This is a genomic window from Streptomyces sp. NPDC002785 (assembly GCF_040295565.1).
Lineage (GTDB): Bacteria > Actinomycetota > Actinomycetes > Streptomycetales > Streptomycetaceae > Streptomyces.
In genome coordinates, this window is sequence record NZ_JBEOVN010000029.1 from 1 (window position 1) to 51,185 (window position 51,185).

44 protein-coding genes and 2 CRISPR repeat arrays are annotated in these 51,185 nt (G+C 69.5%); of the genes, 15 read left to right on the top strand and 29 right to left on the bottom strand.

Features of this window, described 5'->3' with window-relative positions; genetic code table 11:
* Positions 1–109: 109 nt before the first annotated feature.
* Both ABTZ94_RS10510 and ABTZ94_RS10515 read right to left on the bottom strand, forming a co-directional pair.
* A complete protein-coding gene (locus tag ABTZ94_RS10510) occupies positions 110–442 on the bottom strand; it encodes a hypothetical protein (RefSeq protein ID WP_351199519.1) in 333 nt (110 codons plus the stop codon).
* 141 nt (positions 443–583) lie between these two features.
* Positions 584–1,738: an adenosine deaminase gene (locus ABTZ94_RS10515; protein ID WP_351199521.1), complete on the bottom strand. Its 1,155-nt coding sequence runs from the start codon at positions 1,736–1,738 to the stop codon at positions 584–586.
* 187 nt (positions 1,739–1,925) lie between these two features.
* On the opposite strand from ABTZ94_RS10515, the gene ABTZ94_RS10520 reads away from it, so the two are divergent.
* On the top strand, positions 1,926–2,603 hold the full coding sequence (locus ABTZ94_RS10520) for an alpha/beta hydrolase family protein (RefSeq protein ID WP_351199522.1): 678 nt from the start codon (positions 1,926–1,928) through the stop codon (positions 2,601–2,603).
* 156 nt (positions 2,604–2,759) lie between these two features.
* Here ABTZ94_RS10520 and ABTZ94_RS10525 read toward each other — a convergent pair whose 3' ends face one another.
* The 11 genes from ABTZ94_RS10525 to ABTZ94_RS10575 all read right to left on the bottom strand — a co-directional run bounded on the left by ABTZ94_RS10525 (position 2,760) and on the right by ABTZ94_RS10575 (position 17,368).
* Positions 2,760–4,019 (bottom strand): NsdA family TPR-like regulatory protein, encoded by a 1,260-nt coding sequence (locus tag ABTZ94_RS10525; protein WP_351199524.1) that lies wholly within the window; start codon positions 4,017–4,019, stop codon positions 2,760–2,762.
* Positions 4,020–4,185: 166 nt separating this feature from the next.
* A CRISPR array of direct repeats spans positions 4,186–5,079; the repeat unit is 29 nt; unit sequence GGGACCATCCCCGCGGGCGCGGGGAGCAG.
* 93 nt (positions 5,080–5,172) lie between these two features.
* A complete protein-coding gene (cas2e, locus tag ABTZ94_RS10530) occupies positions 5,173–5,529 on the bottom strand; it encodes a type I-E CRISPR-associated endoribonuclease Cas2e (RefSeq protein WP_351199526.1) in 357 nt (118 codons plus the stop codon).
* Positions 5,526–6,500, bottom strand: coding sequence for a type I-E CRISPR-associated endonuclease Cas1e (gene cas1e, locus ABTZ94_RS10535; RefSeq protein WP_351199528.1), 975 nt, complete (start codon positions 6,498–6,500; stop codon positions 5,526–5,528). Before cas1e ends, cas2e begins: the two co-directional genes overlap by 4 nt.
* Positions 6,501–6,503: 3 nt before the next feature.
* Positions 6,504–7,277 carry a type I-E CRISPR-associated protein Cas6/Cse3/CasE gene (cas6e, locus tag ABTZ94_RS10540; protein WP_351199530.1) on the bottom strand — a complete coding sequence of 258 codons (774 nt, stop codon included), beginning with the start codon at positions 7,275–7,277 and terminating at the stop codon, positions 6,504–6,506.
* Positions 7,277–7,999: a type I-E CRISPR-associated protein Cas5/CasD gene (gene cas5e / locus ABTZ94_RS10545; protein ID WP_351199532.1), complete on the bottom strand. Its 723-nt coding sequence runs from the start codon at positions 7,997–7,999 to the stop codon at positions 7,277–7,279. The genes cas6e and cas5e overlap by 1 nt, the downstream gene beginning before the upstream one ends.
* Positions 7,996–9,216, bottom strand: coding sequence for a type I-E CRISPR-associated protein Cas7/Cse4/CasC (gene cas7e, locus ABTZ94_RS10550; protein ID WP_351199534.1), 1,221 nt, complete (start codon positions 9,214–9,216; stop codon positions 7,996–7,998). Before cas7e ends, cas5e begins: the two co-directional genes overlap by 4 nt.
* Positions 9,213–9,947 carry a type I-E CRISPR-associated protein Cse2/CasB gene (gene casB / locus ABTZ94_RS10555; protein WP_351199536.1) on the bottom strand — a complete coding sequence of 245 codons (735 nt, stop codon included), beginning with the start codon at positions 9,945–9,947 and terminating at the stop codon, positions 9,213–9,215. Before casB ends, cas7e begins: the two co-directional genes overlap by 4 nt.
* Positions 9,944–11,644, bottom strand: a complete 1,701-nt coding sequence (casA, locus tag ABTZ94_RS10560; RefSeq protein ID WP_351199538.1) for a type I-E CRISPR-associated protein Cse1/CasA — start codon at positions 11,642–11,644, stop codon at positions 9,944–9,946. The genes casB and casA overlap by 4 nt, the downstream gene beginning before the upstream one ends.
* Positions 11,637–14,510: a CRISPR-associated helicase Cas3' gene (gene cas3 / locus ABTZ94_RS10565; RefSeq protein WP_502967219.1), complete on the bottom strand. Its 2,874-nt coding sequence runs from the start codon at positions 14,508–14,510 to the stop codon at positions 11,637–11,639. Before cas3 ends, casA begins: the two co-directional genes overlap by 8 nt.
* 303 nt (positions 14,511–14,813) lie before the next feature.
* A CRISPR array of direct repeats spans positions 14,814–16,151; the repeat unit is 29 nt; unit sequence CTGCTCCCCGCACCCGCGGGGATGGTCCC.
* Between the two features lie 174 nt (positions 16,152–16,325).
* Positions 16,326–16,535: a DUF397 domain-containing protein gene (locus tag ABTZ94_RS10570; RefSeq protein ID WP_351199540.1), complete on the bottom strand. Its 210-nt coding sequence runs from the start codon at positions 16,533–16,535 to the stop codon at positions 16,326–16,328.
* Positions 16,532–17,368: a helix-turn-helix domain-containing protein gene (locus tag ABTZ94_RS10575; protein WP_351199542.1), complete on the bottom strand. Its 837-nt coding sequence runs from the start codon at positions 17,366–17,368 to the stop codon at positions 16,532–16,534. The genes ABTZ94_RS10570 and ABTZ94_RS10575 overlap by 4 nt, the downstream gene beginning before the upstream one ends.
* Positions 17,369–17,474: 106 nt before the next feature.
* On the opposite strand from ABTZ94_RS10575, the gene ABTZ94_RS10580 reads away from it, so the two are divergent.
* From ABTZ94_RS10580 to ABTZ94_RS10595, 4 genes are all read left to right on the top strand, one after another.
* The gene (locus ABTZ94_RS10580) at positions 17,475–17,735 is read left to right on the top strand and encodes a hypothetical protein (protein WP_351199599.1); all 261 of its coding nucleotides are present in this window, start codon (positions 17,475–17,477) and stop codon (positions 17,733–17,735) included.
* A 915-nt stretch (positions 17,736–18,650) separates the two neighbouring features.
* On the top strand, positions 18,651–18,974 hold the full coding sequence (locus ABTZ94_RS10585; RefSeq protein WP_351199544.1) for a hypothetical protein: 324 nt from the start codon (positions 18,651–18,653) through the stop codon (positions 18,972–18,974).
* Between the two features lie 9 nt (positions 18,975–18,983).
* On the top strand, positions 18,984–19,355 hold the full coding sequence (locus ABTZ94_RS10590; RefSeq protein WP_351199546.1) for a DUF6193 family natural product biosynthesis protein: 372 nt from the start codon (positions 18,984–18,986) through the stop codon (positions 19,353–19,355).
* Between the two features lie 74 nt (positions 19,356–19,429).
* Positions 19,430–19,801: a DUF6193 family natural product biosynthesis protein gene (locus ABTZ94_RS10595; RefSeq protein ID WP_351199548.1), complete on the top strand. Its 372-nt coding sequence runs from the start codon at positions 19,430–19,432 to the stop codon at positions 19,799–19,801.
* A 151-nt stretch (positions 19,802–19,952) separates the two neighbouring features.
* On the opposite strand, the gene ABTZ94_RS10600 is transcribed toward ABTZ94_RS10595, so the two are convergent.
* Positions 19,953–20,906 carry a LysR family transcriptional regulator gene (locus ABTZ94_RS10600; protein WP_351199550.1) on the bottom strand — a complete coding sequence of 318 codons (954 nt, stop codon included), beginning with the start codon at positions 20,904–20,906 and terminating at the stop codon, positions 19,953–19,955.
* Positions 20,907–20,968: 62 nt separating this feature from the next.
* Here ABTZ94_RS10600 and ABTZ94_RS10605 point away from each other — a divergent pair, with 62 nt between their 5' ends.
* From ABTZ94_RS10605 to ABTZ94_RS10620, 4 genes are all read left to right on the top strand, one after another.
* Positions 20,969–22,300 (top strand): MFS transporter, encoded by a 1,332-nt coding sequence (locus ABTZ94_RS10605; RefSeq protein WP_351199552.1) that lies wholly within the window; start codon positions 20,969–20,971, stop codon positions 22,298–22,300.
* 85 nt (positions 22,301–22,385) lie between these two features.
* The gene (locus ABTZ94_RS10610; RefSeq protein WP_351199554.1) at positions 22,386–23,102 is read left to right on the top strand and encodes a L,D-transpeptidase family protein; all 717 of its coding nucleotides are present in this window, start codon (positions 22,386–22,388) and stop codon (positions 23,100–23,102) included.
* 106 nt (positions 23,103–23,208) lie between these two features.
* Positions 23,209–24,198 (top strand): sigma-70 family RNA polymerase sigma factor, encoded by a 990-nt coding sequence (locus ABTZ94_RS10615; protein ID WP_351199556.1) that lies wholly within the window; start codon positions 23,209–23,211, stop codon positions 24,196–24,198.
* Positions 24,195–24,491: a hypothetical protein gene (locus ABTZ94_RS10620; RefSeq protein WP_351199558.1), complete on the top strand. Its 297-nt coding sequence runs from the start codon at positions 24,195–24,197 to the stop codon at positions 24,489–24,491. The genes ABTZ94_RS10615 and ABTZ94_RS10620 overlap by 4 nt, the downstream gene beginning before the upstream one ends.
* A gap of 128 nt (positions 24,492–24,619) precedes the next feature.
* Here ABTZ94_RS10620 and ABTZ94_RS10625 read toward each other — a convergent pair whose 3' ends face one another.
* Positions 24,620–24,988 (bottom strand): STAS domain-containing protein, encoded by a 369-nt coding sequence (locus ABTZ94_RS10625; RefSeq protein WP_351199560.1) that lies wholly within the window; start codon positions 24,986–24,988, stop codon positions 24,620–24,622.
* A gap of 322 nt (positions 24,989–25,310) precedes the next feature.
* Between ABTZ94_RS10625 and ABTZ94_RS10630 the strand changes: the two genes are divergently transcribed.
* On the top strand, positions 25,311–28,592 hold the full coding sequence (locus ABTZ94_RS10630) for a S8 family peptidase (protein ID WP_351199601.1): 3,282 nt from the start codon (positions 25,311–25,313) through the stop codon (positions 28,590–28,592).
* 4 nt (positions 28,593–28,596) lie between these two features.
* Here ABTZ94_RS10630 and ABTZ94_RS10635 read toward each other — a convergent pair whose 3' ends face one another.
* On the bottom strand, positions 28,597–28,965 hold the full coding sequence (locus tag ABTZ94_RS10635) for a hypothetical protein (RefSeq protein ID WP_351199562.1): 369 nt from the start codon (positions 28,963–28,965) through the stop codon (positions 28,597–28,599).
* Between the two features lie 301 nt (positions 28,966–29,266).
* On the opposite strand from ABTZ94_RS10635, the gene ABTZ94_RS10640 reads away from it, so the two are divergent.
* The gene (locus ABTZ94_RS10640) at positions 29,267–32,599 is read left to right on the top strand and encodes a S8 family peptidase (RefSeq protein ID WP_502967220.1); all 3,333 of its coding nucleotides are present in this window, start codon (positions 29,267–29,269) and stop codon (positions 32,597–32,599) included.
* A 142-nt stretch (positions 32,600–32,741) separates the two neighbouring features.
* On the opposite strand, the gene ABTZ94_RS10645 is transcribed toward ABTZ94_RS10640, so the two are convergent.
* The 9 genes from ABTZ94_RS10645 to ABTZ94_RS10685 form a co-directional block, all read right to left on the bottom strand.
* Positions 32,742–33,332 (bottom strand): Uma2 family endonuclease, encoded by a 591-nt coding sequence (locus ABTZ94_RS10645; protein ID WP_351199564.1) that lies wholly within the window; start codon positions 33,330–33,332, stop codon positions 32,742–32,744.
* A 97-nt stretch (positions 33,333–33,429) separates the two neighbouring features.
* The gene (locus ABTZ94_RS10650) at positions 33,430–34,707 is read right to left on the bottom strand and encodes a thymidine phosphorylase (protein WP_351199566.1); all 1,278 of its coding nucleotides are present in this window, start codon (positions 34,705–34,707) and stop codon (positions 33,430–33,432) included.
* A 112-nt stretch (positions 34,708–34,819) separates the two neighbouring features.
* Positions 34,820–35,218 carry a cytidine deaminase gene (locus ABTZ94_RS10655; RefSeq protein ID WP_351199569.1) on the bottom strand — a complete coding sequence of 133 codons (399 nt, stop codon included), beginning with the start codon at positions 35,216–35,218 and terminating at the stop codon, positions 34,820–34,822.
* Positions 35,215–36,504: an ABC transporter permease gene (locus ABTZ94_RS10660; protein WP_351199571.1), complete on the bottom strand. Its 1,290-nt coding sequence runs from the start codon at positions 36,502–36,504 to the stop codon at positions 35,215–35,217. The genes ABTZ94_RS10655 and ABTZ94_RS10660 overlap by 4 nt, the downstream gene beginning before the upstream one ends.
* Positions 36,501–37,616, bottom strand: coding sequence for an ABC transporter permease (locus tag ABTZ94_RS10665; RefSeq protein WP_351199573.1), 1,116 nt, complete (start codon positions 37,614–37,616; stop codon positions 36,501–36,503). Before ABTZ94_RS10665 ends, ABTZ94_RS10660 begins: the two co-directional genes overlap by 4 nt.
* Positions 37,613–39,205 (bottom strand): ABC transporter ATP-binding protein, encoded by a 1,593-nt coding sequence (locus tag ABTZ94_RS10670; RefSeq protein ID WP_351199575.1) that lies wholly within the window; start codon positions 39,203–39,205, stop codon positions 37,613–37,615. The genes ABTZ94_RS10665 and ABTZ94_RS10670 overlap by 4 nt, the downstream gene beginning before the upstream one ends.
* 265 nt (positions 39,206–39,470) lie before the next feature.
* Positions 39,471–40,511, bottom strand: a complete 1,041-nt coding sequence (locus tag ABTZ94_RS10675) for a BMP family lipoprotein (protein ID WP_351199577.1) — start codon at positions 40,509–40,511, stop codon at positions 39,471–39,473.
* 138 nt (positions 40,512–40,649) lie between these two features.
* Positions 40,650–41,876 carry an amidohydrolase gene (locus ABTZ94_RS10680; RefSeq protein ID WP_351199605.1) on the bottom strand — a complete coding sequence of 409 codons (1,227 nt, stop codon included), beginning with the start codon at positions 41,874–41,876 and terminating at the stop codon, positions 40,650–40,652.
* Between the two features lie 219 nt (positions 41,877–42,095).
* Positions 42,096–42,758 (bottom strand): hypothetical protein, encoded by a 663-nt coding sequence (locus tag ABTZ94_RS10685; protein WP_351199579.1) that lies wholly within the window; start codon positions 42,756–42,758, stop codon positions 42,096–42,098.
* Between the two features lie 430 nt (positions 42,759–43,188).
* Between ABTZ94_RS10685 and ABTZ94_RS10690 the strand changes: the two genes are divergently transcribed.
* Complete coding sequence (locus ABTZ94_RS10690) at positions 43,189–43,431, top strand: type II toxin-antitoxin system Phd/YefM family antitoxin (protein ID WP_351199581.1); 243 nt, start codon at positions 43,189–43,191, stop codon at positions 43,429–43,431.
* Entirely contained in the window at positions 43,431–43,805 is a 375-nt protein-coding gene (locus ABTZ94_RS10695; protein ID WP_351199583.1) for a type II toxin-antitoxin system VapC family toxin, read from the top strand. Before ABTZ94_RS10690 ends, ABTZ94_RS10695 begins: the two co-directional genes overlap by 1 nt.
* Before the next feature lie 48 nt (positions 43,806–43,853).
* Here ABTZ94_RS10695 and ABTZ94_RS10700 read toward each other — a convergent pair whose 3' ends face one another.
* The 4 genes from ABTZ94_RS10700 to ABTZ94_RS10715 all read right to left on the bottom strand — a co-directional run bounded on the left by ABTZ94_RS10700 (position 43,854) and on the right by ABTZ94_RS10715 (position 48,557).
* Positions 43,854–44,909, bottom strand: a complete 1,056-nt coding sequence (locus tag ABTZ94_RS10700) for a hypothetical protein (protein ID WP_351199585.1) — start codon at positions 44,907–44,909, stop codon at positions 43,854–43,856.
* Between the two features lie 11 nt (positions 44,910–44,920).
* Positions 44,921–45,856: an N-acetylneuraminate synthase family protein gene (locus tag ABTZ94_RS10705; protein WP_351199587.1), complete on the bottom strand. Its 936-nt coding sequence runs from the start codon at positions 45,854–45,856 to the stop codon at positions 44,921–44,923.
* A gap of 74 nt (positions 45,857–45,930) precedes the next feature.
* Positions 45,931–47,163 (bottom strand): cytidylyltransferase domain-containing protein, encoded by a 1,233-nt coding sequence (locus tag ABTZ94_RS10710; protein ID WP_351199589.1) that lies wholly within the window; start codon positions 47,161–47,163, stop codon positions 45,931–45,933.
* A gap of 44 nt (positions 47,164–47,207) precedes the next feature.
* Complete coding sequence (locus tag ABTZ94_RS10715; RefSeq protein WP_351199591.1) at positions 47,208–48,557, bottom strand: DUF6716 putative glycosyltransferase; 1,350 nt, start codon at positions 48,555–48,557, stop codon at positions 47,208–47,210.
* Between the two features lie 209 nt (positions 48,558–48,766).
* Between ABTZ94_RS10715 and ABTZ94_RS10720 the strand changes: the two genes are divergently transcribed.
* Both ABTZ94_RS10720 and ABTZ94_RS10725 read left to right on the top strand, forming a co-directional pair.
* Positions 48,767–49,756 (top strand): glycosyltransferase family 2 protein, encoded by a 990-nt coding sequence (locus tag ABTZ94_RS10720; protein WP_351199593.1) that lies wholly within the window; start codon positions 48,767–48,769, stop codon positions 49,754–49,756.
* The gene (locus ABTZ94_RS10725) at positions 49,753–51,129 is read left to right on the top strand and encodes a polysialyltransferase family glycosyltransferase (RefSeq protein WP_351199595.1); all 1,377 of its coding nucleotides are present in this window, start codon (positions 49,753–49,755) and stop codon (positions 51,127–51,129) included. The genes ABTZ94_RS10720 and ABTZ94_RS10725 overlap by 4 nt, the downstream gene beginning before the upstream one ends.
* Positions 51,130–51,185: the final 56 nt, after the last annotated feature.

Genomic DNA, 51,185 nt, shown 5'->3' on the forward strand with positions numbered 1-51,185 from the left:
CTCGACGACGCCGGTCTGCCGCGGCCGAAGAACCAGCAGATCAACGACCTCTGCGGCGAGGTCGTTGTCCCGGTTCGGGTGTCCGCCCCACAGGCGTGTTGTGCGGGGATCAGCCGCCGAGCGGAAGGCTGTTGGTCGACAGGCCGTTGGTGTTCAGGCCGCCGGGGTTCAGGCCGCCCGCGGGCAGACCGCCGATCAGGCCCTTGACCGGGGCGGTGGCGTCGCCGGCAAGCTTCTGCCGGCCGGTGCCGAGGAGCTTGGTGGCCGTGTCCGGGGCCGGAACGGACCGGGCCGTGGTCCCCAGCGCCGAGTCGGCGACCGGCAGGGCAGTGGCCGCGGCGTCGGCCGGCAGCACAGAGGCGGATGCGGTCCCCGCGGCGGCAGCGGCGAAAGCGGCACCGAGAGCGGCGACGCCGAGAGTCCTGACAGCAGACTGCTTCATGTGGAATTCATCCTTGGGGAGGGGGATGTGAGCTGAGCGGCTCTGAAACGTAGTCAGCCCACTGCCCGTCCCGCAAACATGGCGACACACGGAAAACGGCCGAGATTTCGCTGTCCAGGCCGTTGTCCGCAGAGGTGCGGTTCAGCCCGCGGAAGCGGAAGGAACGCTGGTCGCAGCCGTCTGCTCGAAGAGCCATTCGGACTTCAGCTCGGCATATCCGGGCTTGATCACGTCATTGATCATCGCCAGACGTTCGTCAAAAGGAATGAATGCCGATTTCATCGCATTGACGGTGAACCACTGCATGTCGTCGAGCGTGTATCCGAAAGTCTCGGTCAGCTTCTCGAATTCGTGGCTCATGCTCGTACCGCTCATCAGCCGGTTGTCCGTGTTCACGGTGGCCCGGAAATGCAGCTTTCGCAGCAGCCCGATGGGGTGCTCGGCGTACGAGGCGGCGGCGCCGGTCTGGAGGTTGGAGGTCGGGCACAGCTCCAGCGGGATGCGCTTGTCCCGTACGTAGGAGGCGAGGCGGCCGAGCTTCACACCGCCGTCCTCGGCGACCTCGATGTCGTCGATGATGCGGACGCCGTGGCCGAGCCGGTCGGCGCCGCACCACTGGAGGGCCTGCCAGATCGACGGCAGGCCGAAGGCCTCGCCCGCATGGATGGTGAAGTGGTTGTTCTCGCGCTTGAGATACTCGAAGGCGTCGAGGTGCCGGGTGGGCGGGAAGCCCGCCTCCGCGCCCGCGATGTCGAAGCCGGCGACGCCCTGGTCGCGGTAGCGGTTGGCGAGCTCGGCGATCTCCAGGGAGCGGGCGGCGTGCCGCATCGCGGTGAGGAGGGCGCCCACACGGATGCGGTTACCGTCCAGGCGGGCCCGCCGTTCGCCCTCGCGGAAGCCCTCGTTGACCGCTTCGACGACCTCTTCGAGGGTCAGCCCGGCTTCCAGGTGCTGCTCGGGGGCGTACCGCACCTCGGCGTACACGACACCGTCCGCGGCCAGGTCCTCGGCGCATTCGGCGGCCACCCGGACCAGTGCGTCGCGGGTCTGCATGACGGCGCAGGTGTGGGCGAACGTCTCCAGGTAGCGCTCCAGCGATCCGGAGTCGGCCGCCTCGCGGAACCAGATGCCGAGCTTGTCGGGCTCGGTCTCGGGAAGTCCGTCGTAGCCGCTCGCGACGGCGAGGTCGACGATCGTTCCCGGGCGCAGGCCGCCGTCGAGATGGTCGTGGAGAAGGACCTTGGGGGCACGCCGGATCTGATCCTGGCCGGGCACATGAAGGGTCGGGCTCATCATTTGGGCACTGTAACGCCTACGCGCGTAGATTGTCGCTTTCCGATGCGTAACAGTGACCGCGAATACGGGTGGAGTACACGTGTCCTTCTGACACTGTTCTGTTATGGCACAGCGCGCACTCCCCCTGCCTGCTGCGAGGCTGGGACGGGCCGTCAGGACGGCCGGAGCACCAACTGCGGTCAGCGGCGTGGTTCTGCTGCTCCCGGACGGCGAGGCCGACTCGCACCGCCGCCCTTCCCCTCTCTCGTACGCCCTCCAGCTGCCGCTGGCCCGCACTCTGGCCCGCGCGGGCCGGGAGGACGGGCTCGCCGCACATGTCGTGCGCTACCGCTGCCGCGGCTGGAACGCGACCGACGCACAGCTCGCGGCGGACGCCCGATGGGCGGTGGACGAGGTCGTACGACGCTACGGTGACATCCCCGTCTGTCTCGCCGGCCACGGCATGGGCGGCCGGGCCGCACTCCGGGCGGGCGGCCACGCTGCGGTCAACTCCGTTCTGGCGATGGCCCCTTGGCTGCCCGAGAACGCGGCGGACGAACCGGAGCCGGTGAAGCATCTGCTCGGCCGGCAGGTTCTGCTCGTCCACGGCACGAACGATGCCCGCACCGACCCCGAACTCTCCTTCCGCCTGGCCGAACGCGCCAAGAAGACCAACCGCGACACCTGCCGTTTCGAGGTCCACTCGGACGGCCACGGACTGCGCCAGCACCGGGCCGAAGTGGTGGCCCTGGTAACGAACTTCGTCCGCGGATCGCTCTTCGGCCGGGCCTACGCGCGCCCGGTCGCCGACGCACTGGCGGCACCGCCACCACTGGGGTTGCGGATGCCGCTGGCTGCGGGGTTCGGGAGGTCGCTGCGGGGCTGAAGGGCGACCAGAAATTGACAGCGGGGCCATCCCCGCGGGTGCGGGGATGGCCCCGCCGGCTAGATACTCGCGCGCAATGGTGTCGTCACAGGCTCCACGATGCCAGGGCGCATGGCCACTCCCCCAGGGAAGTACGTCCGGGATCGGCACCCTTGCTCACTTGTCCATCGCGAGGGCCTGCCCCAGCTCGCCGTGCGGACCTCCGGAGAACTGACGGTGAAGAGCTGTAGCGCGATAGCGGACCAGCCCGGAGCGATAGCTCGGCGGCAACTGGGCGAAGGACTCGGCGGCCATGGCTGCGGCTGCTCCGGGGTCACCGTCCGCTGCCAGACACGCGGCGGTGTCCATCGTGAGCAGTGCCCGGGTCATCACGGAATGCGAGGACGTGAGAGCTCGGGCATCGTCCTGCGCCGCGTACGCGGCCGAGCTGTCGCCGAGCAGCGTGTACGCCTGGGACAGATGCACGAAGTGCTTTTGCAGCGGGTAGCCGATCCACGAGTCCGCCGTCTCCGGATCATCCAATCGCTCAGCGACCGTGCGCACGTCCCGGACGGCGGCCCTCGCGCCGGCCTTGTCGCCGAGCGCGGCGAGCGCGCGGGCGGTGACGGCCGCGGCGAGCGCAGCCGCAGCCGTGGGTGCCCGTCCCGCTTCGCGGCGTGCCCGCGCGGCGAGCGTTGCCGCGGCACCCGGGGCCCCGTAGTTGAGCGGGACCATGGCGTGCCGGGCGAGCACCCAGGCCGTGACGCGCCGATCACCGGACTCGCGGGCGGCCTTCTCCGCCGTGGTGAACCAGCGAATGGCGTCGGGCTGGTCGTCCCGGTCGTGCTGGATGATCGCGACGAGTCCGGCCATGCCAGCAGCCGTGCGGACCAGCTCCGCGCGGGCCCGCGCGGTATGCGGCTGGCCGAGGGCCTTGCGCAGGAGGATCAAGTCAGGCTGCATCTCAGCGAGAACTGTCTCCGGCGCCCGGCCGTGATAGCCACCCCGGTGCCGCTCGAACGCGGACTCCAGGTACGCCAGGTCGCCGTCGCCCGTGCCGGCCAGGGCGACGTCGATCTCCTCCCTGGCGTGCGCAATGCCGGGCAGCGCGGTGGCGCCCATCGCGGCTGCTGCCGTCTCCATGAAACGTCGTCGGTCCACGTCGCTCAGCTCCTCCTTGCCCTGCCGCCGGTACTGCCGTGCTGCAATGACGGCACGGCGAACGTCACCGACCGTCAGCCCGTAGGCACGCGCGATCGCCTCGTGCCACACGGGGGTGGGGAGCCGCTTCTCCGTCTCCCACCGTTTGAGGTTGTCCGGGTCGAAGAAGCGGCCGTCCTGGGCCTCCTCCATCAGGAGCGCCTGTTCCTGGCGTGTGCGTCCGGCACGTTCGCGGATCTCCCGTAACAGGGTGCCGATCCCCTGCGGACTCATCATGGGCCGCCTTTCCTGTGCTGCGAGATCTGTACCCAGTGCTGGCCCCCCGATCTGGCCCCCTGCCCAGAAATGCGCCCGTTCCTGGCCCCTCTGCCCCGGCCCATACGTCCGTTGAATGGAGCATCGCCGCACCCCAGATTCTCGTACAGGAGGCCACTCTTCTATGGGGACCATCCCCGCGGGCGCGGGGAGCAGTCGCCGAAGACCGCGTACTGATCGGGTCGGTGGGGGTCGGTGGGGACCATCCCCGCGGGCGCGGGGAGCAGAGGTCGCCGGGCGTCGGTATGGGAACGGTGAGGGGACCGTCCCCGCGGGCGCGGGGAGCAGAACCTGACTGCTTTCGGCAGGTGAAGGCCAACGGGACCATCCCCGCGGGCGCGGGGAGCAGCGAGCGCCACCGGCCCCACCTCGTCGAGTGGGAGGACCATCCCCGCGGGCGCGGGGAGCAGGATACAGGCGTTGTTGAAGCCTTGGTGGATCAGGGACCATCCCCGCGGGCGCGGGGAGCAGACCCAGTCGCCTTTCAAGGCACTGTCGCCGATGGGACCATCCCCGCGGGCGCGGGGAGCAGGTCCAGGGCCGGACGGTGCGCGGGTGTCGTCGGGGACCATCCCCGCGGGCGCGGGGAGCAGACATCCATCTACAGCATGACCAGGAGCCTGGTGGGACCATCCCCGCGGGCGCGGGGAGCAGCTTCGAGAACCGAGTGATGCCCCGGTAGACACGGGGACCATCCCCGCGGGCGCGGGGAGCAGGTTGGAGACGGGCTTGGGTGTCGATGCGGCCAGGGACCATCCCCGCGGGCGCGGGGAGCAGCCCTGTACCGGGTGGGCGACAAGCCAGCCGATGGGACCATCCCCGCGGGCGCGGGGAGCAGCCACCCTCGAGCGCGACCTGCGCGGTGACCCGGGGACCATCCCCGCGGGCGCGGGGAGCAGCACCTGACAGTGTCACGGCCCCCGTGACACCCAGGACCATCCCCGCGGGCGCGGGGAGCAGGCTGACAAGCATCGCGAGGCATGTGACGACGTGGGACCATCCCCGCGGGCGCGGGGAGCAGACTCCACGACCTGCGGTTTTAGCTCAGGTGCGAGCCATTCTGACTCACTTTTACAGATTCCGGCATATCGGACGAACGGAACACCTTAGGCTTTCATGCCTTCCCGAAGCGGCGTCGCTTGGATGCCTTGCTCCAGCCCGGCTTTGGGCCATCGTCGCCCTTCCTCGGTGCCGCAACAGCGTTCGGGCGACGGATCAACGTCAGGCCCTCGTGGTCGATCGGGTGCCAGCTATGGTCGTGGGTCCGGAAGGTGAAGCCCTGTTCGTTGTTCGTCGTATGAGCAAGCAAGGCCCGGCCCTGCCCCGCGTATTGCTGGACCTCGTCCCACAGCACGTCGCGGATTCTTGCCGACGGGTTCCCGATGAAGACGCCTGCGGAGATCTCGAGCAACCAGCGGGTGAGGAATCCTCTGAGGCCGACAGGGCAGTTGGTGAGAACGATCACAGTCACCAGAGCATCGCCTCGTCCTCACCGCTGTTCGTGCCCCCGTAGTTGCGGCCTGCTGGAACCTTGTGCCCGCCGTCGCTCTGGAGCGTGACGACATCCTGGTCACCAGGGTCCGTGACGGAGCGCGCGTCGTCCTGCAGCAGGAGGCGTTTGATGTCGTCCACGCAGCGGTTCAGCAGCGATGTTTCGTTGATGCGGTCGCGCAGGGCTCTGCGGGTGCGGGAGGCCACGTCCTCTTCGTCCTCCGCGGCGATGTCGAAGGCCAGAGGGATGCCGATTTCGGTCTTGTAAAGGTCTGCGATGTCGAGGACGAAGGACAGTTCGTGGCCGGAGTGGACGAAGCCGAGCGCTGGGCTGCAGCCGAGGGAGGCCACGACCGCGTGGGCGATGCCGTACATGCACTGGGCGGCGGCGGTGATGGCCTGGTTGACCGGGTCGCCGGCGGCAAAATCCCCCGGGGTGTACTTGCGGCCGCGCCATCGGATGCCGGTGCGGGCCGCCTGGGCGCGGTAGCAGTCCTTGACGCGGCGGCCTTCGCTGCCGAGGAGTCCCTGGCGGGTGAGTCCGGCCGGGTCCTCGTCGGGGAAGCGCAGCCGGTACATGGCGCGGGCGACGGCCAGTCGGCTGCGGACGTTCGCCCACTGGACCGCCTGGGCCTCAGCGAGCGCGGAGGAGCGGGTCAGGGCGCGCCCGCCTGCGTAGTAGCGCACGCCTTGCTCACCCACCCACGCGACGGCGGCGCCGGTCTCGCCGAGGACGCTCATCGCCTGGTGCGTGATGCGGGTGCCGGGGCCCAGGAGCAGGGTGCCGATGGTCGCCGACGGGATGTGGGTGGTGCCGTCGGCGTCCTCGGCGGTGATGGCGTTGGCGTCCCGGTGCACCGTGCAGCGCTCCAGGTAGATGAAGGAAAGCCGTTCGCCGGTGCGGGTGAGGTGGCGCGGGGTGAGGGCCGTGCGCTGGGAGACCGTTGTCACGTTTCACTCCGTGCCGGTGAGCGGTGCCAGGGTGATGAGGCCGCAGCCGTACGCCTTGGCCTTGCCGATTCCCTGGGTGAGGGTGCGGCGCAGCGCGGCGGGGTCGGCGACTTCGAGCCGGCCGTCGAAGGTGACCGTCACGAGGCTGACGGGATTCCTGCCGGTGCCGTCGTTGCTGCGGGACTTGTCGAAGGACAGGCCGCGCTTGTCACGGACGGTCAGTTCGTACTGGTCCCCAGAATGCTCATGCTTCTTGAACGTCGTTCCGCCGGGCAGCAGACGTTTGCTGTCCGGCTTCTCCAGGATGCGGAAGCCTCCTGGCTCCTGGCGGTCGAGGAGCCAGGCCATCTGGTGTACGGGATTCAGATGGGCGGTGCGCTTCTTCGGCTCGTCCGGCTTGCGGCGGATGTAGTGGACGGGGTTGGCAGTCAGCCGGAACGCCCACTTCTCCCCCGCGGCCAGACGGTCGAGGAACGGAGCGTAGGGCCTGGTCTGCCAGCCCGGGGTTTCCGGGTCGGTGGCCGCCGCGGGCCAGCCGGCCTGCTCCACGAGGTGGGTCAGGTCGGGCCGGGCGGGGCTGACGATGTACAGCAGCACCTCGGCCTGCGCGTTCTGGTCCAGGCGCCACAGCACCCGCGGCCCGTCGGGGGCGGGCGTGTCCGAGGGGAGCAGGCCGGGAAACGATGCCATGACTGCCGCGTGAAGCACCTGGGGGGAGGAGAGCAGTCGGCGTGCACCGGGGCGCGCGGTGTTCACACGGAATCGGGTCAGGAACATCAGGCGCTCTCCTCCAGGGCATCGAACGGGTCATGTCGGGGATGCTGGGGCACGGCCGCCGGGTTGGGGATGTTGTCCACTGTCCTGCTGACCATGGTGCGCAGGGCGTGCCGACGGTGTTCGGCGGCGAAACTGAGGGGCTGGTCGCGCTGGAAGTCCGCGTCGTGTTCGTCCTCACCGGCCTCGCGCAGGACGACGAGGGACACCATGGTCTCGCTGCGGCGCTGCCGACGGTACCAAGGGGCCGCCTGCCATTCCTCGTCCGTCAGTGCCTGGTCGAGTGAGACTCCGTCGTAGAGGCCGAGCTCCACCGGGTGGGCCGGTGGGCAGGAACGACGGCCCAGGAACGGCGGGTACACCGGTGCGCGCAGGGCAGCGTGCAGGGAGGCGAGGAGTTCCCCGTCGCCTTCGAGGGCCGCTACGAAGACCGCGTCGGCCAGGTAGAAGCGCTCGGACAGCGGCATGGAGGTTTCGTTGACGCTGTGGTGTGCGGTCTGGAAGTCCCGTACCCGGGTGCCCGGCTGGTCGATGCGTACGCCGAACCGAAGGGCGGCCAGGCTCGCCAGTGCCGCGTCGTCGCCGCGTTCGGTGCCGGACGCGGCGGCGAGCATGCCGATCACACCGCTCTTGGTCGGTGCGGACTCGGTGGTGCGGCGGGTGAAACGGGCGGAGGCCCCCCAGGACTGCAGGGGGCCCGCCAGCCTCAGGGTGAGCACGCTCATGCGGGCTTCTCCAGGAGCTCGGCAACGGCCTGGCCGACCGAGGCGACGAGCTCGGTGATGTTCGCCGATTCGGTTCCGAGGCCGGCGAGCTTCTGTGTGTTCGGGCCGACACGGAGCACCCAGGTGAGGGTGGAGTCGTCGTCTCCGTACGCCCGCTCGATGTCGGGGACGTACTCCGCCAGGCGCGCGGACGCCTCGGACACATGTCCGCCCTGGTCGCTGCGGACGGGCTCCTCGAACGCGGCGACGAAGCTGATGGGCCGGGTGGTGCGGAGCTTGACGATCACGGCGTCGGGCAGGGTGTGGTGACCGAAGGTGTTGATCTTCCCGGTCGGCAGCGACTCGGTGAAGCCCTGGACGAACGCCTCGACGGCTCGGCGTACCGGGGTGGTGCGCGACTCGTCCTCGCGCAGTCCCTCGCCGAGGTTGGCGGCCAGTTGATGAACGCCGAGGCCCGCGTAGCGGTAGAGGGTCGCCGAGTTGAAGTCGACGGTGCCGATCATTCCGGCGCCCGGCTCCGAGTCCTCGTTGCGGTCGTCGACGGCCGTGAAGTAGTCCGACTCGTTCTCGACGCGGTGGACGCTGATGGCATGGGCGACCTGGACAGCGGCGTCGACGTTGAAGTCGGTGGAGTCCGCGACCATGCGGCCGAACAGCGCGATGTCCACGGAGTGGCGGGTATCGGCGATCTGCTTGGCCCGGGCCTTGTTGTCCTTGTCCTTCAGGAACGCCTTAATGTCGGCGGCCCCCTCGACGGCGAGACGGGCGAGTCCGGCGAACTGACGGGTGCTGAAGAACACGAGGTACTTGGACTGGGGAGCAGTGTCCTCCGTACCCTCCTCGCCCGCTCCGTCCTCGGCCGCTGCCTTCTTCGCGGAGCCCTTCCGCTTGGGCACTTCGGTCTTCAGGCCTGTGGCGGCGATGACCTCGGCCGCCAGTTTCAGCGCGTCGGCGTGCTCCAGCGAGGGGTCGGCGTCGCAGATGCGGTCGGCGAGGACCTCGACGACCTTCTTGGTACGTACACCGAGTTCGCTCGGGTCGAGGAGGCTCTCGGCCTTGAAGTAGTCCCGGGTGGCCTTCTTCCATGCCTGGCTGGAGACGCGGGCTCGCGGCACTCCCCCGTACACCGCGCTCTTCGGAGCACCGGTGTCGTCCCGGTTCAGATTGCTGGGCGGGACGGTCTGCAGGGCGTGCACGTCGAGGTAGAAGCGGTTCACGAAGCGTCCTTGTCAGTGGTGGTCGTGTCAGGGGTGGCAGTGGTGCCGGTGGTCGTGGCCGGCTCTCCGGCGGGCGTCCGTTCCTCGGCGTTCCGGTCGTCTTCGTGCCAGGCGTGGAAGGAACGGCCCCATTCCCTGCGTACGGCGTCCGGGCCGCCGGGCTGCTGCCAGTGGTAGAGCTGTCCGGCGAGCAGGGCGTAGTCGAGCGGGAACTGCTCGCGGCGCAGCAGCAGGACGATGTCCCGCAGGCGCTGTGCAAGGGTGGTCAGATCCGGTGCCGTGCCGACCCGGACCAGGCGTTTGCGCAGAGGTTCGTCGATCTCGCCCGGCTTCATCATGCGGCGTACCGCGGCGCCCACTCCGCGCGGCTTTCCGGGGCTGCCGGTCTGATGCATTCCGGCCTCGCCGCGGGACTGCTGGTGCAGGGCCCACAGCGTGAGCGCGACGTGCAGGGCGTCCTCGGCCCGGGCCAGTTGCTTCTCGCTCAGCGCGTGGGGGCCCTCATGCGGTTCGTGCAGCGGTGTCGTGTCGACGAGATCCCAGAGGTCGGGGAGCTGCCCGGCTTCACGGCCCGCGCCTCTGCGGAGCCTGGCCAGGGCTGCCACGTCCTTCGGATTGTCGGCCAGATATCCGCGCTGGAACGCGGTGATGCGTTCGGCGGCGAGCTTCTCCACACGCTTGCGGACAGCGGGCCATGCGGTGTCGGGGGGCGAAGCGGTGGCGGTCGTCATGCGTGCACCTTCGTGGCGGTGTCGGTCGCCGGGTCGCTGCCCGCGCCCGGCAGTCGGTCGGGGAGATTCGGGTGGCCCAGGCACTTGTTCAGGCGGGATCGGAACCACTTGCCCGCGAGAGCGGAGTTGAGCCACTCGGTGCCGCTCTTGAGCGTGATGGTGCGGCCTTGCCAGGCGGCGTCGCCGGCCTCGGCCATGAGGCGGTCGCCGAGCCTGCTCACGGTCCGGTGCACCTGACGCTGCCATTCGGTGCGCTGCTCGTACGGGTCCTGCTGGCCGTCCAGGCCGGCCAGCCACGTGCGGTACGGAGTGTCGAGTGCGGCAAATCCGAGGTCGCGTGCCGTGGCACCGGGCCCCTCGCTTTCGCTGCCTGCGGCACGGGCGAGGTTCGTGGCGAGATCGCCGAGTGCCTTGACGGCGTCGTCCGCATCGGTGACGGCACCGACGGCCTGCTCGGCGAACTCGCGGTTCTGCTGGTGGAGCAGGACCACCGCCATGGAGATGTGGTCGTCGACGACTTCGTCGATGACGGACTGCTGCGTGCCGTACTGGGCACCGACAATCCGGGCCCGGACGAGATAACCCTGCTCCAGCTCGCCGGCCGTCACCAGATACGCGATCCATTCCAGGACCCCGGGCCGCAGACGGTTCGCGGGCCCCGCGCCCTGGGACGCCTCGGTCCGGTCGGCGATCAGGGAGGCGATGCCCCGCCACGCGGAGCGGGCCGGGTCGTGTTCGCGGGGCATGTAGACCAGGGGTTCGCCGTGCTTCTTCTCCTGCGCCGTACTGCGCCGCCAGGCGGTCATCGGCTCGTAACCCTGCTTGTTGCGCGCGTGGAGCGGGTCGCCATAGCCGAGAACCACCCCGTGTACGCCGTCGGCGTCGGCGTACAGGAGCAGGCGCCGCGACTGCCAGGTGTACAGGTCGCATACGCCGGTGGGCGCACGCTTCGGTCCTTCACCCGGCCCGCACGCCTCCCGCCGCCAGGCAGGGAGATCGTTGCCGCCGTCGAAATCGAGGCCTGGGGTGTCGGCAGGTGCCACGAGGTTGAGCAGGAGGGTCTCGCGCAGGGTGTGTCCCTCCGCGAAGACTCCCCCGAGGTTGCCCGCCCAGCCGACTCCGAGCGGATACACCTTGCCGCCCTTGACGCGGTCGTCGCCTGCGACGCCGGTCTTGATGCCGGAAGTGTCGTAGGCGTGTGTGTGGACGACCCAGCGGGCGGCCTCGGCAAAAGTGAGCCGGTCGACGGCAGGCATCCGCGAGCTGAAGAAGGGTTCCCCGTTGGGGACATCGGCCACGATGCGGTTGAGCGGGAAGACCTCGTTCTTCGTCGTGTGTAATCCGGCGACCTGGAAGAACGGTGTACGGGCGTCGAGCAGGTCGAACCGGCTACGGTGTTCGTCGAGATAGGCGGCCAGGGGTGCGAAGCAGTCCTCGTCCTCCCACAGATCTGCCCAGTGGTCGGAGTCCCGCGGTCCTTCGAACGCGTCGTGGGCCAGGGCGAGCAGCAGGCGTAAGAGGGCGAATTCCTGGGTGGGCAGATCCCCGACGAGCCGGCGCAGGGTACCTGCCTGCTCGAACACCTCCCGCAGTGACAACTCGTCCTGAGTGCCGTCCAGTCTCAGCACCGGAATCCAGGGTTGTGTGGTCAGGTCGAACGACAGCACGCCCGCCGCCTCTTCGCTTGTTTCAGGCACTGGTCACCTCAAGGCCGTCGCTCTCGCTGTACCGGAGTGAAAACCCTGCCAGACGGGTCTGACAATCCTCGTCGAGCGCAAGAATCAGCTGGCCGGAGAGCCAGTGGCTGTCCTTCACCTGCCAGGCGGGAACGTAGAGTTCCTCCAGCTCCTCGATCGCGCGGTCCATGACTTCGGCGTAGGAGAACTGGATTGGCAGCCTCAGCCCGCAGCTAGCCGCTGCCCGTGCCGTTCTCGTCGGCGGCACCTGGTCCCGGGGCAGTTCCAGCCCCGCGAGCCGGTTGCCGTGACGGTCCGGGGCCAGCCAGGGAACCGTCGTCAGCGTGCCGTCGGCGCGCTGCTGCACGACGACGACTTCCAGGCTCTCCTTGCTGTCGCGGACCTGGGCCCGCCCGGTCCGGGTGTCGTCCGCGTCGCCCACTCCCGCCGCCACCCATCCGAACAGCGGCCTGCCGTCTCTGCCGACCTCCTCCAGCCGGAACACAGCCGCCCGTTCGGCCTGGTCGGCACGGTGCCGCTCGTACTGCTTGAGGGCCTCGGCCATCGTCGGCGCCCAGCTCTCCGGGCCTGCGGGACCATCGGCGTAAGCCGTTTGCACGAGTGGGCTGATGTCCTCGGGCAGCCGTACGGGACGGCTGGGCCCTTCTTCGAAGTGGGGCAGGAGCGCGGCCGCGGACCGCAGGAGCGCGTGGGCCCCGTACACGGCGACCGACCCCCGCACCGGCGCCGGCACGTCGGCCGTCCAGTCGACACCAGTGACCAGACAGCGCGCCCGGCGCAGCCGCTCGGGACGTTCGTGCTGCCCCTCGCCCCGCTGGTGCCGGTGCAGACGGCCCATGCGCTGGAGCAGCAGGTCGACCGGGCAGAGGTCGCTGACGAGCAGGTCGAAGTCGACATCGAGGGACTGCTCGGCCACCTGGCTGGCGACGACGATGTGCGGCCCGGCCGGGCGGTTCTCCGCTTTGCCCGGCGGCCCGAAGCGTTTCAGGAGGCCTGCATCCTTCGCCGCCCGGTCGACGTCGATGAAGCACGAGTGGGCGACCGTCACGTTCTCGTCGCCGAACCTGGCCCTGAGCGCTTGCGCGGTCTCCAGTACCCGCCGCACCGTGTTGCGTACGACCAGCACGCAGCCGCCGCTGTCCAGTTCGTCGGTGAGCCGGCCGACAAGGACGTCGAGGCCGTCGTCGATCCGTTCCAGGACAACGTCCGTACCCCGGGCCGAGGCCTCGGGACTTCTCAGGACCGGCTCCCCGCCGGGCGTCACGGCGGTCAGCAGCGGATAGGCGCGGGCCTCGCCCACCGCCTCGAACTCCGTGGCACTGCGGACTGCTGCGGCCTTGCCGCCCGCGTACGCCTCAACAAGCTCGCGGCGCCTGGCCGCAGGCAGGGTCGCGGACAGCACCACCACCGGCACCCGGTACGCGCCGAGCCACGACAACACACGGTCGAGGTAGACGCTCATGTACGTGTCGTAGGCATGCGCCTCGTCGATGACGACGACCTTGCCGGCGACCGCGAGGTGACGCATCGCCAGGTGGCGGCTCTTGAGCCCGGCGAACAGCAGCTGGTCGACGGTTCCCGCGACGAAGGAGGACAGCATGGCCTTCTTGCGGCCACGCAGCCAGGCGTGCGCGATGAGCTCGGCGGGAGCGGACCGTGTCGTGTCCGAGGGGCGCCACCGTGGTTCCTCGGGCGCGTCCACGTCGACAGCAACGATCCGATGGCCGCTCTCGCGCATCAGCTCGGCAAAGTCCTCGTTCAACGCGGCCTTCGAGTGGGCGAGCAGGACCGAGTACCGGGCGTCCTCGGATCCGGGCAGCCGCTTGAGCCAGTCCAGAAGGCGGGGGAACATCGCGTTGCCGGTGGCCATGGTCGGCAACGCGAAGAACACACCGCCCGCACCCGAGCGGGCGGCAAAGATCTCGGCGACCGCGAGAGCCGCCTCGGTCTTCCCCTCCCCCATCGGCGCCTCGATCACCATCAGCCCCGGCTCGTCCATCGTCCGCGCCAGCTCGATGGCAGCTTCCTGCACCGGCCGGACCTTCGCGCCTGGCGGCAGCCCGAAGCGGGAGGCGAACAGTTCCTGGGCGTCGCCCGCAGGATCATCAGGGCGCCAGGGCGCCGGAAGGTTCAGCCCTCGCCATGCCGCAGCCACGCGCTCCTCGCTGCTGCGAGCGACGTCCTGCGGGAAGTACGGGAAAAGGTCGGCGTTGCTGGCGACCCAGTCGGCAACGATCAACAGTGCCGTGAGCAACACCTGCACCGGCTGCGGCAGTTTCACCGACCGCCACTCGTCCAGCCGGTCCCGTACGCCGTACTCGTCGGCACACGCATCGAGCAGCTCGTCCTGCACCCGCCGCCACTCGGCCCGGCTCGACCCCGGGGTTCGCAGCAGCTGTCCGTGCTTGTGCAGTGCGGCGATCTGCCCAGGCTCCGGAGGCACCCCGTGGTGCCCTCCCACGACGACCGTGAACTGCCCGGTCTGCTTCACCGTCCAGCCGTGCCGCTCCTGCAGCCACTCCCCCAGCAACGCCTGCCCGGCCAGCCCGTGCGGCGCAATCCTGCGATCCGGTCCGATGGACCGTTGCGAGCGCATCTCCAGCCCCTGCGCATCCATACGGTCCGCAAGCTGGTCGACCTGGCAGGCGAACGCGGGCGTCGCCTTACCGATGTCGTGCACCCCCGCCAGCCACACGGCAAGCCGCCGCGCGTCCTTCTCACCGCCGGGGAGCGCCGAGGCGATCAGCCTTCGTACGCTCGCGGGCAGCCACATGTCCCACAACAGGCCGGCGACAGCGGCGCTGTCCTCCATGTGCCGCCACAGCGGCAGCCACCCGTCGGAATCCCTGTCATGCTTCGCCCACACCGTCAGAACCGGCCCGCCAAGCCTGCCCCGCAGGCCCGAACTGCCTTTCCCCGCACCCGTCATGACAGATGAATACAGGCAACTCCTGCTGCAGGATGTCCATATGGCGAAGATTCAAGATATTCGCTTCTGATCCGGGCACAGCTCCGCGAAAACAGGCGGGCAGGCTCTAGGATGATCGCTTTGCGCTGCCGTCGACTGACGCTTGCACGAAAGAGCCGATGAGGCATGCCCGTTTTGCCGGAATCAGTGAAAGTGTGGGAAAACTACGTTCCCCCGCGACAAAGCCGCAGGTCACGCAGTCTGCTCCCCGCACCCGCGGGGATGGTCCCCCATCTGCTCGCGTTCGCCGTCGGTCAGGGTCTCTGCTCCCCGCACCCGCGGGGATGGTCCCACCATCGTCCCAACGATGGTGTCCAGCGCGGTCTGCTCCCCGCACCCGCGGGGATGGTCCCGGCCCCAGCTCCTCGACCACGGCCAGCACCCGCTGCTCCCCGCACCCGCGGGGATGGTCCCTGCTTGCCGCGCACCCGCCGACCGAGGACCAGCTGCTCCCCGCACCCGCGGGGATGGTCCCGCGGGCTGGTCGTTCCACGGGTACATGCGGGACTGCTCCCCGCACCCGCGGGGATGGTCCCAGATCCTCACGGAACGAATGGACCTGTTCGAGCTGCTCCCCGCACCCGCGGGGATGGTCCCTTCACCGACGGGTGGGCCGGGAAACTCGACTACTGCTCCCCGCACCCGCGGGGATGGTCCCAGGGCGCACTCATCCCGCTCCGCGCAAACCGCCTGCTCCCCGCACCCGCGGGGATGGTCCCCGGTCCGCCCTGTCGTAACCGGACTGACTTACTCTGCTCCCCGCACCCGCGGGGATGGTCCCGGCCTGTCCCGCCCGTGGGTGTCGGCACGGCTCTGCTCCCCGCACCCGCGGGGATGGTCCCTCCGGGGCGGGGAGCAGGCTCTCCGCATGGGTCTGCTCCCCGCACCCGCGGGGATGGTCCGCTCGCGGAGTCGGATAAAGCCATGGGTCACCCTGCTCCCCGCACCCGCGGGGATGGTCCCGGAGCGGGCGTCGGCGCCCCATACTCGGTCGGCTGCTCCCCGCACCCGCGGGGATGGTCCCAGCGGCCGGAGTCTCCGGGACGCCGTCGACCACTGCTCCCCGCACCCGCGGGGATGGTCCCGCCGTCGCACTCACGGCGGCCGGGCTCTTCGTCTGCTCCCCGCACCCGCGGGGATGGTCCCATGTCCATGGCGGGTGTCGGCATCGTTCTCCTCTGCTCCCCGCACCCGCGGGGATGGTCCCTGCGCAAGGCGCTCAAGGAGAAGGAGCAGCTGGAGGCAGCGGTCGGCGGCGCCGTCGTGCTACTCCCCGCACCCGCGGGGATGGTCCCTATCAACTCTCGTGAAATCACGTACGGAAAGACTGCTCCCCGCACCCGCGGGGATGGTCCCTGGGTATCCCGTACAGGTGCAGGCGATCCCATCTGCTCCCCGCGCCCGCGGGGATGGTCCCGGTGCGGGGAGCGTGTAGCCGTGCTCGCGCAGCTGCTCCCCGCGCCTGCGGGGATGGTCCCACCGCCGACACGGCCCGACACGGCCCGACACGCTGCTCCCCGCACCCGCGGGGATGGCCTCGCGCAAGCCACCGCGGTCGACGCGGCCGCCTACTGATCCACGCGTGCGGGGCGTTGGTCCTGTGCGTGTGGCAGGGCTTTCGTCGTTGTGAGGCGCTCCGAGTAGCGAGAAGCCCCACCGCGCATGCTCTGCACGATGGGGCAACCCTGAACCGGTATGCGTGGGGCCGGCTGGTCAGACGGTGCCGAACTCGCCTGTCTTGACGCCCGCCACAAAGGCGGCGAAGGCGCCGGTGGGGATGTCCAGAACCGGACCGCCCGGGTTCTTGGAGTCGCGGACGGGGACCACGCCGCGCGGGACGACGAGGTTGGCGGCGACCTCGATGCACTGGCCACCGTTGTTGCTGTACGAGGACTTGAACCAGCTGGGGGATTCGGTCGTCACGGGGTGCCCTTTCGTAACTGGTTGATCACGGCCACAGACGCCGCCTGGGACAACGCTTCGGCCTGTAGCTGATGGTAGGCCGTCAGCATGGGCAGCACCGACGTGCTTTCCCGGTCTAGATGGCCACGCTGAGCGGACTCGGCGTACGACATGACCGAACGGTCAGGCAGGGTCAGCACGGTTACCGGCAGATCGAACGGGCGGCGCTCCCCCATGTCGAACCGGGCGATCTGGAGCACGGTGTTCGGCAGCTCGGCGAACTCGACCAGTCGCGCCAACTGCGCGTCCATGACGGCGGGCCCGCCGATGGGCCGACGGACGCAGCTCTCGTCCAGCACCGCCAGGACCAGAGGTGGAGGCGTCCGGAGGAGCATGGCTTGCCGCTCCGCGACGAGCGACACCCGCTCGCTCGCTTGATCGTCCGTGATCGCCCCCCTCTTGACCGCGCTCTCCGCGAGGACGGTCGCGTACTCGGGCGTCTGGATCAAGCCGGGGACGACGCCCACTTCGTACAGCCGGATCTCCGTCGCCCGGCCCTCATGTCCGACGAACTCCGGGAAGCCTTCCAACATCGCGCCGTGCCGGATCTCGCGCCACTCACGCTCGAACGTGTCGAACCTGTCGGCAATACCGAAGACCTGGTCCGCACTGCGCGAGAAGCGCAAGGTCGGAAGCTTCCGACCAGTTTCGACCGATGAGATATGCGTGCTCGAATATCCCATCCGACCGGCCAGGTTTTCCTGTGTCCAGCCGCGCTTCTCTCGCGAGCTGCGTAAACGTGCCCCGAATGCCGCTTGAGGAGAGCTGTCCGGGTTCAAATCCTTGCGATTCAAAGGGTTATCACCAACCTTTCGTCCCCGTATGACAAGTTGAACGGTTCCTGACCGTAGGCCACACTGAACCGCCCTGGTAATGGAAGCATTACGGAGAGGAGCGATGGTGTCCGGAGAGAACGTTCCCCCGAACGAGCAGTACCCCCCGCACGCCCCGGCCCCCGGCACGCTCGTGGCGGACACCAGTCATGGTGACCGTGTGGGTGAGTTCCGAGGTGTTGCCGGCCCGTACTGGTCCCTGCGTCCGGTCTGCGGCGGGACCGAGTGGGAAGCCGAACCTGAGCGCATCCGCATACTCACTCCCGCGGAACGGCTGCGCGCCGAGACTGCCCGCGCCAACGCGCGCAGCCGTGGTGAGTTGTTGTGACGGGACGGTTTCTCGCCGAGGTGCACGCAGGCGACGCACGGACGACCGTCTGTCTCGGCCGGTTCATCGGCCCATCTCCCCGGTTGGCCCTCCGATGGCTCCGAGGACAAGCCGAACGGCTCGCAAACGGGCTGGACCCTGCCCCCGATACCCCGTGGATTCCCCCGTCCGTGTTGCGGCGGTCGGCCGCCGTAGCCGACGCGCCAACCGCGTTGCATACCCGGGCGGTTGACGACGCGCGGCAGAACGACGCGTTGCAACGACTGGCCGCAAGAACCGAGTTCGAGTTCATCACCACGGAAGCAACGTGCCGGTACGGCCTTGTCGCCCACCCCTCGCCCTTACCGCAGTTCGCCGACAGCCCGAGCGCGCCGATCGACGCGCAGCCCTTGCAGACCTCGCCCGGCCGCCCCTCGCCATGGGGACGGTGGCAGCCGGACGGTGCACCGAAAGGAATTGTCCCGTGCCGCTCCTAGCCCCGTATGTGGCGTCCCGCAGCACTGAAGTCCCTGTACGGAAGTCGGAGTTGACGGTCGAATTCGCGCACGGCGGGCCCCGGCTCGCGTACCGGAACACCCGCCCGACGGACCGGGACACAGACGGGAACCTCTGGGTTCGCGTGCACGAGTCCCCGGGCGGACGCGTCCTCTACGACTGCATGAACACGTACCGGCAACGCGAGTGCATGGAGAAAATGCTGTGCCAAGTCTGCGCCGGACCGGCCGACCGGAACGAGCAGGGCTGGCTTTTCATCGACTGGCGGCGCGAGGACTCGCCCCCGACATGGCCCGAGCGGTCCGTCACGTCCATGCCTCCTTGTGCGCCGAGCACGCACGGGTATCGGCACGGCAGTGCCCGTTCCTGCGAAGAGCGGACCATGCCGTTCTTCGGGTGCGGAAACCACAGCTCTACGGGGTGTCGGGGACCGTCTATACCCTGATGGCGGACGGCTGGCACGCCTCCGAGAACGACTACCTCTCCGCGTACAGCAAGCCGCGCATTCCCGGCATGCTCGCGTCCTGTCTCCACCGGGAGCTGCGCCACGTGACGGTCGTGGCCTCCCATGGAGCCGCCGCGTGGGGAGACCCCGATAACGAACGTCCTGGTCGACCGTGGGAGGAGATCCACTGGTACACCCGCGACGAAGCGGGAGGAGGCTACAAGGAAGTCAACGTACCAAAGCCAGACATTTCAGAGATCAAACCGGACCTGTCGAATCTTCCAGCACATCTGAGGTGACTCCAGTTCATGATGGCCAATGAAGCACCCCGAAAAGCCGCTGAAATCGTAGCTGCAGAGTGGTCTGCTGTACTGTCCTACGGACTCGACAGCATCGATCCGGTCGTGCCCCGAACTGCGTACGCCCACCCGCCATTGCGACAGCTCTTCCCTATGGTCAGCCACGGCGTCCTGTACCTGAGCCGGTGCACCCAATGGCCGTGGAGTCGTGATGTCGGTACGGCCTATCCCCTAGTCAAAGGCGGCTACCGAGTGCGTCGCGAGTCTGATAAGACTCTTATCGGCGAGGTGGACACTGTTGAAGAGGCCTACGAGTTGATCGCCGCCAATCTTCCCGAGGGCTGTGGACCGGCAGTCGACGGCACCCCTGACGACCTTTGATCGCAGCGCCTTCCACAGGGTCGGGCAGCTGTACTCATTCCCGAGGTGCCCCAAGGCGGGAGACGAAGCTCCGGGTGACGAATAGCGAGAACCAAGTGCGAGCTGCGGAAATCGTCGCAGAGAAATGGAAGGTTATCCTCGACTCCGAAGACGACTTGATCAACCCTGCCATGCCCCGGGCAGCGTATGCGAACCCTCGCCTTCGGGAACTGTTCCCGACAGTCAGCCACGGCGCCCTGTACCTCAGCCGGTGCATCCGTTACCCACGGCCCCACGACGTGGGCACCCTGTTTCCACGCGGCGGTGGCGGGTTTATGGTGATCCGTCAGTCCGACGGCACCATCCTCGGGGAGCCCGAAACGGTGGAGGAGGCGGTGTCCCTGATCGTCGCCAACCTTCCCGAGGGGTGCGGACCCGCTATCGACGGAACGGCGGACGACCTGTGACCGTGGATGTCCGCCGCGCAATGGTGACCTCGGATACGGTTCGCACACACGCTCTACCGCAGCTGGGACCGTGCCCCTCGTAGTGAGTCGCCCGGCTGCTCCGCTCCTTCGCCTGCGGGCAGTTCGGGGCGTTCTCGCCGCCCCGCCCCGCTCAGTCCGGCAGCAGGTGGCCCCTGCGCGACAGGAGGAAGCGCTTGAAGGCGGCCACGGGCGGGGTGTCCGGGTGGCCGTCCAGCCAGGCGACGCCGATCTCGCGGGCTGCCCTCGGGGCTGTGACGGTGAGTTCGACGACGCCGGGGCGGGCCACCGCGGGTGGCGGCAGTAGGGCCACGCCCAGGCCGGCCGCGACCAGGCCGCGCAGGGTCTCCGCCTCCTCGCCCTCGAAGGCGACACGTGGCTTGAAGCCCGCCTGCGCGCACAGATCGTCGGTGATCCGCCGCAGGCCGTACCCGGGTTCGAGGGTGACGAACTTTTCGTCGGCGGCCTCCGCCAGGCGGATGCGGCGGCGCGAGGCGAGGCGGTGGTCCTCGGGGACGACGAGGCGCAGCCGCTGTTCGTCGAGGCGGCGTGCGACCAGATCGGGGGCGTCCGGGACGGGTGAGGTGAGGCAGAGGTCGAGGCCGCCGGACCGGAGGCGTTCGATCATCGCCTCGCCATAATTCTGCACAAGCTGGAAGCGGACCCGGGGGTGGTCGACACGGAAGGCTCGGATCAGGGCGGGCACGGTCTCGGATCCCATGGTGTGCAGAAAGCCGAAGGCGACCTTGCCGGTGGCCGGGTCGGCGTCGGCCCGTACCGAGTCGGCGGCCTTCTCGACCTCGGCGAGGGCCCGCTCGGCGGAGCCCAGGAAGGTGCGGCCCGCGGGGGTGAGGGAGACGGTTCGGCCCTTGCGGGCGAACAGGGCGACTCCCAGGTCCTGTTCGAGCCTGACCATCGTTCGCGAGAGCGTCGACTGCGGGACGCCGAGCTCGTGCGCGGCGCGGGTGACGTGCTCGTGGCGGGCCACCGCCTCGAAGTGGGCCAGCCGCGGCGCGAGGACTGCGCGAATGTCTTCTTCGTAACTACTGGGTGACAGCCGAGGCTGTGAGCTGCGTTCATGCATCATGGGAACGATTATGAGGAATTCATGCATTGGACGCATGAAACTAGGGGTCCTACTTTTGAACCATGCCTCCTGCCAGTACCGGGGCGTCCACCCTCACGGTGGCCGCCTCGCCCCAGCCGTCCCCCGTCGCTGCCCCCGTCGCCACCGCTGCCGCCGCCGGCCCCGTCGCGCCGGACCGTCTCGAACCGGGCCGCCCCGGCTACCGCCGGATGAGCTTCGCGCTCTTCGCCGCCGGTGTCGCGACCTTCGCTCTCCTCTACTCCACCCAGGCCCTGTTGCCCGCCGTCTCCGCCTCCCTCGGTGCCACGGCTGGACAGGCCAGCTGGACGGTCTCCGCCGCGACGGGCGCGCTGGCGCTGTGTGTGCTGCCGATGAGCGCGCTCTCCGAGCGCTTCGGGCGGCGGCAGATGATGACCGCTTCGCTGGCGGTCGCCGTACTGGTCGGGCTGCTCGTGCCGTTCGCGCCCTCGCTGGGCTGGCTGATCGCGCTGCGCGCCGTCCAGGGCGCGGCGCTGGCCGGACTGCCCGCCTCCGCGATGGCGTATCTGGCGGAGGAGGTACGGCCGAAGGCGCTGGTCGCCGCCATCGGACTGTTCGTGGCGGGCAACAGCATCGGCGGCATGAGCGGCCGTATCCTCACCGGCTGGGTCGCTCAGCTGTGGGGCTGGCGGGCGGCGCTCGGCGCGGTCGGGCTGCTGGCCGTGGCCTGCGCGGTCATCTTCCACTTCATGATCCCCAGGGCCCGGCACTTCACCCCCGGTTCGCTGAACCCGAAGGCCCTCGCGAAGACCGTGGGCGGGCACCTCGCCGATCCGCTGCTGCGCAGGCTGTACGCGATCGGCGCGCTGTTCATGACGGTGTTCGGCGCGGTCTACACCGTGATCGGCTACCGCCTGGTGGAGGCGCCGTTCAACCTCCCGCAGGGGGTCGTCGGCTCGATCTTCCTGGTCTATCTCGTCGGTACGGTCTCCTCCGCCGCGGCCGGGCAGCTGGTCGCCCGGCTCGGCCGGCGGGGCGCACTGTACCTGGCCGTCTCCACCACGACCGCCGGTCTGCTGCTCTCGCTCGGAGACCAGCTGGCCGCCGTACTCCTCGGCCTGGTCCTGATCACGGCAGGGTTCTTCGCCGGGCACGCGGTCGCCTCCTCGTCCGTGAGCCGTACGGCGACGAAGGGCCGCGCCCAGGCGTCGGCGCTCTACCAGTCCGCGTACTACCTGGGCTCCAGCGCGGGGGGCACGCTCGGCGCGGTCGCCTTCCACGCCGGAGGCTGGGCCGGGACCGTATCGCTGGGACTGCTCGCGGTCCTCGGCGTCGTCTCGATCACGCTGTACGGCTCGCGGGCCGCACGCGCCGAGCGGCGCCGGCTCATGCCGGTGGTGTCCGTGCAGAACTGAGACATACGGCGCACAACCATCTGCTCCCCGGCGCGCGTCTAGCAGGCGGAAGCACCTCACTGCGCGCGAAGGAGAGTTGTCGTACATGAGATTCGCAGGGAACATACGGGGGACCGGGACGCGACGCGTACTCGCGCTGTCCGTCGCCGGTCTGATGGCGGCGCCCGCGCTGGTCCTCGGCACCGGCGGATCCGCGCAGGCGGCGTCCTGCACGACGTCCACCGGGCCGTACCAGAAGCAGGTCGAGAACTATCTGCACCGGCCGGTCGACGGCAAGCAGTCAGCCGCCGACTGCAAGGCGATCCAGTCGTTCCAGCGCACCTACGGGGTCACCCCGGACATCGGTTACGCGGGGCCGGTCACCTGGCGCACGATGAAGACACTCACGGCCCAGAAAGCGGCCGGCAAGGACCCGAACAAGGCCAAGAAGTGCCCCACCAACAAGGGGCGCATCGCGTGTGTGGACCTGACCCGGCAGCTGAGCTGGATCCAGGACGGCAGCAAGCTGAAGTTCGGTCCCGTGCCGGTACGGACCGGGCGGGACAAGTACGAGACCCGCACCGGGTCGAAGAAGATCTACATGCGGCACATCGACCACGTTTCGTCGATCTACCACGTCCCGATGCCGTACGCCCAGTTCTTCGACGGCGGCCAGGCGTTCCACTCGGTGGGCCTGAAGATGTGGAACCCGCCGGGGTCGCACGGTTGCGTCAACATGCGGGACGCCGACGCGAAGGCATATTGGAATCTGCTGAAGAACGGCGACGACGTATTCGTGTACGGGCGCAAGCCCGGAACGTGACCGCAGTGGGCGCCGCTTCGGCACTTCCCACCCCCGTTGTCAGTGGCCTGCGGTAGCTTCCGAAGTGCTGAAGTGAGCGGTGTCACAGCGCAACAGGGGTGGAGCGATGAGTGATCTGACAGCGGCGGCGGACATCGACAGCCGGCTGGAGGGACACCGGGTCGAGCTGACCGGCTACTGCTACCGGATGCTCGGCTCGGCCTTCGAGGCGGAGGACGCGGTCCAGGACACGCTGGTGCGTGCCTGGCGCAACTTCGACAAGTTCGAGGGGCGTTCCTCGCTGCGGTCCTGGTTGTACCGCATCGCCACCAACGTCTGTCTGGACATGCTGAACGCGGGCAACAAGCGGGCCCGTCCGGTCGATCTGACGGGCCCGACGCCGCTCGCCCGGGCGGCGCTCAACCCGCTGCCGGAGAACACCTGGCTGGAGCCGATGCCGGACGGGCGGATCCTGCCGTCGGTGGCCGACCCGGCCGAGGCCGCGGTGGCGCGGGAGTCGGTGCGACTCGCGTTCGTCGCCGCGTTGCAGCATCTGCCGCCCAAACAGCGGGCCGTACTGATCCTGCGCGAGGTACTGGCCTGGAAGGCGAGCGAGGTCGCCGAGCTGCTCGAAACCTCGGTCGCCTCGGTCAACAGCGCCCTGCAGCGGGCGCGTGCGACCCTCGCGGACCGCGAGGGTCTGACCGCCGACACCGCCGATCCGCTCGACGAGGAACAGCGCAAGCTCCTCGATCGGTACGTCGCGGCCTTCGAGGGGTACGACATGGCGGCGCTGACCGCGCTGCTCCATGAGGACGCCGTGATGACCATGCCGCCGTTCGACCTCTGGCTCCAGGGGCACGACGACATCACCGGCTTCATGCTCTCCATGGGCGCGGGCTGCGCCGGCTCGCGGCTGGTGGCGACGGCGGCGAACGGCACCCCGGCGTTCGCGCACTACAAGCCGAATCCGGACGGGCCGGGGTTCGTGCCGTGGGCGGTGCAGGTCATCGACATCTCCGGCGGCGCCATCACCGGAATGCACTGCTTCCTGGACACACCGCGCTGGTTCCCGCTCTTCGGTCTGCCGGATCACCTCGACGCCAACGCCGCGTGAGGCGCGGCATACGGAACGGGCTGGTGGCGGGCTGGGTGGTGCTGGCGGTCGGCGGGTGGGGGGTCACGCGGTGGATCGGTGAACCCGCCGCCACCGACGGGCCCACGCCTGGGGCCGCCCGGACCCCGAATCCCTCCGGCGGCGGCGGACCGGGTCCGCAGCCGGAGCACCGGTACGACAGGGCCTGCCGGACCGGCACACCGGCGCCGCTCCCCTCGCCGACGGTGGTCCCGGCCGACGGGGTGCAACGCGCCACAGTGGTGTTCTGCGAACGGATCCGCCGGCAGGACTGAGGGACGAGCGGAGAGAGCGCGGGCCGGGTGGGGCGGGGCGCGGGAGGGGACAGGCCAGGTGGGAATGCGGGCCGATCGGGGGGCAATCAGGGTCCGATGGGGGCGATCGCGCCGGGCTGCGTTCCCGCTCAGGCTCCGCCGTCCCCGGCCGCGCACCGCACGTCCACCACATCGGCCAGCCCCACCAGGTCGAGCAGGCTCTGCAGTTCGCGCGGCACATTGCGCAGCCGCAGCCGTCTGCCGCCCGCACGGCGTGCGACGAGCCCCAGCCGCGCCACCGCCTCGACCAGGGCCAGATCCGCCTGGACGACCCCGCCCACGTCGCAGTCCACCCCGGCGTCCGGGTCGCGGAGGGCGCCCTCGGGGTCGTACAGCAGCGACTCCAGCTCGGCGCAGAGTCCCGGCACCGCGGCCCGCGTGACGCGGCCGGTGACGAGGAGAACGGTCGGGGTCATGGATTCCACACAAGGAAGACCGGTCCGGCGGCCGAAACTCATCGCAGGCCGGTTCCGCGCATGCTCGGCGCCCGGGTCCGACGCACGCTCCGCCCGCACCCGCACCCGCACCCGCACCCACCAATCCCGCATAAAAGTGATGAACTTCCGTCAACTCCGTTCTTACGTGCGGTTCCTGTGAACCTTTTCGATCAATTCTCCCTCTAGGGAAGTGAACCGGTCGGCACCCGGCGTCTCCTCGGTGCCGGCTGACCAGTGGTCCACGAGACCGCCTCATTCTCCAGGGGGAGAGTTGCGCAAACACGTGAGAAGCGCGTGTGTATCGACCATCGCCACGGCGGCCGCCGTGGCGCTCGCAGCCGGGATGACAACCCCGGCGGTGGCACAGCCGGATCAGGCCCGGGCGAGCGGGACCAAGTCCCTGAACCGGCATCAGCTGACACTCATCACCGGCGACCGCGTCTCGGTGGACGCCAAGGGCCGGGTCGTGGGCTTCGAGCCTGCGAAGGGGCGTGAGCAGATACCCGTACAGCGGCAGGTCCGCAACGGGCACACCCTCATCATTCCGACCGACGCCCACGGGCTGATCAGCACCGGCAAGCTCGACCGGAGGCTCTTCGACATCACCCTGCTGAGCCGTCCGGAGATACGCAGGTCCCAGCAGAAGGGCCTGCGGCTGATCGTGGGCTACCGGGGCGCACAGACGGGCGCCGCCAAGGCCGACGTCAGGGACGCCGGTGGCACCTCGGTCGACCGGACCCTGAAGTCGCTGAACGCCGAGTCGGTGATCACGCCCAGGAGCGACGTCGAGGACATCTGGCAGGCGCTCACCGCCAAGCCGTCCCGCAGCGTCCAGCGCACCACGGCACCCGGAATCGACCGGGTCTGGCTGAACGGCGTACGCAAGGCGAGCCTCGACAAGAGCGTGCCGCAGATCGGTACTCCCGCCGCCTGGAAGGCCGGGTACACCGGCAAGGGCGTCAAGATCGCCGTCCTGGACACCGGTGTGGACGCCACCCACCCGGACCTCAAGGGCCAGATCCTGGCGACGAAGAACTTCTCCACATCGCCCAACACCAAGGACCGCGTGGGGCACGGCACCCATGTGTCGTCCATCGCGGCCGGTACGGGCGCCAAGTCGGGCGGCAAGTTCAAGGGCGTGGCGCCGGACGCCAAGCTGCTCGAGGGCAAGGTGCTCGACGACGGCGGCTTCGGCGACGACTCCGGCATCCTGGCCGGCATGGAGTGGGCGGTCGCACAGGGCGCCGACGTCATCAACCTGAGCCTCGGCGGCTACGACACTCCCGAGATCGACCCGCTCGAAGCGGCGGTCAACAAGCTGTCGGCCGACAAGGGCGTCCTGTTCGCCATCGCGGCGGGCAACGAGGGCAACGCCGCCGGCACGGTCGGCTCCCCGGGCAGCGCGGACGCCGCACTGACCGTCGGCGCCGTCGACGACAACGACAAGCTTGCCGATTTCTCCAGTAGGGGTCCGCGGGTCGGTGACGGAGGCATGAAGCCCGATGTGACCGCCCCCGGTGTGGACATCACGGCGGCCGCGGTGCCGGGCTCGGAGATCGACCAGGAGTACGGCCAGAAGCCGGCCGGCTACACGACCATCTCCGGTACGTCGATGGCGACCCCGCATGTCGCGGGCGCCGCGGCGCTGCTCAAGCAGCAGCACCCGCAGTGGCGGAACACCGAGCTGAAGGGGGCTCTGACGGCCTCCGCCAAGCCGGGTGCGTACACCCCGTTCGAGCAGGGCACGGGCAGGATCGCCCTCGACAGGGCGATCGAGCAGAGCGTCATCGCCGACCCGGCCTCGGTCGGCTTCGGTACGCAGCAGTGGCCGCACACCGATGACGCCCCGGTCACCAAGCAGGTGACGTATCGCAACCTGGGGGCGACGGATGTCACCCTCTCGCTGGTGGTGACGGGTCTCGACCCGAAGGGCAAGCCCGCCCCGGCCGGTTTCTTCACCCTGGGTGCGAGCAAGGTCACCGTCCCGGCAGGCGGCACGGCCGAGGTGCCGCTGACGGCGAACACCCGGCTGGGTGGCACGAACGACGGTTCGTACTCCGCGTATGTCGTGGCTACCGGTGGCGGCCAGAGCGTTCGCACGGCGGCCGCAGTGGAGCGCGAGGTCGAGTCGTACGACTTGACGCTCAAGGCCATCGGCCGCGACGGCAAGGCGCCCGCGAACGCGTCAGCCAACCTCTCCGGCCTCGACGAGTCCGTCTCCAACGTGCAGCTCCTGCCCGAGATCACGGACGGCTCGGTGACGGTGCGGGTGCGCAAGGGGATGTACTCGCTCTCCGCGGACCAGGTGCTGGGCTCGGATACCGTCTACAAGGGCGGCGACTGGTTCGCCCAGCCGAAGCTGAACGTCACCAAGAACACCACGGTGACGTTCGATGCCCGCAAGACGAAGCCCGTCAACATCACCCTGCCCGGCAAGGGGCTCAAGCCCGCCTACGTCACGAGCGACTACGCGCTCAACGACAAGAACTACGGGGTGACGTTCGCCTACTCCGTGCCGGACCCGAAGAACTTCCGCACCGCGCATGTCGGCCCGAAGCTGACCGACGGTTCGCTGTCCCAGCACTGGTCGGGCACCTGGTACAACGGTGCGTCGAGCGAGTACGACATCATGCTCGGCGGTCCGGTGACCCAGCTGTCGAACGGTTACAGCCGCAAGCTGACAGACAAGCAGTTCGCCGCGGTGAAGGTGGCCATGGGGACGCCCGGCGTGAGCGGCAAGACCGGCGAGATCGACGCGTGGGGCATCCTGCCGGACGGCAGCGGGGTATTCCCCGCCGCGCCGGCGCAGCAGCAGAAGCTCCCCGGCACTCGCACGGTCCATGTCTCCACCGTCGACAAGGCCAAGTGGGGCTTCGGCTTCGGGCAGAACGGCGGACGCGACGCGGAGGGCTGGCCGATCGGCGAGTCCTGGTACTCGCTCGGTGACGAGCAGGCGTTCACCGGTGGCAAGAGCTACTCGAAGACCGTCAACACCGGCGTCTTCGGACCGCGTATGGCCAAAAGCGACGGAATCCTCCGCCAGGGCAACGATCTGGGAGCCACCGTCCCGCTGCACGCGGACGGCAAGGGCAACGATGGCTACACGGACTACACCTCGGTGAAGACCGTCCTCTACCGCAACGGCAAGAAGTTCGCCGAGAACCAGGACCCGCTCCTCGGTTTTGAGCCGTTCACCGTCCCGGCCGCCTTGGCGGACTACAGGCTGACGACCTCGGTCCGACGCAGCGCCAAGATCGGCACCCTGTCCACCCGCATCGACGCGAGCTGGAGCTTCAAGTCCAAGAAGGCCTCCTCCGCGAAGCTGCCGGCGTCCACGGTCCGCTTCACGCCCAGTGTGACGCTGGACGGCAAGGTGACGGCGGGCAAGACCGCTTCGGTGCCGGTGACGGTGCAGGGTTCAGCCGCCGGCAAGAACCTCAAGTCGCTGACGGTGTATGTCAGTTACGACGCCGGCAAGACCTGGAAGAAGTCCACGGTCAAGTCGGGCAAGCTCTCCGTGAAGAACCCGGCCAAGGGCAAGTCGATCTCCTACCGGGCCAATGTCACGGACAAGCAGGGCAACAAGTCGTCGGTTTCGATCTACAACGCCTACTTCGGCAAGTAAACGCCTACTTCGGCACGTAGGCGAGCAGGTAGGCGGACCGACCGCGTAGAAGCGGCCCGCCGGGGCGGATTCCTCCGCCCCGGCGGGCCGTTCGCGTTCCCGGCCGCAGCCGTCTGCCGCCCGCACGGCGTGCGACGAGCCCCAGCCGCGCCACCGCCTCTACCAGGGCCAGATCCGCCTGGACGACCCCACCCACGTCGCAGTCCACCCCGGCGTCCGGGTCGCGGAGGGCGCCCTCGGGGTCGTACAGCAGCGACTCCAGCTCGGCGCAGAGTCCCGGCACCGCGGCCCGCGTGACGCGGCCGGTGACGACAAGAACGATCGGGGTCATGGCTTCCACATCAGGGAGACCGAAGCGGCGGCCGAAACTCATCGCTGCCCGCTTCCGCACCTTCCCGGCGCCCCGGCCCCGTGCACGCCCCGCACCCTGCCCAGCACTGCCCCCGCCCGCCTCGCCCTCGGTCGGCGCACGCCCTGCAGTCGCCCCTCCGGTCCGTCCCGGACCGATGAACTTCCGTCAACTCCCGCTTCATGCACGACTCCTGTGAACCAGTTCGATCAATTCCCCCTCTAGGTACGTGAACCGGTCGGCACCGGCGACCCATTCGGTGCCGACTGACCAGTGGCCTCTCAGGAGGCCGCCTGATTCTCCAGGGGGAGAGTTGCGCAAACACGTGAGAAGCGCGTGTGTTTCGACCATCGCCACAGCGGCCGCCGTGGCGCTGGCAGCCGGGATGACCACCCCGGCCATGGCACAACCCGACGCCGGCCGCCCGGCGGACGCCAAGTCCGTGGCCCGGCACCAGTTGACGCTCATCACCGGCGACCGCGTCTCGGTGGACGCCAAGGGCCGGGTCGTCGACTTCCGGCCCGCCAAGGGGCGCGAGAACATACCCGTGCAGCGGCAGACACACGACGGGCACACCCTGCTCGTCCCGGCCGACGCACACCGGCTGATCAGCTCCGGGAAGCTGGACCGCCGACTGTTCGACGTCACCGAGCTGAACCGTGCGGAGGTCCGCAGGGCCCAGAAGGCGGGCCTGAAGCTGATCGTCGCCTACCGGGGCGCCCAGGCGGCGGCCGCGAAGGCGGAGGTCCGTGACGCGGGCGCCACCCGGGTCGACCGGACCCTGAAGTCGCTGAACGCCGAGTCGGTGACCACGCCGGAGCGTGACGCCCAGGACGTCTGGCAGGCACTCACCAGCAAGCCCTCGCACGGCGCCCAGCGCACCACGGCCGCCGGTATCGACCGGGTCTGGCTGAACGGCGTGCGCAAGGCGAGCCTCGACAAGAGCGTGTCGCAGATCGGCACGCCGGCCGCCTGGAAGGCCGGCTACACCGGCAAGGGCGTCAAGATCGCCGTCCTGGACACCGGTGTGGACGCCACCCACCCCGACCTCAAGGGGCAGATCCTCGACACGAAGAACTTCACCTCGTCGCCCGACACCAAGGACCGAGTCGGGCACGGCACGCATGTGTCCTCCATCGCGGCCGGTACGGGCGCCAAGTCGGGCGGCAAGTTCAAGGGCGTGGCGCCGGACGCCAAGCTGCTTGAGGGCAAGGTGCTCGACGACGACGGCTTCGGTGACGACGCCGGCATCCTGGCCGGCATGGAGTGGGCGGTCGCGCAGGGCGCCGACGTCATCAACCTGAGCCTCGGCGGTGGCGACACCCCCGAGATCGACCCGCTCGAAGCGGCGGTCAACAAGCTGTCGGCCGACAAGGGCGTCCTGTTCGCCATCGCGGCGGGCAACGAGGGCGACGGCGCCGGCACGGTCGGCTCCCCGGGCAGCGCGGACGCCGCACTGACCGTCGGCGCCGTCGACGACAACGACAAGCTTGCCGAGTTCTCCAGTAGGGGTCCGCGGGTCGGCGACGGAGGCATGAAGCCCGATGTGACCGCCCCCGGTGTGGACATCACGGCAGCCGCGGTGCCGGGCTCGCTCATCGACCAGGAGTACGGCCAGAAGCCGGCCGGCTACACGACCATCTCCGGTACGTCGATGGCCACCCCGCACGTCGCGGGCGCCGCGGCGCTTCTCAAGCAGCAGCACCCCGAGTGGAAGTACGCCGAGCTCAAGGGCGCACTCACGGCCTCGACGAAGCCCGGCGCGTACACGCCGTTCGAGCAGGGTTCGGGCCGGATCGCCGTTGACCGGGCGATCGCCCAGACCGTCGTCGCCGACCCGGTCTCGGTGAGCTTCGGTGTGCAGCAGTGGCCGCACACCGATGACGCCCCGGTCAGCAAGAAGCTGACGTACCGCAACCTCGGTACGACGGACGTCACCCTCGACCTCGCGGTCACGGCCACCGGCCCGAAGGGCAAGCCCGCCCCGGCCGGCTTCTTCACCCTCGGCGCCGACAAGGTGACCGTCCCCGCGGGCGGCACCGCCGACGTACCGCTGACCGTGAACACCAAGCTCGGCGGCACGGCCGACGGCACCTACTCCGCGTACGTCGTAGGGACCGGCGGCGGCCAGAGCGTCCGCACCGCGGCCGCGGTCGAGCGCGAGATCGAGTCGTACGACCTCACGATCAAGACCATCGGACGTGACGGCAAGCCCGCCAAGTTCCACGAGTCCCAGCTCTACGGCCTCTCCGGCGCGGCGAGCGGCGTGTGGTTGGCCCCGACGGCCACCGACGGAACGGCAAAGGTCCGTGTTCCCAAGGGCGGTTACGCGCTGAACTCGGCCGTCTACGTCGACCCGGAGAACGGCGCCAAGGGCACCGACTGGCTCACCCAGCCGAAGCTGGACCTCACCAAGAACGTCACCGTGACGTTCGACGCGCGCAAGACGAAGCCGGTGCAGTTCACCCTGCCGACCACTGGCGCGAAGGCCCAACTGGCCAATACCGAGATCCAGTTCGACGGCCAGGACGGCGGCTACGGTTACGGTTGGATCCTCAACTCGTACCAGGGGTTCCGCACCGCGCACGTCGGCCCGAAGATGGCCGCCGGCACGCTCTCCCAGTACTGGCTCGGCAGCTGGACCAAGGGTTCCTCGACCCGGTACGACATCGCGGTCGGCGGTCCGGTGACCCAGGCGGCGACCGGTTACAGCCGGAAGTTCACCGCCGGCCAGATGGCCAAGGTCGAGACCGCTCTCGGCGCGTCCGTCAAGGGCAAGACCGGCGAGATCGCGGCATGGGGCTCGATTCCCGGTGCGAACAGCGGCTGGAGCTCCTGGTCCAGCCAGAAGCTCCCCGGGATCAACACCGCTTATGTCTCCACCGCCGACAAGGTGAAGTGGAACTTCGAGTTCAGCCAGGAAGGCGGGGTCGACGAGGACGGCTACCCGATCTCCGACGCGCAGTACTCCCTCGGTGCCCCGCAGACCTTCAAGGCGGGCAAGACCTACACGCAGAAGGTCAACACCGCGGTGTTCGGCCCCGCGGTTGGTTCCGAGTACGGGATCTTCCGCGCCGGCAACGACATCGTCGGGTCGCTGCCGATGGTGGCCGACGGAAGCGGCAACGCCGGCTCCTCCACGTACAGTTCGGCCAAGACCGTCCTGTACCGCAATGGCGTCAAGCTCGCCCAGAACGCGGACCCGCTGGAGGGCGCCCAGTTCGCCGTGCCGTCCGGTGCCGCCGACTACAAGCTGACGACCTCGGTGCAGCGCAGCTCCAAGGTCTCGGCCGTCTCCACCCGGATCGACGCGAGCTGGACCTTCAAGTCCAAGAAGACCGTCACCCCGACCATGCTGCCGGTCTCGACGGTCCGCTTCACGCCCAGTGTGACGCTGGACGGCAAGGTGACGGCGGGCAAGACCGCTTCGGTGCCGGTGACGGTGCAGGGTGCGGCCGCCGGTAAGAACATCAAGTCGCTGACGGTGTACGTCAGTTACGACGCCGGTAAGACCTGGAAGAAGTCCACGGTCAAGGCGGGCAAGATCTCCGTGAAGAACCCGGCCAAGGGCAAGTCCATCTCCTACAAGGCCGATGTCACGGACAAGCAGGGCAACAAGTCGTCGGTGTCGATCTACAACGCGTACTTCGGCAAGTAGGCGCCCTCGACCGCGACCGCGTGACGGATGACAGTGGCCCGCCGGGACGGATCCCTCCGCCCCGGCGGGCCTCTCGCATGCCAACGGGACCGGCGCGGCGTCGCCCAGCGGCTGACCGACGGGACCGGCGCGGTGCTGCTTCTCAGCTGACCGGAAAGACCCCGGTGTCCAGGTCCAGCGCGAACGGCTCGGGAAGCGTCAGCTTGTCCCCGTACTCGACCGCGTCCAGGACCCGGTAGGTGCCGTCGGCGGGTTCCCCGTACAAGGTGGCGGTGGGACGGCCGGAGTGCCAGGGGTCGAGGAGCAGGAAGAGCTCGACACCGGCCTTCGCGTATCCGTGCGCCTTGCCGATGCGGTCGTGGTTGGCGTTGGCCTGCGAGGTGATCTCGACGACGAGCCGGGCCTCTTCCGCCGGTACGCGGTTGCCCGGCCCGGTCGCCACGGCACGCGGCACGACGACGAGATCGGGGATGTAGAGCCCGGCACGGCCCGGCACGGCGACGCCGAGGGTCTGGTAGATCTCCCAGTCCTCCGGGATGACGGTGTAGAGCCTGCGCTGCAGCAGAGCCGCGGTGGTGTTGTGGTCCTTGGACGGCGGTGGCGACACGGTGACGATCCCCTCGATGATCTCCACCTTGCAGCCCTCGGGTGCGTCCGTCTCCTCCCAGATCCGGACGAGGTCGTCCCATCCCTGGCCGTTGCCCGGCACGGAATCGACGGTGAGTGCGCTCATGGCGGTCTCCTCTATCGGTGCGTCACCGAGTCCAGCATGCCGAAGGGGACCGGCGGCAGTCCACCGATCCCCTTCACCCGTACGAGTAAACCGCAGGTCAGGCGATACGTTCCCGCACCACGGGGGTGGCCGTGAAGTCCGTACCGGCCGGGGCGATGTCGTACGAGGTGGGCAGGGCCTTCAGCGCGTAGTCGAACTTCTCGGGGGTGTCGGTGTGCAGCGTCAGCAGCGGCTGTCCGGCCGTGACCGTGTCCCCGGGCTTGGCGTGCAGTTCGATGCCCGCACCCGCCTGCACCGGGTCCTCCTTGCGGGCCCGGCCCGCGCCGAGGCGCCAGGCGGCGACGCCGATGTCGTACGCGTCCAGGCGGGTCAGCACGCCGGTGGACGGGGCCGTGATGACGTGCTGCTCACGGGCGACGGGGAGCGTGGCGTCCGGGTCGCCGCCCTGGGCGGAGATCATCCGGCGCCAGACGTCCATCGCGGAGCCGTCGGCGAGGGCCTTCTCCGGGTCGGCGTCCTTGAGTCCGGCCGCGTCCAGCATCTCGCGGGCGAGGGCCAGGGTGAGGTCGACGACGTCCCTCGGGCCGCCGCCGGCCAGCACCTCGACCGACTCGCGCACCTCCAGGGCGTTGCCCGCGGTCAGGCCGAGCGGGGTGGCCATGTCCGTGAGCAGCGCGACGGTCCGCACTCCGCTGTCGGTGCCGAGCGCGACCATGGTGGAGGCCAGTTCGCGGGCGTCCTCGATGGTCTTCATGAAGGCACCCGAGCCGACCTTGACGTCCAGGACGAGCGCGCCGGTGCCCTCGGCGATCTTCTTGGACATGATCGAGCTGGCGATCAGCGGGATGGCCTCGACGGTGCCGGTGACATCGCGGAGCGCGTACAGCTTCTTGTCGGCGGGAGCGAGGCCGTCACCGGCGGCGCAGATGACCGCGCCGGTGGTGTCCAGGACGCTCAGCATCTCCTCGTTGGTGAGGTGGGCGCGCCAGCCGGGGATGGACTCCAGCTTGTCGAGCGTGCCGCCGGTGTGGCCGAGGCCACGTCCGCTGAGCTGCGGCACGGCTGCGCCGCAGGCGGCGACCAGCGGGGCGAGCGGCAGGGTGATCTTGTCGCCGACGCCGCCGGTGGAGTGCTTGTCGGTGGTGGGCCGGGAGAGCGAAGCGAAGTCCATGCGCTCGCCGGAGGCGATCATCGCGGCGGTCCAGCGGGCGATCTCGGTGCGGTTCATGCCGTTCAGCAGGATCGCCATGGCCAGCGCGGACATCTGCTCGTCGGCGACCTCGCCGCGGGTGTAGGCGTCGATGACCCAGTCGATCTGCTCGGGGGTCAGCTCGCCTCGGTCCCGCTTGGTGCGGATGACGGAGATGGCGTCCATGTCCTGGGAGTCCTTCCGGCCGGTACGTACGCAAGAGTCCCGAATAACTCTACGCGCATAGAGGGGGAATATGGGCGTGGCCCTCCCAACGTGCGGGAGGGCCACGGGAGTTCTACTTCAGATGGTCCGGTCCGAACGCCTGCGGCAGCATCTCGTCGAGCGTGCGCAAGCCGTCCGGCGTCTCCAGGATCAGCTCCGGTCCGCCGAACTCGTACAGCAGTTGCCTGCACCTGCCGCACGGCACCAGGATCTCGCCCGCCCCGTCCACACAGGTGAAGTGGGTCAGCCGCCCGCCACCGGTGGCGTGGAGCTGGGAGACCAGGCCGCACTCGGCGCACAGCCCGATGCCGTACGAGGCGTTCTCGACGTTGCAGCCGGACACCGTACGGCCGTCGTCGACGCGTGCGGCGGCGCCGACCGGATAGTGCGAGTAGGGGACGTACGCATGGGTCATGGCGGACCGTGCGGCGCTCCGCAGCGCCGCCCAGTCGACCTCCGCGGCGGCCGTCACTTGCCCTGGCCCTTGCGGTAGCGCATGCCGTCCGCCTTCGGCATCCGCAGCCGCTGGGCGGAGAGCGAGAGGACGAGCAGCGTGACGATGTACGGGGTGGCGCTCACGAACTCGGTGGGCACGGTGTCCGTACCGAGGTACCAGACCAGCACCGCGGCGGCGATGACCGCGCTGACCACGCCCTGGACGAAGCTCTTGCGGTAGAGCTTCCAGGCGGCGAGCACGGCCAGCACGACCACGAGCAGCAGGAGCAGCGCGTGGACGGACTCGCCGCCGTTGCGCAGTTGGAGCGCGTCGGCGAAGCCGAAGAGACCGGCGCCCATGGCGAGTCCGCCGGGCCGCCAGTTGCCGAAGATCATCGCGGCGAGACCGATGTAGCCGCGGCCGCCGGTCTGGCCCTCGTTGTAGATGTGCGAGGTCACCAGCGAGAGGAAGGCACCGCCGAGGCCGGCCATGCCGCCGGAGACGATCACCGCGATGTACTTGTACGTGTAGACGTTCACGCCGAGCGATTCGGCGGCGACCGGGTTCTCGCCGCAGGAGCGCAGCCGCAGCCCGAACGAGGTCTTCCACAGCACGAAGAACGTGAGGACGAACAGGACGATGGCCAGGATCGTCAGCAGCGACACATGGGTGACCAGGCCGCCGATGACACCGGCCAGGTCGGAGACGAAGAACCAGTGGTGCTTCTCGATGGAGTGCAGCCAGTCGGACAGACCCGGGATCGTCACCGAGGTGATGTCCTCGGCGGGCGGGGACTGCTTCGGGCTGCCGCCCTTGGCCGCCGCCTCGCCCGAGTTGAACCAGAGCTTGGCGAAGTAGGTGGTGAAGCCGAGCGCCAGGATGTTGATGGCGATACCGGAGATGATGTGGTCGACGCCGAAAGTGACGGTCGCGACGGCGTGCAGCAGCCCGCCCAGCATGCCGCCGATGACGCCGGCCAGCACGCCGAGCCACGGGTTGGTCTGCCAGCCGGCCCAGGCGCCGAAGAAGGTGCCGAGGATCATCATGCCTTCGAGGCCGATGTTGACCACACCGGCCCGCTCGGCCCAGAGGCCGCCGAGACCGGCGAGTCCGATCGGCACGGCCATCGCGAGCGCCGCGCTGATCTGGCCTGCCGAGGTGACGTCCTCCGCGCCGGTGATGGCACGCACGGCGGACAGCGCGAGCAGCGCACCCGCGATGATCAGCAGGACGACGGGGAAGGAGAGGCGGGTGCGGCCGCCCTTGCCACCGGAGACCTTGGGGGCCGCGGGGGGCGGGGTGGAAGTCGCCGTGGCACTCACGCCGACACCTCCTGCTGGTCGGAGTTACGGGCGGCCTGTGCGGCGAGTTCCGCGCCGACCTTGCTCTGCTGGCGCTTGAGTCCGTAGCGGCGGACGACTTCGTAGGCGATGACGACGCACAGGACGATGACGCCCTGGATCACGCCGACGATCTCCTTGTCGTAACCCTCGAACTCGAGCTTGCCGGTGCCGCGCTCCAGGAAGCCCCAGAGCAGCGCGCCGAGCGCGATGCCGATGGGGTGGTTGCGGCCGAGGAGGGCGATGGCGATGCCGGTGAAGCCGATGCCGACCGGGAAGTCGCCGCTGTACTCGTAGCTGTCGTTGAGGAGGGTCGGCATGCCGATCAGACCGGCCACGGCGCCGGAGATCAGCATCGAGGTGACGACCATCTTCTTGACGTCGACACCGCTGGCCTCGGCCGCGGAGCCGGACTGGCCGACGGTGCGCAGGTCGAAGCCGAACCGGGTGCGCGAGAGCGCGAACCAGTAGGCGATGCCCGCGACGACCGCGACCACGAGGAAGCCCCAGACGGGCGACGGGGTGGTCGGGAACTCGAAGAAGTGCGAGGACTCCGGGATCGGCTTGGTGGAGATCTTCGTGCCGGCCTCATCGAGGTGGCCGAGGCGCCCCTGCTGGAGCAGATAGCCGATGATCGCGGTCGCGATGGCGTTCAGCATGATCGTCGAGACGACCTCGCTGACGCCCCGGGTGACCTTGAGGACACCGGCGATGCCGGCCCACATCGCGCCGACGATCATCGCGGTGAGGATGATCAGCGGGATCTGCAGGGCGCCGGGCAGCGTCAGCGCGCCGCCGACCGCGGCGGCGAAGAAGGCGGCGAGGCGGTACTGGCCGTCGACGCCGATGTTGAAGAGGTTCATCCGGAAGCCGACGGCCACCGCGAGACCCGCGAGGTAGTACGTCGTCGCCTTGTTGAGGATGTAGACCTGGCTGTCCGACTTCATCCCGTAGTCGAACATGATGCCGAAGGCGCTGAACGGCTCCTTGCCGGTGGCGGCCAGCACGAGTGCGGTCACCAGGAAGGCGACCACGATCGCGAGTACGGGGGCCGCGATCCCCAGGAGCAGCCGCTCCTTGTCGATCTTCTTCATCGGTCCTCTCCCCCGTTCCGGGGGTCACTGTCGGTGCTTTCGGGGACCGCGTCCTGCGGTGCCGGTGCCTCGTCCGGTGCTTCCAGGTGGCCGGTGGCCGCGCCCGTCATCGCCGAGCCGAGCTCCTCCGGGGTGATGGTCGCCGGGTCGGCGTCCGCGACCAGCCGGCCGCGGTACATGACGCGCAGGGTGTCGGAGAGCCCGATCAGCTCGTCCAGGTCGGCGGAGATCAGCAGCACCGCGAGACCTTCGCGGCGCGCCTCGCGGATCTGGTCCCAGATCTGCGCCTGCGCGCCGACGTCCACGCCCCGGGTCGGGTGCGCGGCGATCAGGAGCTTGGGGGCATGGCTCATCTCGCGGCCGACGATCAGCTTCTGCTGGTTGCCGCCGGAGAGGGAGGCGGCGGTGACGTCGATGCCGGGGGTGCGCACGTCGTACTCGCGCACGATCCGCTCGGTGTCGGTGCGGGCGCCCTTGAGGTCGAGGAACGCGCCCTTGCTGTTGGGGCGTTCAGTGACGTGACCGAGGATGCGGTTCTCCCAGAGCGGGGCCTCCAGCAGCAGTCCGTGCCGGTGTCGGTCCTCGGGGATGACGCCCATGCCGTCCTCGCGGCGCTTGCGGGTCGGTGTGCGGGAGATGTCGGCGCCGTCGAGGGTGAGCACTCCGGCGTCGAGCTGGCGCATGCCCATGATCGCGTCGACCAGTTCGGACTGGCCGTTGCCCTCGACGCCCGCGATCCCGAGGACCTCGCCCTTGTGGATGGTGAAGGCGATGCCGTCGAGGACCGAACGCACCACGCCGTCCGGGTCGGTGGCGCTCAGCCGCAGCCCGTCGACGGTCAGCATCGGCATGTCGGTGACGGTCGACTCGCGGGTCTCCGGCGACGGGAGTTCGCTGCCGACCATCAGCTCGGCGAGCTGCTTGGTCGTAGTGTGCTTCGGGTCGGCGGTGCCCACCGTCGTACCGCGTCGGATGACGGTGATCTCGTCGGCGACCGACAGGACCTCGCCCAGCTTGTGCGAGATGAAGATGACGGTCAGGCCCTCGGCCTTGAGCTCGCGCAGGTTGTCGAAGAGCGCGTCGACCTCCTGCGGCACGAGGACGGCGGTGGGCTCGTCGAGGATCAGGGTGCGGGCGCCGCGGTAGAGGACCTTGAGGATCTCCACGCGCTGCCGGTCGGCCACCCCGAGGTCCTCGACCATGGCGTCCGGGCGGACCCCGAGACCGTACGAGTCCGAGATCTCCTTGATCTTCGCGCGGGCCCGGTCGCCGATCCCGTACAGCTTCTCGGAGCCGAGGACGACGTTCTCCAGGACGGTGAGGTAGTCGGCGAGCATGAAGTGCTGGTGCACCATGCCGATGCCGCGCGCGATGGCATCACCGGGGTTGTGGAACGAGACCTGCTCGCCGTCCACCGCGATGGTGCCCTCGTCCGGCTTCTGCATGCCGTAAAGGATCTTCATCAGAGTGGACTTGCCGGCGCCGTTCTCGCCGACGAGGGCGTGGACGGTGCCACGGCGCACGGTGATGTCGATGTCGTGGTTGGCCACGACCCCGGGGAACCGCTTGGTGATGCCGCGGAGCTCCACGGCATGGGGACTGCTGGACGCGTTGATGGCGCACTCTCCTTGACAGGAGCGGAGGGCGGAGGCGGTGGGACGGAGGCGGTGGGAGCGAGAAAAGGTACCGCGCCCAGCGGGCGCTACGCGCGTAGCGCCACCGAATCGTTGGCCACCTCATAACAGGTGGCGGACAGTGTCCGTACGGCTACGGCGAATGCGAGGGAAGCCGTACGTGAATCGGGGCCCGCGCGAAGCCGAAACGGCTCACCCGGGCCCCGATCGACGGGCCGGATCAGGTCGTGGTCTTGACCTTGATGGTGCCGTCGGCGATCTTCTTCTTCGCCTCGTCGAGCTTGGCCTGGATGTCCTTGATGTGGTCACCCGTGGTGGTCAGGCTGACGCCGTCCTTGGCCAGGGTGTACGTCTGCGTGCCGGTCAGCGCCTTGCCGTCCTTGACGGACTTGATCAGGTCGTAGACACCGCCGTCGACGTTCTTGACGACGGAGGTCATGATCGTGTCCTTGTACTTCGACAGGGACGGGTCGAGGGCCTGGTCGGAGTCGACGCCGATGGACCAGGCGCCCTTCTTGCCCGCGACGGCCTCGATCGAACCGGCACCCGAGCCGCCCGCGGCGGTGAAGATGACGTCGGCGCCCTTGTCGAGCATGCCCTTGGCGGCGTACGAGCCCTTGTCGGGGCTGCCGAAGCCGGACAGGTCCGAACCGGTGGTCAGGTACTGGATCTGCACCTTGGCCTTCGGGTTGGTGTCCATGACACCCTGCTGGAAGCCCGCGGCGAACTTCTTGATCAGCGGAAGGTCCACACCGCCGATGAAGCCGACCTGGCCGTCCTTCGACTTCAGCGCGGCGGCGACACCGGCGAGGTAGGAGCCCTGCTCCTCGGTGAAGACGATGCTGTCGACGTTCTTGGCCGTGGCGACCGAGTCGACGAGGCCGAAGTTCACCTTCGGGTACTTGGCGGCGATCTTGTCGACCGCGTCCTTGTACGCGAAGCCGACCGCGACGACCGGGTTGTAGCCGCCCTCGGCGAGCGACTCCAGGCGCTGCTCACGGTCGGCGGGGGTCTCACCGGTCTTGGCGGTGAGCTCCTTCGTCTCGGCACCGAACTCGGACTTCGCCTTGTCCAGACCACGCGCGGCGGAGTCGTTGAACGAGTTGTCGCCACGACCGCCCACGTCGTAGGCCATGCCGATCTTGATCTTGCCCTTGTTGGAGCCGGAGCTCTCGGTGGACGACTCGCCACACGCGGTGGCGGTGAGCGCGAGGGCCGCGGTGACAGCACACGCAGCAGTGATCTTGGATACCCGGCGCAAGGGAAGGCTCCTTCAAACCTGACCGAAGCGCCTCTTCCGGCGCTGGTTTCGCCGCGATCGTAACGCGCGTAGATGTCAGATAAAGCCCTGTACGGAAGCCGTTATCGGATCGTCGCGAACGGGGGGCGACCTGTCCGATTACGGATGGTTGCCATTGAGCAACGCGGAGGCAGTGAAGAGCTCCACGGCCACCGTAATGGCCTCCTCGTCGGCGTCGAAATCACCGCGATGCAGGTCGAGCCGGGCGGTGTCGCCGGGGGTGCGGACTCCGAGCCGGGCCATGGCTCCGGGGACGCGCTCCAGGTACCAGGAGAAGTCCTCGCCACCGAGGCTCTGTTCGGTGTCCTCGATCGCACACGATCCGCGGCGCGCGGTCATCGCTTCGGCGAGCAGATCGATCACGGACGTGTCGTTCACGACGGGCGGCACGCCCCGGACGTAGTTGATCACCGTCTTGGCCCGGTGCATACCGGCCACCTCGTCGATCGCCGCGTGCACCAGGTCCGGTGCCTCCCGCCAGGCCGCCAGGTCCAGGCAGCGCACGGTGCCGGACAGCTCGGCGTGCTGCGGGATCACATTGCAGGCGTGCCCGGCGTCCAGCCGCCCCCAGGTGACGGCGAGTCCGGCCCGGGCGTCGACCCGGCGGGCCAGCAGCGCGGGCACCTCGGTGGCCACCTTGGCGGCGGCGGTGACCAGATCGGTGGTCAGATGCGGCCGCGCGGTGTGCCCACCAGGGCCGTCGAGGCTGACCTCGAGGCGGTCGCAGGCCGAGGTGATCGCCCCGACCCGCAGCCCGATACGCCCCACGTCCACCTTCGGGTCGCAGTGCACCCCGATGATCCGCCCGACACCCTCCAGCGCCCCGGACGCGATCGTGTCGGTCGCACCGCCGGGCAGCACCTCCTCGGCCGGCTGGAAGATCAGCCGTACGGGGTTCGGCAGCAGCCCCTGCCGGTCGAGCTCGGCGAGCACGAGACCGGCGCCGAGGACCGAGGTGGTGTGGATGTCGTGCCCGCAGGCATGTGCCCGGTCGGGGACGGTGGAGCGGTACGGGACGCCCGCCTTGGTGTCCGGGATGGGCAGGGCGTCGATGTCCGCGCGCAGGGCGAGCATGGGCCGGGTGTCGCCTTCCCGGCTGCCCACGTCGCACAGGAGCCCGGTCCCGGTGTCGAGTACCCGCGGTTCCAGCCCCGCCTTCTCCAGCCGCGCCTTGATGGCCGCGGTGGTACGGAACTCCTGGTTGCCCAGCTCGGGGTGCATGTGCAGATCACGCCGGAAGGCGATCAGCTCGGCACGCAAGGACTCGGGCAGGGCGCCGGGCAGCGCCTCGTCCCCGGGCAGTCGGGCATCGGAATCACGGGACATCAACTGGTTCACCTGGTGAAGGGTAAGGCCCTTCCCCCGTCAACTGGCCATGAAACAACAAAAGTTCATCCACATAGACGAATAAATGACTGCGTCGAGGAGTGTGGCGTGGGATGGGGTTGGGTAGACTCACCCATTTTTGCCGACATCGGTTCATGGCACACGGGCGGATGCCCCACTCCACATGCACGGCTACCCGACGGGAACGGAGGTGGCCCTCTACGCGCCGCGCTCCGCACGGGTCCGGCCCCGGGACCGCCACGGCTGCTCCCCGCCACCGGACAGTGCCCGGCGCACCGGGAACAACGCCAGCCCGATGCACAGAGCTCCGGCAGGCAGCAGATCCAGGCTCATGGCCATCAGTACGGTCCCGGCCAGCACCAGCACCGGAACCCACACCCGGACCACGTCCCGGCGAAGGAACGCGAGCAGGGTGACGAGGGCCAGCAACCCGAGCCAGAAGAGCATCGGCACCACGGTGTAGACCAACGGCATCATGCCGGGCACGCCCTGCACCCGATCGAAGATCTCGCTCATGGCCTGCTTGTCCGCCGCGAGGAACCCGGCGGCCAGGTCGATCGCCGCCTGCACCGCCACCGCCGCCACCCCCAGCAGCCCGGCCCAGGCCGCCGCCTCGACAGCGACCCGCCTGCCACCGCTCACCCCGGCGAGCTCCCGCAGCCCCCGGAACACCAGCGCGAACGCGACCACCGCGGCCAGGAACAGCAGATGGGCCACCGTCCACCACACACCGGGCCCGTAATCACTGACCGCCCGACCGACCAGCCGCACCACTCCGTACCCGGCCATCAGGGCCGGCCCCGCGAGGAACGCCGTCCTGAATCTCTCGGCCTGCCGCCCCGTCAACTCCCGTGTATTCATGCTCCGATGCTTGCCTTGATCCACCTCCGCCGCTATCAGGGATCACCCGCAACAGCCCCTGAGGGCAGGCGACTTATGGGTCAGGGTGACGTCGGTATTTTCGGCGTACGAATCCCCGGACGCGGCTCCGGCTGAAATGACAGCAGTTCCAAGACTCGCTCACCACCGAACCGGGGCTCGGTGCGCCGCGAACAACCGAACAGATCCGACCGACCACGCTACGCCCGGCCTTGGGAAGCCGTGCGACCCTCGCCGCCCGTTTCGCTCCCGACGACACCAGCGATCACTCCGCAGGGGAGCCTAAGGATGCGTTCCGGACTCGCAAGCCCTTGCCGTGGGCACCTGTCGTCATCAGGGCGTACCTCCGGACAACGGGGTAAACTTAGCCAAGTGGTTAGTCCACCTACCGACCCGTCCCTGCGAGGCAGCCGTGGAAGCAGCTCGTCAGTACAACGTCCATGAGGCCAAGACCCACCTCTCGCGCATCCTGGAGCAGGTGGCCACCGGTGAGGAAGTGGTCATCTCCAAAGCGGGAGAACCGGTGGCCAAGGTCGTGCCGCTCCGTCCCCAGGTGAAGCGGACCGGACGCGGCTCGCTCAAGGGGCAGATCCACATCAAGGACGATTTCGACGACCTGCCGGACGACATGGCCGACGCCTTCGGGATGCGCTGATGAAGATGCTGCTCGACACACACGTCGTCCTGTGGTGGCTCGACGACTCCCCCGAGCTCACCGATGAGGTCAAACACCTGCTGGACACGGAGCCCTCGGTGTTCGTCAGCGCGGTCACCCCGTGGGAGATCGCGATCAAGCAATCCCTCGGAAAGCTCGAAGGTCCGGGTGATCTGGCGGAAAGAGTGCGGGACAGCCAGTTCGCCTCGCTCCCGGTCACCGCGGGACACGGCGTACGGGCGTGCAGGCTGCCTGCCCATCACCGGGATCCCTTCGACCGGATACTGATCGCGCAGGCCCAGACCGAGGGAATGACGATTCTGACCCGCGACAAGTGGATTCCCTCCTACGACGTCCAGGTCATGACCGTCTGACGGTCCCGGCCCGCGCCGCGCTCGGGCTGCCCGAGATCCGTTGAGCCATTACGCCTCCGTCACCGCCGTGGCCCGCCAGGGCGCCAGCCGCTGCACGTCGCGTGCCGTCTCCGTCACCCCCGAAAGGAACCCTTGCGCGCGCGGGGATGCCGTGTCGCGGAGCCATTCCGGGGCGATGTCGCAGACCGCGACCTTGACCTCCGTACCGACCAGGGCCAGCGGCAGGGTGTGGACGACCGTGGAGGGGAAGCTCAGGACCGTACGGCCGATGGGGCCGCGGCGGGCGATGAGTTCCAGGGGGAGGTCGGGGCGGACGATCTCCAGGCCCGTGGCGGCTTCCAAGGCCCGGAGCTTGTCCGTGGACTCGCGGCGGTGGGCGAAGTAGCGGGTGGCCCCATGGGCGCGGGCCAGGGCCGCGACGGCCTGCAGGTACTGGTCCCGGTCGACCACGCCCGTCTCGACCAGCGAGGTGCCGACCAGGTCCGCGCCCTTGGTGAGCAGCGGCGGACCGAAGCGGGCGCGGGTCCAGGCGAAGATATTGGGGGTGACGGTGACGCCGGGCGGAGCCTCGACCGGCATGGCCGTGAAGACCTCGACCGTACGGGTCGCGGACGGGGTGAAGCGGCTGCGGGCGCGGGCCGTGACCGGGGCCAGGACCAGTTCGCGCGGGCCCGAGCTGCCCTTGCGGTGCCAGCGCACCAGCCGTTCGCCGCGCGCCAGTTGGGCGACGAACTCCATGGTGGCCGTGCCGTCGTCGACCACCGTGAGGCGGCGGGCGCGAACCAGGGTGAGCAGCAGCTGGACGTAGCGGGAGAACGGGTCGCCGATGACGATGCGCTCCGCCCTGCGCAGAAGTCCGGTCAGTGAGCGCAGGGTCTTCAGGGGCGCGCCCGCGCCGCCGCGTGCCTCCTGCCAGCGGACGTTCACGCCCTCGTCTCGGGCCAGCTCCGCCATCCGGCGCAGCTGGCCGCGCGACATCGGGTCGACCGGGGGGAGGACGACGACCGTGATGTCCGCCAGGACATGGTCGTCGCCTCCCTCTGTGTAGGCCCACTCCAGGACGTTCAGGAGCTGGACCGGGCTCTCGACGAAGGCGAGGTTCACCGGTCGGCCCGTCAGACCGCGACCGGCTCGGCGGCCGGGGCCGCCTCGGCGCTCTCGGCGACGACGCCCGCGAACCGGCGGAGCTTCTTCATCGGGCCGAGTTCGGACTCGTACACCTTCTTGATGCCGTCGCCGAGCGAGGCCTCGATGGTGCGGATGTCGCGGACGAGGCGGGTGAGGCCCTGCGGCTCGACCGAGGCGGCCTGGTCGGAGCCCCACATGGCGCGGTCGAGGGTGATGTGGCGCTCGATGAACGCGGCGCCCAGGGCGACGGCTGCGAGGGTCGTCTGGAGGCCGGTCTCGTGGCCGCTGTAGCCGATCGGGACGTTGGGGTACTCCTGCTGGAGGGTGTTGATGACCCGCAGGTTCAGCTCCTCGGCCTTGGCCGGGTACGTCGAAGTGGCGTGGCAGAGAAGGATGTTGTCCGATCCCAGGACCTCCACCGCGTGGCGGATCTGGCGCGGGGTCGACATGCCGGTGGAGAGGATGATCGTGCGGCCGGTCGCCCTCAGGGCGCGCAGGAGTGCGTCGTCGGTGAGGGAGGCCGAGGCCACCTTGTGCGCGGGAACGTCGAACTTCTCCAGGAAGGCGACGGCCTCGGTGTCCCACGGGGAGGCGAACCAGTCGATGCCGCGCTTGGCGCAGTGCTCGGAGATGGCCCGGTACTCGGCCTCGCCGAACTCGACGCGGTGGCGGTAGTCGATGTACGTCATCCGGCCCCAGGGGGTGTCGCGCTCGATGTCCCACTGGTCGCGCGGGGTGCAGATCTCCGGGGTGCGCTTCTGGAACTTGACGGCGTCGCAGCCGGCTTCGGCCGCCACGTCGATCAGCGCAAGGGCGTTTTCGAGGTCGCCGTTGTGGTTGATGCCGATCTCGCCGGTGACGTAGACGGGCCGGCCCGGGCCCGCGGTGCGGGTGCCGAGGGTGCGCAGACGGGAGGTGCTCATGAGGTGCGTTCCTTACCTGGAGGACTTAAAGAACTTGGGGGACTTGGGGGACTGGGGGTTGGGTTGCTGGGGGGTTACTCGGGGGTCCGGGTCGGGGCCGTGGTCGTGAGGGTGGGGCCCAGCAGCCAGGCCGCGATTTCGCGGATGGCGCCGAAGCCGCCCGGGGTGGTCGTGACGGCGCGCGCCGCGGCACGTACCGAGTCATGGGCGCTCGCGACCGCGACGGGCCAGCCGGCCAGTGCGAAGCACGGCAGGTCGTTGACGTCGTTGCCGACGTAGAGGACGCGTTCCGGAGCGATGGACTGTTCGTCGCACCACTGCTTGAGCGCCAGGTCCTTGCGGTCGATGCCGTGCAGGACCGGGATGCGGAGCTTGTGGGCGCGGGCCGCGACGACCGGGTTCTGTTCCGTGGAAAGGATCAGCAGCGGCATTCCGGCCTTGCGCAGCGCCGCGATGCCCAGGCCGTCGCCGCGGTGGACGGCGACGATCTCGCGTCCGTCGGCGTCGATGAGGACCCGGTCGTCGGTCTGCGTGCCGTCGAAGTCGAGGACGACCGCGTCGATGTCGGCACGGGTGGGCAGCGGTGAGGGGTCCAGGAGCGGTGCGAGGGCGCGGGCGCGGGCCAGGTCGTGCGGGTCGTCGATCTCCAGGACCCGGGCGGCGTCGGTGCGCACCAGGGCCGTGTGGCCGAAGAAGCGGTGGCGGTGGATACGGAAGCCCGCGGCGTTCATGGCGTACGCGGTGCCGGTCTCCAGCAGGTCCTCCGGGCGGTCCTGGCGCATCTGCCGGACGGACTTGTCGTGGTTGACGCCGTAGTTGTCCTCCGTCGGCGCACTGCCGTCGCGCCAGAGGAAGCCGTGGAAGGGGGCGACCGTGACCGCCGTGTCGGCGCCGTCGTGGGCGACGGCCGCGGCGACGCCGTCGATGTCCTCCCGTACGACGAAGGGGCTGGTGCACTGGACCAGCAGCACCACGTCGGCCGTCCGGTCGTGCATCGCCTCGTACGCGTCCAGGGCGTGCAGCACCGCGTCCTCGCTGCTCGACTTGTCCCCGGCGATGGCCGCGGGGCGCTGGACGATGTGCACGCGCTCCGGGGCACCCAGCGTGTCGCCGGCGGTGCGGGCCGCGTCCGCGATGGCCGCGTCGTCGGTCGTCACAACGACGTCGGTGACCTCACGGGCGGCCAGGCAGGCGCGTACGGCGCGGGCGACCAGCGGTACGCCGCCGACCTGGGCGATGTTCTTGGCCGGTACGCCCTTGGATCCGCCGCGGGCGGGGATCACGGCGAGCACGGTGGGCGGCTTCATCGCTGCTCCTGGTGTCGGGGTCGATGGGGTGGTGGATGAGGTGGTCACAGCTCGCCCATCCGCCGGATGACGGGGGCGACCCGCTGGACGCCCTGCCGGTACGCGCCCCGCGCCACTTCCCGTACCGCGTCACGGACCGCGCCGCGCACCCCGCCGGTCTCGCGCGGCCGGTCCGTGCCCGGCAGCGGGTGGCCATCGGGGGCCAGGTGGTGGCGGGCGAGGATGCCGGGAAGGTAACCGGGCGCGGTGGCCGGTGTGTAGTACGGGGCGAGGTCGGGCAGGCGGGCCGCGGCGAGCAGGGCGTCGACGCGGGCGCGGGCGTGGTCGTAGGCCGTGGCGTACGTGCCGTCGGCTGCGACGCCCTGGCCTGCCAGCCATTCGCCGTCGGGCTCCGGGCGGTGGCCGCCGTCCAGGTGGTCCCAGGAGGTGAGCAGGCCGGAGCCGATGAAGTGGTGGTTGCCGAGGGTCTCGCGGACGCCGAGGTCGGTGAGGATCGCGGTCGGGATGCGCCGGTGCAGGGACTCCAGCGCGGCCGTCGAGGAGACCGTGACCAGCAGGTCGGTGCGGTCCAGGACCTCGCCCATGTGCCCGTACACCAGACGGAAGTTGGGCGGCAGTCCGCCGGGCAGCTTCTCCGCGAGCCGCTGGTACGGGAGTTCCTCGATGTGCGTGGTGTGCTCGCCGGGCTTGGAGCGCAGCTTCAGCAGCACCTCGCGGTTCGGGTGCAGTGCGGCGTGCTCGACGAGCCTGCGCAGCAGATACGTGCGGTCGGCGCGGGAGGCCGGTACGGAGGGCTGGGCGGCGAAGACGACCGTGTCGCGGCCCTCCCGCGGGCGGTGCGGCTCGCCGCCGAGGAACGGCAGGGCGGCCTCCGTGACGGCCGAGGCATCGGCGCCCACTCCTTCGTACACGGCGCAAAAACGCTCCGCGTCGTGGCGGGAGTTGGCGAGGACGATGTCCGAACCGTGCCGCAGCAGCAGCCCGTCCGCGAGCTTCTCGTAGACGACACCTACGTACCCGGTGACGACGACCGGCCTGGCGGGCAGCCGCAGCGCGGCGAGGCCGTGCAGCATCGCCTGGACGGCTCCCCCGACGAGGGCGAGTACGACGACGTCGTATCCCTCGTCCCGCACCGTGTGCAGGAATTCGACGGCCGTCACCTCGCGCACCCGGTCGGCGCCGATACCGACGTCGCCGACCTCGGCGAGCTGGCGCGGGGTCGGTGTGGCCCTCCCGCGCAGCAGGAGTCCGCTGATCTCGACGCGCTGCGCCGACCCCGCGAAAGCACCGGTGGTGAGGCGGCGCGCGGTGAGCGCGCCCCACTTCCACCGGGTGTCGGAGTCGGCGAGTACGGCTACCCGGAGGGCGGTCGTCTTATCGGTACGTGGGGGCACGTCCCAGAACTTAGGAAGGCATTTCGATTCGCGGCCCAACGTGACGGCAACAGATGGTTAACAGCCCGCCGACGCTTGGCGAATCACCCTCACAAAAGGGACGCATTCGCCCACCATTCAACCCGGTTCATCATTCCGACATTCGCCGTTCACCCGGCGTCCCTCCTGGGGCCAAGGCAAATGACGGGCTCCCGCCTAGCGTGAGACAGGTGGTTAAGCTCTCGGTCATCGTGCCCTTCTACAACGTGCAGACATACGCCCCCGACACCTTGAGAAGCCTGCGGGCCAACGCCCGCGAGGACTTCGAATTCATCCTCGTCGACGACTGTTCGACCGACGGGACCGCGGACATACTGCGCCGCGCCGAGGACGAGATTCCGGGGGTGGTCGTACGCAGACACGAGCAGAACGGCGGACTGGCCACCGCCCGTAACACCGGCCTGGACGCGGCACGCGGTGAATACCTCGCCTTCCTCGACGGCGACGACTGGCTCTCGCCCGGGTACTACGCCGACATCCTGGCCCGGACACAGGCGCTGGGCTGCGACTTCGTCCGTACCGACCATGTCCAGGCCGAGGGCAGGAACCGTACGGTGCACCGCGTCCCGCACGGCAGGCGTGGCGAGGTGCTGGACCCGCGGGACGCGATCCTGCCCGCCGAGCGGTCCACCTCGGTCGACTATCCGTACGCCTGGGCCGGGCTGTACCACCGGCGCCTCCTGGACCGCGGACTGCTGCATTTCACGGACGGTCTGCGCACCGCGGAGGACCGCCCGTGGATCTGGCGGCTGCATCGCGAGGCCGATTCTTTTGCGGTGCTGGGACTTCTCGGAATCTTTTACCGCCGCGGGGTCGCCTCTTCGCTCACCCAGATCGGTGATGTACGCCAGCTCGATTTCATTCGAGCATTCGACCAGGTCATTCGGGAAACGGCACAGGACCGCGACGCACAGGCACTGCTGCCGAAGGCGGTCCGTACCTATTGCGCGATCATTTCCCACCACATGAGCTCGATCGAAAGGTTCGAACCCGCAGTGGCCCGCACACTGAAGTCGATGAGTGGAGCCGCACTCAAGCGAATGCCGCAGCAGGTGCTCGACGACGCCCTGGATTCGATGGACGTCCAGCGCGCCACACTGCTGCGCCGGCTGCGGCGCCGCCCGGTCGCCGCGGGTGCCAAGGAGGTGGCGGCCGCGTGAACAGCGCCCGGTCCCGCACCACGCAGATCTTCTTCGCCTCCACCCTCTACGGCACCGCCACGCTCGCCGCCGCACTCGACGCGGGCTGCTTCCCGGACGCGGGCCGCCGCATCCTGCTCGTCTCGAACAACGCGGCCGTCCCGGAGACGACGCCCGCGGTCGACGCGATGCCGGGGTTCGACGTGCTGCGCGGCCGTTTCGACGACGTGGTGTCGTGGAACACGACGATCGCCCCCTTCCATCCCGGCGGCTGGGAGCCTCGCCCGGACGACGTACCCCTGTGGGAGCGGTATCTGCGCCTGGCCTGGGGGCTCGGGGACGACGACATCGAGCTTGCGGTCGAGTCGATCCAGGTCAACCCCGCGATGGCCGTCGCCCGGATCTTCACCGGCGCACCGGTCGATGTGTACGCCGACGGGCTGATGAGCTACGGCCCCACCCGCAACAAGATCGACCCGCTGGTCGGTACGCGGGTGCGCCGGCTGCTCCATCTCGACCTGGTGCCGGGACTGAAGCCGCTGCTGCTGACGGAGTTCGGGGTGGCGCCGCAGATCGTGCCGACCAAGGTGTTCCTCAAGGTGCTCGGTGAGCTGGGGGACGCGCCCGAGGTCCGGGGCGGGGTGCCGTCCGTGGAAGCGCCCGCCCTGCTGCTCGGCCAGTACCTGTCCGCGCTCGGCCTGATCAGCGCGGCCGAGGAGGAGAACCTGCATCTGCGGATGATGCGCGGCGCGGTCGCCCTCGGTCACACCCGCATCGTCTTCAAACCGCACCCCACGGCCCCGGCGCAGTGGTCGCGGGCGATGGGTGCGGAGGCCGAGAAGCTCGGCGCCGAACTGACGGTGCTGGACGCGGGGGTGCTCACCGCCCCGGTCCTCGCCGAGGTGCTCTACCAGCGGATGCGGCCCGCGCTGGTCGTCGGCTGCTTCTCGACGGCGCTGCTCACCGCGTCGGCGTTCTACGGGCTGCCGGTGGCCCGGGTCGGTACGCAGATGCTGCTGGACCGGCTCGCCCCGTACGAGAACAGCAACCGTGTCCCGGTCACGCTCGTCGACGCGCTGGTGCCGGAGGTGACGGACAGGGCGGCCGTCGAGAGGGCGGGCGCGGCGGATGTGGCGGATGTGGCGGATCTGACCGGGCTGGTCACAGCGGTCGGGTTCGCGATGCAGCCGAGGATCCACCCCGGGCTGAGGCCGGCCGCCGAGCGGTATCTGTCCGCGCACCTGGATGCCAGGACGTGGCGGTACTTCAAGCGCAAGCGGCTCACATCGCTGGCGCTGCCGGGGGCGGTACCGGCGCAGCTCGCGTTCCTGCCGCGCAACGCGGTGGTGCGAAGGGTGGCACGATCGGTGCGGCGCCGCGTGGTGCGGCAGTAGGCGCTGACCGCTCTGTCCTCGACCGCCGGACGGGCTTGATCTCAAGCCTGTCCGGC

Coding starts and splice junctions, on each gene's coding strand:
- ABTZ94_RS10645 (WP_351199564.1), bottom strand. CDS start 33,332: ATGAGCGCACTCACCGTCGATTCCGTGCCGGGCAACGGCCAGGGATGG.
- ABTZ94_RS10635 (WP_351199562.1), bottom strand. CDS start 28,965: ATGAGTTTCGGCCGCCGCTTCGGTCTCCCTGATGTGGAAGCCATGACC.
- cas6e (WP_351199530.1), bottom strand. CDS start 7,277: ATGTTCCTGACCCGATTCCGTGTGAACACCGCGCGCCCCGGTGCACGC.
- ABTZ94_RS10525 (WP_351199524.1), bottom strand. CDS start 4,019: ATGATGAGTCCGCAGGGGATCGGCACCCTGTTACGGGAGATCCGCGAA.
- ABTZ94_RS10610 (WP_351199554.1), top strand. CDS start 22,386: ATGAGATTCGCAGGGAACATACGGGGGACCGGGACGCGACGCGTACTC.
- ABTZ94_RS10665 (WP_351199573.1), bottom strand. CDS start 37,616: ATGAAGAAGATCGACAAGGAGCGGCTGCTCCTGGGGATCGCGGCCCCC.
- ABTZ94_RS10515 (WP_351199521.1), bottom strand. CDS start 1,738: ATGATGAGCCCGACCCTTCATGTGCCCGGCCAGGATCAGATCCGGCGT.
- ABTZ94_RS10605 (WP_351199552.1), top strand. CDS start 20,969: ATGCCTCCTGCCAGTACCGGGGCGTCCACCCTCACGGTGGCCGCCTCG.
- casB (WP_351199536.1), bottom strand. CDS start 9,947: ATGACGACCGCCACCGCTTCGCCCCCCGACACCGCATGGCCCGCTGTC.
- cas5e (WP_351199532.1), bottom strand. CDS start 7,999: ATGAGCGTGCTCACCCTGAGGCTGGCGGGCCCCCTGCAGTCCTGGGGG.
- ABTZ94_RS10615 (WP_351199556.1), top strand. CDS start 23,209: ATGAGTGATCTGACAGCGGCGGCGGACATCGACAGCCGGCTGGAGGGA.
- ABTZ94_RS10695 (WP_351199583.1), top strand. CDS start 43,431: ATGAAGATGCTGCTCGACACACACGTCGTCCTGTGGTGGCTCGACGAC.
- ABTZ94_RS10705 (WP_351199587.1), bottom strand. CDS start 45,856: ATGAGCACCTCCCGTCTGCGCACCCTCGGCACCCGCACCGCGGGCCCG.
- ABTZ94_RS10510 (WP_351199519.1), bottom strand. CDS start 442: ATGAAGCAGTCTGCTGTCAGGACTCTCGGCGTCGCCGCTCTCGGTGCC.
- ABTZ94_RS10685 (WP_351199579.1), bottom strand. CDS start 42,758: ATGAATACACGGGAGTTGACGGGGCGGCAGGCCGAGAGATTCAGGACG.
- ABTZ94_RS10590 (WP_351199546.1), top strand. CDS start 18,984: ATGATGGCCAATGAAGCACCCCGAAAAGCCGCTGAAATCGTAGCTGCA.
- ABTZ94_RS10600 (WP_351199550.1), bottom strand. CDS start 20,906: ATGATGCATGAACGCAGCTCACAGCCTCGGCTGTCACCCAGTAGTTAC.
- ABTZ94_RS10625 (WP_351199560.1), bottom strand. CDS start 24,988: ATGAGTTTCGGCCGCCGGACCGGTCTTCCTTGTGTGGAATCCATGACC.
- ABTZ94_RS10650 (WP_351199566.1), bottom strand. CDS start 34,707: ATGGACGCCATCTCCGTCATCCGCACCAAGCGGGACCGAGGCGAGCTG.
- ABTZ94_RS10710 (WP_351199589.1), bottom strand. CDS start 47,163: ATGAAGCCGCCCACCGTGCTCGCCGTGATCCCCGCCCGCGGCGGATCC.
- ABTZ94_RS10680 (WP_351199605.1), bottom strand. CDS start 41,876: ATGTCCCGTGATTCCGATGCCCGACTGCCCGGGGACGAGGCGCTGCCC.
- ABTZ94_RS10630 (WP_351199601.1), top strand. CDS start 25,311: ATGACAACCCCGGCGGTGGCACAGCCGGATCAGGCCCGGGCGAGCGGG.